Raw genomic sequence first — 57,150 nt, 5'->3', positions numbered from 1 at the left:
CGTCGAAAACGTCGTCGATGTCGGTCATGGTCTCGCTCCCAGCCTGCCCGAGACGCTAATGACCCTGGGCCGCCGCGGTTCCGCTCAGTTGCCGGTGGCGGACTTGTCCGGGCTGATTTCGGTCATGGCGGACTGCAGATAGTTCTGCTCGCCGAGCTGGGCGATCAGGATGTTCTGGGTCTCGAGGAAGTCGATATGCTCCTCGGTGTCGGCCAGGATGGCGGTCAGGATCTGACGGCTGATGTAGTCACCGGCAGCCTCGCACTGGGCGATGCTGGGGATCAGGGTCTCGCGCCCGCCGATTTCGAGGCGCAGGTCGGCGTTCAGGCATTCGATGGCGTTCTCGCCGATCGCCAGCTTGTGCAGGTCCTGCATGTTCGGCAGGCCGTCCAGGAAGAGTACACGCTTGATCAGCATGTCGGCGTGCTTCATCTCGCCGATCGACTCTTCGTAGATGATGTTGCCGAGGTGTTTCAGGCCCCAGCTCTCGAACATGCGGGCGTGCAGGAAATACTGGTTCACGGCCGTCAGCTCATTGGTGAGCACCGTGTTGAGCAGGCGGATGATCGCGGGATCGCCCTTCATGGCCGTGGTCCTTCGTCTCGGTTCGGCGGGATCGAGGAGGCGATTCCGCTGGATGGCATCCTGTAGCACAGGAAACCGGGTCGTGGGGTCTTGCGAGTTTTTATCAGTCGAGCCGAGAATGAGTTGCAGTGTTCGCCGCAGTTGACGTCTGGGTATTGAGTATTGATCGCAACGCCGACTGACGTGCGAATATCAGGCGACTGACGTGGTGGTCGCGATGAATCCCCCGCCCAGCAGGCGGTGGGGGTCGGCCGGATCATAGAGGGCGCAGGCCTGGCCGGGGGCGACGCCTTCCTCGCCCGTGTCGAAGGCCACGCCGACGACACCGTCGGTCAGGGTCAGGCGGGCGGGCGAGGGGGGACGGGTCGAGCGGACGCGGGCCAGGACGGGAGCGCCGACGGCGGCAGCGGCCTCGATCGATGCCTCGTCACCCAGCCAGTTGGTTTCGTCGAGTGTAAGCGCGGCGGTCAGCAGGGCCTCGCGCGGGCCGACGACGACGCGGCGATGCTCGGGATCCAGCCGGGTGACGAACAGGGGCTCGCCAACCGCGACGTTCAAGCCCCGGCGCTGGCCAATGGTGTAGTCGGTGATGCCCGCGTGGCTGCCCAGGACGCGGCCGTCCATGTGGACGATCTCGCCGGCCTCGCGACCTTGCGGACGCAGGCGATCGATCAGGGTGCGGTAGTCGCCGTTGGGGACGAAACAGATGTCCTGGCTGTCGGGCTTGGCGGCGATGCGCAGCCCCAGCGCGGCGGCGACGCCCCTGACGGCGGGCTTTTCCAGACCGGCCAGGGGGAAGCGCAGATAATCCAGCTGGTCGCGGGCGGTGGCGAACAGGAAATAGGACTGGTCACGCGAGGGGTCGATCGCCTTGCGCATCTGGACCCCGCCGTCGGCGGTGACGGCGCGCCCGACATAGTGGCCCGTCGCCATGGCGGCGGCACCCAGATCGCGGGCGACGTCCAGCAGGTCGCGGAACTTCACTGTTTGATTGCAGCGGATGCAGGGCACGGGTGTCCGTCCGGCCAGATAGGCGTCGGCGAACTGATCGATCACGGCGTCGCGGAACCGGCTCTCGTAGTCGAGGACGTAGTGGGGGATGCCCAGGGTCTCGGCGGCGAGGCGGGCGTCATGGATGTCCTGACCCGCGCAACAGGCGCCCTTCTTCTTGAGCGCCGCGCCGTGGTCGTAGAGTTGCAGCGTGACGCCGACGACATCGTAGCCGGCCCGGTGCAGCAGGGCCGCGACCACGGTGGAGTCCACCCCACCCGACATGGCCGCCACGATGCGGCTGCCGACCGGCAGGCCGACCGCCGCGCGCGCGGCCTCGACCGCCGCATCCATGTCGGGGACGGCGATCTCGGGCAGGGGGCAGAGGGGCTCGGCCAGAATGTCGGCGGCGGGGGTCATCGCGGCCATATAGTCGCAAAGCCGCGCGATTTCGAGGCGTCAGCGGAGATAGGAAGGCAGGTCCATGCTTTCGTGCAGAACTTTCACCACTCTGATCTGATCATTCCTCACCTTAAAGGCGATCCAATGTCGAGGTGATCGCACCAGTCGTTGAGGCCGCAAGACGGAGCGCAGGTGATAGAGCCTTATACCGGTCTGAAGCTCAACGTCGGTTCTGACACCAGGACGGTTGGGATCATTTCTGATGTCGATGAAGGCCGAAAACAGCAGAGCTTCGTACTTCTCAGCTCGGACTTCGCCAAACCGCTGACGGCTGAAAGTCAGCAGGCTGTCTATATCCCGCTGCGCCGTTGCCGAGATTGCGAGCCTGAAGTCTGTCAGGCTGCTTCTCGCCCCAAAGTCTTGAGCCAAGCTTCGACGTCGTCAACCTCTACAAAATGCCCTGACTCGAAATCGTCCAGACCTTCCTGAATGGCGTCGCGAAGGCGCAGAAGTCGTGCATCGTCCTCGCGCATGATCTCCAAAGCTGCTTCGACGACTGCACTGCGATCCGAATAGCGACCGGTCTCGACGAGACCGTCGATGAACTCGCGCATCTGATCGGGCAAGGTGACATCCAGGCTTTGCATATCCGGAAGGTAACCTCACTGAGGCGAAACGACAACGGCCGCGCCCGTTGCGGGGCGCGGCCGTATGCCATTGTCTTCGGGGAGAGATTAGGAGCGGTAGCTCTGGATGCGCGTGGTGCGCAGGCCCTGCATGCCCCATTTGTCGATCGCCTTCTGCCAGGCGATGAACTCCTCGGCCGTCAGCCGGTACTGGCTCAAGGCGTCCTCAAGGCTGAGGAGACCGCCGCGCACGGCGGCGACGACCTCGGCCTTGCGGCGGATGACCCATCGGTCGGTGTTGGGGGGCGGAAGATCCCGCAGAGTCAGCGGGGTGCCGGTCGGTCCAACCACGTATTGTTCGCCTTTTCCGTTCAGGCGTCGCTCTTGCAACATGGGCTTTTGCCTCATTCACCACCACATTCGTGACGGTCAATGTACCCAGTCGCACCTAAAGGCCGTTTAAGCGTCGTGGTGAAGGAAAGGATAAAATCCAGACCCTCGAAACGACGTCGAACGACAGTATTAAAGCGACGATTCATTGAGACTAACGATTACTTACCGGGAGATCAGCGTTTGATGCTGATCAGTTCGGCCAACATCTCGTCGGCCGTGGTGATGATCTTGGACGAGGCCGAATAGGCCCGCTGGGTGGTGATCAGGCCGGTGAACTCGGCCGACAGGTCGACGGTCGAGGCCTCCAGCTGTGACGCGCCGACCAGGCCGGCACCGCCAGTACCGGGGGCCTTGAGGTTGTAGGTGCCCGAGCCCTGGCTGACGCGGAAGGCGTTGGCATTGGCGGCGGTCAGACTGTCGGGGCTGGGGAAGGTGGCCAGGGCGACCTGGGCGATCTTTCGGGTCACGCCGTTGTCGAAGATGGCGGTGACGAAGCCGCTCTCGTCGATCTCGATGTTGGACAGGTTGCCGAAGGCGGTGCCGTTGGTGATGACGGCCTGGACGACCGAGTCCGAGTCGTACTGGCTGAGACCGCCGGCCGAGGCGTTGAGGTCGAAGGTCACGATCTGGTCGTCGATCCCGAGGCCATCCGCCCATTTGACCTCGCCTGCGCCGGGTGCGGCGTTGTTGGAGGCGCCGAAGGTCAGGGAGGCGGTGGTGACGTCGGGGAACAGGGCGGCTGCGCCGAGGGCGGTCATGGCGTCGACGTCCAGGCGGCCGTCCTGGGTGAAGGCGATCAGGCCGGTCTTGAGCTGGCCATCGGTCAGGGGGGTGCCGGTGATCACGTCGCCGGCCGGCACGGCGCGAACCTCGGCGTACCACTGGTTCGGCGTCGCGCTCTTCAGGAAGGAGATGGCAATGGTGCGCTGTCCGCCCTTGGAGTCGGACACGGGGACGGTGAGTTCGAAGTCGGGCTTCACGCCCGCGCCGGTCTCGGGATCGTATTGCGCCATGGAGTTGGTGGTCGGGTCATAGCGACCGGCTGCGGCGGGGTCGGCCGGGTTTGCGGCGAAGGCGGCGGCGGCCGTGGCCTCGGCCGAGACGGCCTGGCTCGACTTCAGGTTGGCGTTCAACTGGGCCCGGGTCGTTGCCTCGGCCGTACCGCCGACGGAGCCGACGTTGATCGCCTTCAACTTGCCGAGGTCGGAGGGGTCGGTGAGGATGACGCCTTCGGAATCGACCGGCCAGCCTTGGAGGTAGAGGCCGGCGGTGTTCTTCAGGTAGCCGAAGTTGTCGACCCGGAAGGCACCGGCCCGGGTAAACAGGCGCGCGTCACCGGCGTCGATGCCCTCGGCCCGTTCGGTGGTGACGAAGAAGCCCTGGCCCGAGATGCCGAGGTCGGTGGACTCGGTCGTGCGCTGGAGCTGACCAGCCTGGGTGATGAAGTTGCGGGTGTTGGACAGGACGCCGCCGGCCGAATAGCCGGTGCCGCGCGACTGGGAGTTGACGACGGTCGAGAATTCCGAGGCCGTGCGCTTGTAGCCCACGGTGTTCACGTTCGCGATGTTCTGCGAGATCGCGGCCAGGGCGGCGGAGTTGGCGGTCAGGCCGGACACACCGGCGAGGAGGGCGCTGTTGATGCTCATGGCGTGGGGTCCTTACGAGATCAGTTTGAGGGGGTTCAGGTAGGAGGCGGCGGAGGAGACCGCGCTCAGGGCCTTGGCGGCGGCGCTGGGTTCAGCCTCCGCCGTGTGTTGTTGCAGAGAGATGACCGCGCTCATCGGCACGATGGAGTTGCCGACATTGAGGTAGGCCTGGCCGTCGTACATCTCGACGCCGGTGACCTGGCCACGGGTCAGGACCTGGCTGGAGATGGTGTTGGTGCCGTTGTTGGCAGTGACCTTCAGTGTATAGACGCCGCCGTCCGACAGCTGGCCGCCGGCGGTGGTCTTGCCGTCCCATGTGAAATCGTGGACGCCTTCCTTCAGCTCCGAGGCCTGACCGGTCCAGACCACCTTGCCGGATCCGTCGAGGACTTCGAGCTTGGCGGCGGTGGCGTCGGCACCGAGCTCGTAGCTCCAGTTGGCCTCGCCGTCGGTAAGCTTGTCGGCGGCCCAGACGGCGGTGACGTCCTTGCCGATGTAGTTGGAGCCCTGGCCGAGGCCTGAGCCGCTCTGTGCCGCGAGAAGGCTGGTGAGGAGGTCGTTGGTCAGGAGCTGTTGCTGGACCCCCGTCATCTGGGTCAGCTGTTCGGTGAACTGCGAGGAGTCCATCGGCGACAACGGATCCTGGTTCTTCAACTGGGCTGTCAGCAGGGTGAGGAAGGTGTCGAAATTCGTCGCCAGGGACGTACGCGCCGCGTCCGTCTTGGCGGTGGCTGTGGTTGTGTCGGTAACGGACGCGACCATGGTCAGACTTTCAGATCGACGCCGCGGGGCGTCAGCGAGAGGGAGGTCCAGGCGGCAGGGGCAGGCGTGGAGAGGTCGGCGTCGGCCGCGATGCGGGACGCCGAGGCGAAGGCGCGGCCCTGGCGACGGTCGAAGCCGCCACCGGACGAGGACTGGCGCTCGGCGAACTCCAGGCCGTCACGGGCGATGGTGAAGCCGGCGTCCTGAAGCTCGCGCCGCAGGTCATCGACCCGGCCGCGCAGTTCGGTGGCGGCCAGGGGGTTGTCGAAGGCGAGCCGGGCGGCGAGTTGTCCCGAGGCGTCGATCTCGAGGCTGACATCGACGCGGCCGAGGCCTTCGGGGGTCAGGCCCATCTCGAACCGGGTGGAGCGGCCGGCGAGGGTCTTCGAGATCTGGGCTGCGATCTGAGCCGTGGTGTCGATTGTGGCCTGGGACAACAGCGACAGGGTCGAGGCCTGGGCGGTCACGGCCGTCGAGGCGGGTGCCGAAGACGGCTGGGCCAGGTTGGCGGCGGGGGGCGTGGCGGTCTCGACCGGTTCAACGGACGGCGCGAGCGGTTGCACAGGGCCTTCTGCGGGTTTGGCGGAGGCCGGGGCGACATCGGACATGGCCTTGCCCGCGTCCGGTGACGTCCTGGACGTCGCGCCTTCAGGCATCTGGGAAGGCGAGGTCTCTGACGACTTTGCCTCGGACGACTTCGTCTCGGTCGGACCGGTCTTGCTCAGAGGCGTTTCGGTCGGAAGAGTGTCCTTGCCAGCGACTGTCGGCTCGGACGCGGTCAGGGTCTGGTCACTCCTGGACGGGTCACGCTTGGCGACCGGGGCGGAGACCTGTTCCGGTGCCAGCGTCAGCAGGGTCTGGGTGGGCGAGACGTTCAGGGCGGCGAGGGCCTGGGCGGCGGCCTGGGCGGCGGTCGCGGTCGGGCTCAGAGCGGATGTGTCGGGCGAGGCGTCAGTCGGCGCGGCAGGAGCCTCAAGCCGCGCGCCGTCAGCTTGCCCTTGCTCGGCAGGCGCAAGGCTCGCCTGGTCGGGCGTCGTGGCTGTCGGCAAAGGGGCGGCGGCCTGGGTGTGCCGATTGGCGGCGTCATCCGACGCTGCCGACTTGACGGACACGGCGACGGGCTCTGGCAAGAGAACGACAGCCGGCTGGGGCGACGCGGCTGAATCCGACGCGGACTGGTCGGTGTCGGCGGCCTGGGTCCGGGAGGACAGGTCGGATGCGCCGATGGTCGTCTCGGGATCGGCCGGCGGTTGATCCTCGCTCTCGGCTGCAGCGGCCGGAACGTTCGCATCCGTCTCCGCCGTACCGGTGCTCTCGACGGCTGTGCCGCCCGCAGCCAGACGGGGCTGGAGGGCGAAGGCGACGGCGGCGGAGACCAGGGCATGGACCTGATTTGGGGCCGCGACGGGCGTGGCGGGCTCGGCCGAGGTCGTCGTTGAAGCGGCAGGCGGGGCGGTGTCCGCAGCCGCAGTCTCGACGGCGACCATACCGGCGAAGGCACTGTCGTCGGCAGGCGCGACGGAGCCGGTGTCGCCGCTGGGGGCGGCGATGGCGGTCGGCATGGCGAGGAGGACGGCAGCGGACATGAAGCGGCAGGCTGTTTCGGCTGGAGGCGGGGCGGCGCCTGCTGCGCCTGGGTGTTCCAGTCCGACCTCGCAAGCGGCGGGCCAGTTCGTTTGCCTTTGTATTTGTTCGTGAAATCAGGCTGGAGGCGTAGACGGGTCGTCCGTCGTCGTGGCGATTCTTGCCGCGTCTTCGCGTTTTTTGCCCGGCGACGCGGTGCCGGGTGCATCTGGCCCGCCGCTTGCGCACCTGTCGTCTCATGCAACAGGCGCGATTAGCCATATTCAAGGAATTCAAGGCCCTGGCGGTCATTGAACACACCGTCGCCGGGCAAGAAGCGCCGCGCGGTCGGAAGGGCTTGCCGGGCGCCGACGTGGCCATGGTGGAGGCGATCCCATGTCGCTGAGTTCCATCATGAACATCGCCAACTCGGGGCTGTCCGCCGCACAGACCCAGTTGCGCGTGGTTTCGGACAACGTCGCCAACGTCAATACGCCCGGCTATGTCCGCAAGATCGCCGAGCAGGTCTCGCTGACCACCGAGGGCGTGGGGTCCGGCGTGGAGGTCGCGCGGGTTCGTCTGGCCACCGACCGGTTCCTGCAATCCGCCAGCCTGAACGCCAGCGCCGACTCCAACCGCCAGGGCGTGCGCTATGAGCTGTACGACCGTATCCAGACCCTGTTCGGCGATCCGGGTGGCAACAGCGGCTTCTTCTCGCAGGTCGACGGGGCGTTCGCGGCGTTTGCGACCATGGCCGAAAGCGCCGGCTCCTCGCCGCTGCGTCAGGAGGCTTTGTTCAAGGTCGAGGCCCTTTTCGACGAGGCCACACGTATCTCGAGCCAGATCCAGTCGGTGCGTGAGGATGCAGACGGCCGGATCCAGACGGCGGTCGAGAAGGCCAACGGCCTGTTGCAGCATATCGAGACCCTGAACGTCGACATCGCGCGGGCCACCGTAATCAACGGCGACGCCTCCGGCGCGGAAACCCAGCAGGCGTCCCTGATCAGCCAGCTGTCCGAGCTGATGGACGTCAAGGTGTCTCAGCGCACCAACGGCGGGGTGTCGATCCGGAGCTCTGCGGGCCTGTTGCTGGCCGGGCAGGGGGCGGCGACGCTGGAGTATCGCAGCGCCGGCGCGGTCAACGCCGAGAGCACCTTCGAGGACGTCTGGGTCACCGAGCCGGGCGGCCAGAAGCGGTCGTTCACCGACGCGCTGAAGAGCGGCGAGATCAAGGGCCTGCTGGAACTGCGGGACATCGAGGCACCGGCGACGGCGGAGCGGCTGGCCGAACTGGTCACCCGGGTCGCCGATGAGCTGAACCGCGCCCACAATGCCAACGCCAGCGTGCCCGCGCCGACCACCCTGACCGGACGCAATGTCGGCCAGACACTGGAGACGGCCCTGACCGGGTTCACCGGCCAGACCACGATCGCAGTGACCAACACATCCGGCGTGATCCAGGCGCGGGCCGACATCGTCTTCTCCGGGGCGTCGATGACGGTGAACGGGGTCGGAACGACGCCGGCGAACTTTCTGACGACCCTGAACGCCCAGCTCGGCGGGGCGGCGACGGCGTCGTTCGCGAACGGGGTGCTGAGCCTGAGTGCGACCGGGACCAACGGCGTGGCCATCGCCGACGACGCGACCTCACCCTCCAGCAAGGCCGGGCGCGGGTTCTCGCACTATTTCGGGCTCAACGATCTGGTCACGACCGATCGGATGGCCCTGTACGACGTGGGCCTGACGGGGACGTCGCAGCACGGGTTCACGGCGGGCGAGACCGTCACCTTCCGCTTCGCCGAAGAAGGTGGAGGGCGGCTGCGCGACCTGACGGTCGCCGTGCCGGCGGGCACCGGCACGATGTCGGAACTTCTGACGGCGCTGAACAGTCCGGTGACCGGGGTCGGCCGCTATGGCGCGTTTGTCCTCGACGGGACGACGGGCGCGGTGACGTTCCAGGCCTCGGGATCGCCGCCGGCCGTGGTTTCGGTCGCCGAGGACACCACGACACAGACCCCCTCCGGTGTTTCGCTGACCGAGTTGCTCGGCGTCGGGGCCGGGGTCCGGTCGTCGCGGGCCGACGGGTTCGCCCTGAGGACCGACATCCGCAACAATCCCGGCAAGCTGGCCCTCGCCCAGTTGAACCTGACTGCCGCAGCGGGTGCGACGGCCTTGAGCGCGGGGGACGGGCGAGGGGCCCTGGGTCTGGCCGACGCGGGCCGGAGATCGGCGAACTTCCAGGCGGCGGGCGGGTCGGTGGGCGGGACCCAGTCGATCGCGCGATATTCCGCAGACCTGTCCGGCGACATCGGCGCGCGTGCCGCAGCATCCAAGACCCGGGCCGAAAGCTCGCAGGCCATCCAGACCGAGGCGGCGGCCCGTCAGTCGGCCTACGAGGGCGTCAACCTGGACGAGGAACTGGTCAAGATGACGACCTATCAACAGGCCTTCAACGCCTCGGCCCGGCTGATCCAGTCGGCCAAGGACATGTATGACGTCCTTCTGGGGATGGTGTGATGAATCGCGTATCGACCCCCGGCAACTATCAGTCGGCCCTGCTGAACCTGATGAACGCCCAGGCCCAGCAGACGGACGCCCAGACCCGCCTGTCGACCCAGAAGAACGCCACCGACATGGCCGGTTTCGGTCGCGGGGCAGAGAACCTGACCACACTGAAGGCCGCGACCAGCCGGGTGCAGTCCTTCCTCGATACCGGCGAAGCCGTCGCCGCCAAGCTGGCGACCCAGGACCAGGCGCTGAACCAGATCAACGACAGTATCGGGACCGCCCGGTCGGCGATCGGCAGTGTGCTGGCCTCGGAGTCGGCCGATGTGCTGATGCTGGAGCTGCGCGGGCAGTTCCAGTCGATCCAGAACGGGCTGAACGCCGAACACCAGGGTGTCTATCTGTTCGGTGGCGGCAACACCGGTCAAGCCCCAGTCAATGTCTCGACCATGGCCCAGCTGGCGGCGGCCCCCGACGTGGCTTCGACCTTCGACAACGACAGCCTGACGCCGGTGTCGCGGTTGGGCGAAGGGCGGTCGATCCAGACCGGCTATCTGGCCGAGGACATCGGCACCGCCATCTTCCAGATCTTCCGCGACATCCAGGCCTATAACGACGATCCGGCCACGGGCCCGCTGACCGGCAAGCCGACGGAGGCGCAGAAGGACTTCCTGACGGCCCAGTTGAGCCGTCTGGACGCCGCCAGCACCGACACGATCGAGGTGATCGCCCGCAACGGCTCACTGGCCAAACAGGTCGAGACCACCAACGCCAGTCATCAGGGTCAGGTGGAAACTCTGGATGCCATGGTGGCGTCCAAGACAGACGCCGATCTGGCGCGGGCCCTGACCGACCTGCAACTGTCACAGGTGGCGGTGCAGGCGTCGGCCCAGGTGCTGAGCAAGCTGGGCGAGTCGTCGCTGCTCAACTACCTGCGATAAAAGCGAAAAATCCCGAACGGCCACGCTGGACCCGAACGTGTTTCGGGAACATATAGCGAACATGGCTCAACTCGATCTGCGACAGAAGCTGGCCGTTCTGGCGGATGCCGCCAAATACGACGCATCCTGTTCGTCGTCCGGGACCTCGAAGCGCAACTCGATCGGCGGCAAGGGGATCGGTTCGACCGAGGGGATGGGCATCTGTCACGCCTATACGCCGGACGGGCGATGCGTGAGCTTGCTCAAGATCCTGCTGACCAATTTCTGCATCTACGACTGCGCCTATTGCATCAACCGGGTCTCGTCGAACGTGCAGCGGGCGCGGTTCACCGTCGACGAGGTCGTCGAGCTGACGCTGAACTTCTACAAGCGGAACTATATCGAGGGGCTGTTCCTGTCGTCGGGGATCATCCGGTCCGGCGACTATACGATGGAGCAACTGGTCGAGGTGGCGAGGAAGCTGAGGGTCGACCACGACTTTCGCGGCTATATCCATCTGAAGCTGATCCCCGAGGCGGATCCCCGGCTGGTCGAGGCGGCGGGTCTGTATGCGGACCGGCTATCGGCCAATATCGAGCTGCCGCGTGAGGAGGCTCTGAACCGGCTGGCCCCGCAGAAAAGCATGGGCGTGATCAAGAAGGCGATGAGCCAGGTCCGGCTCGGCGTCGAGGCCGCGCGGCCTGGCAAGCGCGATCGGATCAAGCCGCCGAAATTCGCACCCGGAGGCCAGAGCACCCAGCTGATCGTGGGGGCTGACGGGGCGCCCGACAGCGAGATCCTGGATCGCAGTGCGTCGCTGTATGGGGGCTATGTCCTGCGCCGGGTCTATTATTCGGCCTTTTCGCCCATCCCGGATTCCAGCTCGACCCTGCCCCTGTCGAAGCCACCGCTGATGCGCGAGCACCGGCTGTATCAGGCGGACTGGCTGATGCGGTTCTATGGGTTTTCGGCACCCGAGATCGCGGGGGCGACGACGGGCGGGATGCTGGATCTCGCCGTCGATCCCAAGCTGGCCTGGGCATTGAACAGCCGGGCGGCGTTTCCGGTGGATGTGAATACGGCCGATCGTGAGGTGCTGCTGCGGGTGCCGGGATTGGGCGTCAAGTCGATCGACCGGATGATCCGGGTTCGACGATACAGGACCCTTAGGCTCGAGGACGTGGCGCGGCTGTGCCGGGGGATCGACAAGGTGCGGCCGTGGATCACGGCGCTGGACTGGTCGCCGGGCGGGCTGACGGATGCGGCAGACCTGAGGGCGCGGCTGGTCAAGGAACCGGAGCCGGTTCAGCTCACTCTGTTCTGATGCGGGTCGCGACGCTCGAGCACGAGACGGATTTCGACGGCTGGCGCACGGCGGCGCGGGCGTTCCGGCTGGCAGGGGTGAGGCCGGACGAGGCGATATTTCGGGTTGCTGGTTCCGACCGTCAGGAGGGACTGTTCGACACGCCCTCCGCTCATCCCGGCTTTCGCCGGGATGTGCGGAAAGAGAATGGTTTTTCGGTCCCCAAGGCCTTCGTTGACGTGGCGCAGCAGGTGATCCTGCATCGGTCGGCCGATCGGTTCGACCTGATGTACCGGCTGCTGTGGCGGCTGCGTGACGAGCCCGATCTGATGAAGATCGTCTCCGACGTCGATGTCGCCGACGCGATAGAGCGGGCCAAGAACGTCAGTCGCGCCAGTCACAAGATGAAGGCCTTCGTCCGGTTCCGGGAGGTCAGGGACGAGGCGGGCGAGGCCTGGGTCGCCTGGTTCGAGCCCGCGCACCGGGTGCTGGAGAAGACCGCGCCCTTCTTCGTCAACCGGTTCACGACCATGCGGTGGTCGATCCTGACGCCGGATGGATCATGCTTCTGGTCCCCGCCTGGCGCGGGGATGACAAAAGAAGATGCGGGCCTGTCGTTCGGGCCGCCGGCCAGCGCCGCCGATGCGCCGCAGGAGGACGAGATCGAGGCCTTCTGGCAGACCTATTATGCCTCGACCTTCAATCCGGCTCGGCTGAAGACCCGAACCATGCAGGGCGAGATGCCCAAGCGGTACTGGAAGAACCTGCCCGAGGCGAAGCTGATCCCCGAGCTGATCGCGGCCTCGGCGGTCCGCACCGAGACCATGGTGGCGACGGCCCCGTCGGAACCCAATCCCCGGCTGGCCAAGGCGATCGCGCGCGCGAACCGTGACGGGTCGTTCGAGGAAGGGTTCGTTCCGTCCAGCCTGGAAGAGCTGCGTCACGGGGTTCAGGCCTGTCGCCGTTGCCCCTTGTATCGCGATGCGACGCAAGGGGTGTGCGGGGAAGGGCCGGCCAGGGCGAAGCTGATGATCGTGGGCGAGCAGCCGGGGGACCAGGAGGATCTGGCGGGGCGGCCGTTCGTGGGGCCGGCAGGGCAGGTGTTGAATGCGGCGCTGGAGGAGGCGGGGATCGACCGTGCCGAGGTCTTCGTCACCAATGCGGTCAAGCATTTCAAGCATGAAGCACGCGGCAAGCGGCGGCTGCACAAGACGCCGGTTGCGTCCGAGATCTCGGCCTGTCGCTGGTGGCTGGATCACGAGCGTCGGCTGGTCAGGCCCAGGGTGGTGCTGGCGCTGGGAGCCACGGCGTCGCTGGCCGTGCTGAACCGCAAGGTGGCGGTGACCCAGGTGAGGGGTCAGCCCATGCCACTGGAGGACGGATCGACGGCCACGATCACCGTCCACCCTTCCTATCTGCTTCGTCTGCCGGATGAAGACGCACGGTTGCGCGAGCGGGCGGCCTTCGTCAGTGACCTGAAACGCGTGCGGGCCGCTCTGTGACGACTTGCGGTGGGCACGGCCGGACCTTAACCATCGGGCCATGTTCGTAAGTTCGGCCACCCCATGGGCGTTTGCGCCGGCCTCGGCTAAGGGAAGGCGATGAGCACAGCCGATTTCCAGATCGAGGAGGCCGAGGGCGGCAGCGCGCGGCTGCGGCTGACCGGCGACTGGACCACGGCGGGGTTGGGGCGTTCGGCACAATCGCTGAGCGACAAGCTGTCGGGCCGTAAAATTTCCGGTGTCGATCTGAGCGGCCTCGGGCGGTTCGACACGGCGGGCGCCCTGGTGATCGTCCAGGCTTCGGACTGCGTGTTTCCGGCCGACGCCTGGGCCGAGCGGCCCGAGGCGGGCCGGGTCTATGCCATGGTCGAGAAGCTGGAGCGCGAGACCGCGCCGCCGCCGCGTCGGCCCGACCCCTTCACCCAGACCTTTGCCAAGATCGGCCATGGCGTCGCCGACGTCGGGGCCGAGTTCGTCCTGTCCATGGCCTTCCTGGGCCGGTTGATCACCTCGACCGGCACGGCGCTGGCCCATCCCGGACGCATCCGCTGGGCCGCATGGTTCAGCCAGGCCGAGCGGTCGGGACTGGACGCCCTGCCCATCGTGGCGGTGACCAATTTCTTCATCGGCGCCGTCATCGCCTTCCTGGGGGCCAATTTGCTGACCCAGTTCGGGGCCGGGGTGTTCACGGTCCAGCTGGTGGCCGTGGCGGTGCTGCGCGAACTGGCCGTGCTGATTACCGCAATCCTGCTGGCCGGGCGTTCGGCCTCGTCCTTCGCCGCCGAGATCGGATCGATGCGGATGAACCAGGAGGTCGACGCCATGCAGGTGATGGGCGTCAACCCGTTCCAGGCCCTGGTCATTCCCCGGCTGGCGGCCATGGTGCTGATGATGCCCTTGCTGACATTCATAGGCATGGTCGCCGGCTTCTTCGGCGGCCTGCTGGTGACGTGGAGCCAGCTCGATTACGGCCCGGCCTTCTTCATCCAGCGCATCAGCGAGGACCCCAACATGGGCACCCATCTGATGGTCGGGATGATCAAGGCCCCCGTGTTCGCCATCGTCATCGCCGCCATCGGCTGTCGCCAGGGCATGGCGGTGTCGGGCGACGTGGAGAGCCTGGGCCGGCGCGTGACGGCGGCGGTGGTGCAGGCGATCTTCGCCATCATCCTGCTGGACGCCATCTTCGCCCTGGTTTTCCTGGAGCTGAACCTGTGAGCGCGGGACAGGAAGAGGCCATCGGCTCCTATCACGGCGACAACCTGATCGAGGTGCGCGGTCTGCTGAGCCAGTTCGGGGAACAGGTGATCCATCGCGACCTGGACCTGGACGTGAAGCGTGGCGAGGTTCTGGGCGTCGTCGGGGGGTCGGGCACGGGCAAGACCGTGCTGTTGAACTCCATCATCGGGCTGAAACAGCCCGAGGGCGGGACGGTGCGGATATTCGGTCACGACACCGGCGACCTGACGGCGCAGCAGTCGGCCGATATCGAGCGGCGGACGGGGACGCTGTTCCAGCAGGGGGCGCTGTTCTCGTCCCTGACCGTGCTCGAGAACGTGGCATCGCCCCTGGTCGAGCATACGCGCCTGTCCAAGGACACGATCCGCGAACTGGCCGAGATGAAGATCGCGATGGTCGGCCTGAAGCCCGAAAGCCATCATCAGAAGCCGGCCGAGCTGTCGGGCGGGATGAAGAAGCGGGTCGGCCTGGCACGGGCCCTGGCGCTGGACCCAGAGCTGCTGTTCCTCGACGAGCCGACGGCGGGTCTGGACCCGATCGGGGCGGCGGCGTTCGACGCCCTGATCCGCAACCTGTCGGACGATCTGGGGCTGACCGTCTTCATGATTACCCACGACCTCGATAGTCTGTACGCGATCTGCGACAAGGTCGCGGTGCTGGCCGACAAGCGGGTCGTCGAGAAGGCCACGGTGCAGGAGTTGGAGAAATCCGACCATCCGTGGATCAAGGAATACTTCCTGGGGCCGCGTGGACGCGCGGCGACCAAGTCCGCCGCCTGAGGATCGAGATGGAACGAGACGCCCACTACGCCGCCGTCGGCATCGCCACCGTCGCCCTGGTCGCGGCCCTGATCGTGTTCACGATCTGGCTGGCCCGGCTGCAGTTCAACGACGACTACGACGTCTATGACATCGTGTTCTCGGGGCCGGTGAATGGTCTGTCGGAAGGCGGCGAGGTCCATTTCAACGGCATCCGCGTGGGTGAGGTGACCGACCTGAACCTGGATCCCAAGAAGGGCGATCAGGTCATCGCTCGCATCCGCCTGGACGCCACCACGCCCGTTCGCGTGACCTCGCGCGCCCAGCTTGAGCCCCAGGGCATCACTGGCCTGAACTACGTCCAGATCACGCCGGGCACCGAAGGCAGTGCCCTGCTGAAGAGCCAGTACCCCGAGAACGTCATCCCCGTGATCCAGAGCCAGCCGTCGCCGATCGCCGAGCTGCTGAGCGGGTCAGGCACCGTTCTGGCCCAGACGGTGGATGCGCTGAACCGGATCAACCGGGTGCTGTCGGACGACAACATCCGGTCGTTCTCGACCACGCTGAACAATGTGGAGACGATCTCCAACGAGCTGAATGCGCGCAAGGGGATGTTTGACCAGCTGGAACAGGCGCTGACCAAGGCGAACGAGGCCGTCGCCGAGTATCAGGCCCTGGGTGCCGACGCGCGCAGGCTGATCAACACCGACGGTCGCCAGGCCATCCAGAACATCAACAAGGCCACCGAGGAAGCCCAGGCGGCCATCGCCTCGGCCAACCGTTCGGTGAGTTCGCTGGAACGGCCGCTGGGTGATTTTGCCACCACCGGCCTGCCGCAGCTGACCCAGACCATCGAAGAGCTGAACGAGGCGACGGGTTCGCTTCAGGATCTGATCGACGACGTCCGGGCCAGTCCGCGCGACTTCATCGGCCGCCCCGCATCCAAGGAACTGGAGGTCCAGCCATGACCGGCGCATCGTTCACCCGCACGGCCCTCAAACTGGCCTCTGCTTTTGCGTTGACGGCCGCCCTGTCGGGCTGTGCCCTGCTGTCGACGCCCGATCCGGTCCAGACTTACCGGTTCGGGGGCGAGGCGCCGGAGGCGGTCAACTCCGCCGCAGCCGCTCGAACGGTCGCCGTGGCCCTGCGCCGCATCGATTTCCCCGAGGCGTCCAAGGGCGATCGCATCCTGGGCGTCACCGGAACCGAGGCTGCCTATATCGGCGGCGCGCGCTGGATCTCTCCGGCCGAGGTGCTGTTCAACGATGCGCTGGAGGCGACGTTCGCCTCGCGTCCCGATCAGGTCCGCCTGATCGGACGTCGCGAGGTCGGGGCCTCGACCCGGGTGCTCAGCCTGGACGTCACGACGTTCGAGGCGCGGTATGATTATGCCGGCGCGGTGCCGACGGTCGTGATCTCGGCGCGCGCCCGGATGGTGGTTCTGCCCGAACGGTCGGTGACCTCGGAACGGGTGTTCACGGTGCGTCAGCCGGCGGCCGAGAACAGGGTTTCGGCGATCGTGGCGGCCTTCGACGCAGCGACGGGCGACCTTAACACCCAGATTCTGGAATGGACGGCCAGCGAAACCGACTGACGGTTCAGAGCCCTTGCCGGGCCTGTTCCATCCGGCCGTCCTCGCCGATGCGACGCGACCGACCCATCTCGACCTCGCGGACTGCGGCGTCGAGCATGGCCAGGACGGTTTCGCGCGAGGTCGTCAGACGGGCCTGATCCGGGCGGATCGTCTTCGGTTTCCTGACGTGCATGCCCAGGGCCTGGGTCCAGTCGGCGTTCCATTCGATCAGGGCCTCGCAGGCCAGCTTCAACCGATGCAGCGCCTGGGCGTCCGTGTTCTGGATGACTCGGACCGAGGGCAGCAGTCGCAGGGCCGCGTCGCGTGCATCCGCAAGCCGGTGACCGCGCTCGATGAGGTCTGCGGAGCCCGACGGATGCAGGGCCAGGGCCGCGCAAGCGTCCAGATCGAAGGCCGCCGCCCGCATCGCCCCCCACAGGCCGTCGAGAACCTGAGACCGCCGATCCAGGGCACCGACGCGGACCTGAAGGTCGTCGAGGGACTCGCTCAGTGTCCGCGTCGCCTCGGCGAACCGTGCGCGAAAGGCCTTGAGGCGTCTCTTGCGGCTGTCGAACAGTCCGCCCAGACCGCGACGGGTCAGAAGGGCCCGGGGATGCAGCCGGTCGATCCCGGTCCGCAAATGCGCCAGCACGGCCAGGGCCTCGGTCAGCTCTCCGCCGCGCGATTCAGACCGAATGCGGTCGCAGGTCCCGAGGGCGGCCAAGCGGGCCGCCTCGCCGAAGCCTGAGGCGTCGGCCGGCGGACGTAACCCCTCCGCCAACTCGGCCAGACGTGCCGACGCAGGCACAGGCAGGCCCGGCCGCGTGCGGTCGGCGCGTCCCTCGTTCATCGTCGCCCCCGATCCATGCCCGTCTCCCGAGCCGGACTATCGACTGGTCAGGCCGCCGACGACAAGGGGGATCGCCTGCGGGGTGTTGTCGATGTGGCGCTGGACCGAACTGCCCGGATCGTGGATGGGACAACCAGGCCACATTTGGCGGCTGAACAACGCATCAGGACTTGCGCATGGACTTTCTGTTTGCCGCCGCCTTCGCCCTTGCGACCTTTTTCCTACCGCTACAATCGGTTCCTGCACCCGGCCCATTGGAAGGACGCGCTTGCGTCGCGCGGGATCTGGTCGGTGTGTGGCGCAGTCAGTTAGCGCGTGCCGACGAACCCGGCGTGATGGAGTTCTCTGCCATCGCGCCCAACGACTATTTTCGGTTCAAGGCAGACGGCGACTTCATGTATTTCGCGTCGAACCGGGCCCAGACCTCGATTGCGGCGATCGAGGCCGCTCTTGACGATCTCGACCGGCGCGACGGCGTGACCTATCGCACCGAGGTGCTCGACGGCGGTGCCCTGATCATCCACCGCAATGGCAGCCCCTTTCAGGGCTTTACCTGCTCCGTCGGCACACCGAAGGACGGCAAGGCGGTGATGATCTGGACACAGCTCGCCGGCATGCCCGCTGTCCGGCGCGTTCAGGTTCGGCTGGACTGATCGACCTTACGGAGGCGTCTAACCGACCAGCAGCGGCGAGATCGAGTAGGTCGCCTCGGTCTTTGCGGCGACCTCGTCGAGGGTCACGCCCTCGGCCAGTTCGATCAGCTCCAGCCCCGTGCCGTCCGGCTTGACGTCGAACACCGCCAGGTCGGTGATGATGCGGCTGACGACGCCGGTGCCGGTCAGGGGCAGGGTGCAGGACTTCAGCACCTTGGACTGGCCGTGCTTGTTGGCGTGTTCCATGACGACGACGACACGCTTCACGCCGGCGACCAGGTCCATGGCCCCGCCCATGCCCTTCACCAGCTTGCCGGGGATCATCCAGTTGGCGATGTCGCCGTTCTCGGCGACCTCCATGGCCCCCAGGATCGACAGGTTGATGTGGCCGCCCCGGATCATGGCGAAGCTGTCGGCCGAGCTGAAATAGCTGCTTTCGGGGATCTCGGTGATGGTCTGCTTGCCGGCGTTGATCAGGTCGGCGTCGACGTCCTCGTCGAACGGGAAGGGCCCCATGCCGAGCATGCCGTTCTCGGACTGCAGGGTCACCTCGATGCCGGCCGGGATATAGTTGGCCACCAGGGTCGGGATGCCGATACCCAGGTTCACGTAGAAGCCGTCCTGAAGCTCGCGGGCGGCGCGGGCGGCGAGTTGGTCGCGGGTGCGGGCCATTATGCGTTTTCCTTTTTGGCTACCGCTTCGCTACTTGAGCCCGGCTCCCTTTGGGTGATGGTCCGCTGTTCGATACGCTTCTCGAACGTGCCCAGGATGATGCGATCGACGTAGATGCCGGGCGTGTGGATGTTGTCGGGGTCCAGGGTGCCGGTCGGGACGATGTGCTCGACCTCGACGACGCAGGCCTTGCCGGCCGTGGCCATCATCGGGTTGAAGTTGCGGGCGGTCTTGCGGAACACCAGGTTGCCCGCCGCATCGGCCTTCCAGGCCTTGATGATCGACAGGTCGGCGACGAGGCCGGTCTCCATGATGTATTTGCGCCCGTCGAACTCGCGGACTTCCTTGCCCTCGGCGACCAGGGTGCCGACACCGGTGGCGGTGAAGAAGGCCGGGATGCCGGCGCCACCCGCGCGGATGCGCTCGGCCAATGTGCCCTGAGGGTTGAACTCGAGCTGGAGCTCACCGGCCAGATACTGACGCTCGAATTCCTTGTTCTCGCCGACGTAGGACGAGATCATCTTGGCGATCTGGCGCGTCTCCAGAAGCTGGCCGAGGCCGAAGCCATCCACGCCCGCGTTGTTGGAGATGACCGTCAGATCCTTGACGCCCGAGGCCTTCAGCCCCGCGATCAGGTTCTCGGGAATGCCGCACAGGCCAAAGCCGCCGGACATCACCGTCATGCCGTCGAAGGTCAGGCCCTCGAGGGCGGCTGCCGCGTCCGTGAAGATCTTGCGCATCGGCTCCCTTTTTTCATTCTCTGATGAATATCGTCAGTGAGCGGGTCGTAACGCCTGAACACTTGCGGATCAAGGGTCGGCTGCCGCGCAGCAGTATGCACGATCGCAGAACCAGTGCGCCACGGTTAACCTTTTTCTTCGCTCGCGAGGGGCAGGCGGTGGGCGGCGCGGTCAGGCTGGGTTAGACACAGAGGTCGGGGCAAGTCAGGACGTGTGGGGCGTGCGGGCAGGGATCAACTCATTGACGGCGGCGCTGCTGGTCGGCGTGGCGATCGGCTTGGTGCTGACGCCGGACGGCCGCGCGTGGTTGCGCCATCCCACCCTTTTGTTCGGGGCGAGCGCCAATGCCTCGGCCCCGGCGGCGGAGCCCGCGCCTCCGCCGGTCGCGACTGGGCCTGCGCTTCCGGTCGTGACACCGTTGAAGGACCGTCTGGCCCAGCGGCGTGAGTTGCGGGTCGGGGTGTTCGGGGATTCAATGGCCGACGGTCTTTGGACGGGCCTGTATCGCGAACTGAACGGCCAGCCCGGTGTGACGGTGACCAAGTTCAGCGAGGTCTCCACCGGCCTGTCGCGCTATGACTATGTCGATATCCAGGACAAGACGGCGCGACAGATCGCCGAGACGCCGGTCGATGTCGCCGTCATCCTGTTCGGCACCAACGACGCCCAGGGGATCAGCAACGACGGCCAGATCCATGATTTCGGCTCGGCCGGCTGGAAGGTCGCCTACGCCAAACGGGTCGATGATCTGGTCGCCCTGCTGAGGAGCCGGGACGTCATGGTCTATTGGGTCGGGCTGCCGCGCATGAAGCGGGCGTCGTTCGACGGCAAGATGGCTGTGATCAATGAGGTCGTCTCGGCGCGGATGGCCGCGCTGAACGTGCCCTATCTGTCGACCGTGGCCCTGACCTCGGACGCCGAGGGCGATTACGACGCCTATCTGGCGGCGACGGACACGGGTCGGCGACAACTAATGCGGGCCAACGACGGGATCCATATGTCGATGGCCGGTTATCTGAGGATCACCGAGCCGGTCGAGGCGGCGATCCGGCGTGACGCTGGCCTAGTGGCACCGGCAGCCGCTTCGCCCGAGGCCGCAGGGGCGTGATCGGAAGGCTGGGACTTGTCCTGGCGACCTGGGCGCTGGCGATCGGCGCTTTGGCGTCCTCCGGTTCGGCCCAGGAACGGGCGTGGACGCCCCTGCCGTCGTCGGTCAGCCGGACCTGCCCCCAGGGCCTGTGCCAAGCGGACGCCCTGGCTCCGCTGTTCCGCGCTCTCGACGGCCGCTGGGTCGGCCATGTGCGGATCGTCCAGTTCGGTGACAGCCATACGGCCGCCGGCTGGATCACCGCGGCGGTGGAGCGGCGGTTGCGGGCGAGGTTTCCGACGCGGACCATCGACTGGACTCCGGTCGGCGTCTCGGGTGCAACCCTGGCCTTGCTGCCCGAACAGAGACTGCCGGTCGCAGACGCCTATCCCGATCTGATCGTCATCGCCTACGGCACCAACGAGGGGTTCGACGATGCACTCGACCTGGCTGCCTACGAGGCGCTGCTGACGTCGCAGATCCGGCGGTTCCGGATGGAGGTTCCGGCCGCCGCCATCCTGATCCTGGGCGCGCCCGAGGCGATGCGGGGGGAGGGGGGCGGCACGTGTCCCGGTGATGCGGAGGGGCGTTGGCGCACGCCGCAGATGCTGGCGGCCGTTCGCGAGGTCCAGTACCGCACGGCGGCGCTGATGAACGTGGGCTTCTGGGACTGGCGTGGACGGATGGGGGGGGATTGCTCGGCCGACCGGCTGACCCGCGCAGGGGCCTGGGGCGATCCGCTGATGCGCGAGGACCGCGTCCATTTCAACGAGGCGGGTGCCGACTGGCTGGGCGTGCTGCTGTACGAGGATCTGATGACGGCGGGCCGCGCCTGGTACGCGCGCAACCCACAGGCCGCGACGGGCGGGCGCTAGATGCTGTTCCCGACCCTGGCGTTCGGCGTCTTCTTCCTGTTCGTCTATTTCACCGCATGGTCGCTGGACCGGGAGAACGGCCGTCGGAAGCTGTTCCTGCTGCTGGCCAGCTGGTTTTTCTACGCCCAGTGGGACTGGCGGTTCGTGCTGCTGCTGATCGGCTCGGCGGTGCTCAACTGGGGCGTTGCGGCCCTGATCGCGCGCAAGCCGGTCGGTGAAGATGGGTTCAGGATCGGGGCCGGGTGGCTGGTCGCCGCCGGGGTCGTGGCCAACCTGCTGATCCTGGGGGTGTTCAAATACTACGGCTTCTTCGTCGATCAGGCGCTGGAGCTGCTGGCCCGGTTCGGGTGGGAGCGTGACCTGCCGCTGCTGCAGATCGTGCTGCCGGTGGGGATCAGCTTCTTCACCTTCCAGGGCATCAGCTACGTCGTCGATGTGAAACGCGGGAAGACGCCGCCGGCGAAGTCCCTGCTCGACGTCATGCTGCTGATGAGCTTCTTCCCGCATCTGGTGGCCGGGCCGATCGTGCGGGCGTCGGACCTGTTGCCACAATTCGACCGCGTACCGCGCCTGACGCGGGTGATGGCGGTGCATGGCCTGCTGTTGATCGTCTGGGGCCTGTTCAAGAAGACGGTGATCGCATCGGAGCTGTCGGTGCGGCTGGTCGACCCTGTGTTCTTCGATCCGGCGGCCCATTCGGCGCTGGACATCGTGGCGGCCGTCTATGGCTATGCGGTCCAGATCTATTGCGACTTCTCGGCCTATTCGGACATGGCGATCGGGATCGCGGCCCTGCTGGGCTATTCCTTCCCGCGCAATTTCGACCAGCCGTACAGGGCGGCGTCGATGCAGGCCTTCTGGCGGCGCTGGCACATCAGCCTGTCGAGCTGGCTGCGGGACTATCTGTATGTGCCGCTGGGGGGCGGCAAGCGGGGGCTGGTGGCGTCTTGCATCAATGTGATGATTACCATGCTGCTGGGCGGGCTGTGGCACGGGGCGGCCTGGACCTTCATTGCCTGGGGCGCGCTGCATGGCGGTGTGCAGGTCATTGAGCGGCTGGGCAGGGCTGTGCTGGGTAACCGCAGTGTGGTTCCCACCGTCGTCGGGGTGGTCGTCACCTTCCATATCGTCTGCCTGGGGTGGATCCTGTTCCGGTCCGAGACCTTCGGCATGGCGCTTCAGGTGCTGGAGGGCCTGGGTCGGATGGGCCCCGCGACCCTCGTGACGCCGTTCCTCCTGACGCTGATCGTCGGGGGTCTGGCCATGCACTGGTTGCCGCCGCGCGCGATCGAGGGGCTGGCCGAGCGGATGGCGCCGGCACCGTCATTGACCATCGGGGTCCTGATCGGCCTGGGGCTGTTGTTCGTCGAGGCGGTGCGACCCGACGGTGTCCAGCCCTTCATCTATTTTCAGTTCTAGCCCAAGGGAGACGCGAGCGTGACAGACCCGACCGATCCCGACGAGCCCGAGCCCTTCCCTACAGCGATACCGGCATCGCCGTTTCCGCCGAGGGGGCAGGAGATGCAGCCTGTTCCACCGGGTGCCGCCGATCCGCCTTCGGACTGGAACGTCGGGGCCGATGCCCATGACCTGTCTGTCCGCCAGGAGACGGCGCGCCCGAACGCCTTGTTGGCGCTCGGCCGGTTCGCCTTCCCGCCGGGACCGCCGCCGGACGACGAGGGGGTGGCGGCACGCGACCGTCGCTGGACGACCCGCGCCATCGCCTTTGCGACCTTGTTGATGCTGGTGTTCAACGCGGCCTCGATCCAGAACTGGTCACGCCAGCAGCCGCCGGGCTGGATCACATCGACGGTCCAGCAACTGGGCGACGTCTGGTCGGCCCAGCTGACCCAGCTGGGTGCGGATCGGCCGCTACAGGCCGTCCGGGACGCCTGGGTCAGCTTTCAGCGCCTGGGCTTCGATGGGCAGAAGCGGCCGGAAGATACCGCCGTCTGACAGCAGGCCCTAGCGGTAAGCGTCCATCGCCTCTTCGTCGCAGACCACGCCGGGATTGTTGGCGCGGGCGATCAGTTCGGCGGACGGCCGGTTCGTTGCGATGACCTCGGACTCGCCATCGACGTAGTTGGACAGGAACACCCGCATCGCGTGGGCGACGCCGAGGTGGTTCACCTCGCGGTGGTCGGGCTCGTAGTACATTCCGCCAGAGAAACTGCCGTTGAAGATCTCGAACGACGGGAAGTAGTCGACCCAGTCGAAGGCCTTGATGGCCATTTCGGCCACGACCCTGAGCACCGACTTGGAATAGGTGGTCGAGACCAGCACGTTGCGGTTTTCGAACGTCGCGATCAGCGGCACCGGCGACACGGTCAGCAGGACCTTGATGCCCGGGTTGACCTCCTTCAGAGCCTTCAGGAAGGTTTCGAGCTCCTCCCAGACCTCGGGCACGGTGAAGTTGACGAACTCGTACTTGTCCGGATCGCAGTCCCCGGCGACGACGCCCGGGGCCGAGGAATAGACGGAACCGTCGGCTTTCGAGCGCCAGGCCTCGGTCAGGCCAAGGGTGAAGATGAAGACATCCGAGGTCTCGAACATAGTGCGCACGGCGGCCAGATGGGCCTCGCGATCGGCCTTGAGTTCCTCCAGGGTGGCGAAACCGTTCGGTTCGACCTGCTGGCGGAAGACGTCGAAGAACCGGCCGCGCGCGTCCTTCCAGTAGGTCTCTGCGGGTGTGCGGTGCCCGAAGGCCTCGTCGAACAGCTGCCGCAGCTGGGCCGTGGTGTAGATGTTGCCGAACCGGGCAGAAAAGACGCCGTAGTTGTGCGGCAGGCGCTGTTCGGGCTCCAGATGCTCGCCGGCCTCGGGCACATAGTAGTTGAAGCCGATCTGGCGAAGCTTGCGCGAGATGTTCTGGGCGAAACAGCTGCCGGCGGTGGCGACCTTCGAGTTCGGGTCGATCTGGAAGCGCGTCATGACGACCGGGTCCAGCCGATGCGGCTCGGTGCGCGAGATCGACCGGCGCCAGAACTGATGATCGGGAAGGCCGCGGTAGGGATTGCGCATCAAATCAGTCCGCTGACGTGCTCATGCAGCGCTTGATAGCTGTTCATGGGGACCAGGAATGCAGGGTCGAGTTGTTCATAGGTAGCGTAAGACTCGCTCACGAATTCTGCCAAGCTTATTTGGTTGAAAACCAAGTTTCTCTTGAAATTGTAGGATCCTTCGACACCAAGGAATTCTCCAAGCTCCGGGTAAACGGGCCAGCACGGGCCGTTTACCAAGCCGTCGATGGGGCGAAATTCGCTAACCTGTATTTCGATATTCTGCGATATCAAAAAGCACCGAGCGATCTCGTATATAGTCTGAATCTTTGGGTGATCACTGGAGTGCATAAATGATCCATGTCTTCCCCAATGTACAAAACTACTCTCGATATCAATCCCATGGTGTTTAAACAAGGCGATTATGCGTTGTTTTTCTAAGCCCCAATAGTCGAAATACCCGCACTGTTCATATATTTTTGCATTGAAAAGCGAGATGGTATCATTGGCTGACAAGCCACTCTTGTATCCCGAGAATGCGATCATTGAGTGATAGTTGCCCAGAGGCCCGACAACCGTTCCTGATTGTCCGTCAATATAGCAAAGGTCAGGATGATAGGCGGAGAAGGTCAGAGCCGGAAGTCGGGTCAATAGCGGAACATCCGGAAGACGGCCTTCGATCATGTGTTCGACTTCGGGAGCCAGAACGACACGGGTGCAGTCCTGAATCATGGCGTCCCATTTGGGCTGGTCGGCCAGATAGTGCCAGATATCTACTGCGAGCACTGAAAGCCCGCGATTCAGTAGCTGGATGGATGTTGCCAAGCCTGCCGTCTGACAGTTGGAAATGAGTAGCCAGCGTTCCATAGGATTCCACGTGTGATCGCGGCGTGAGTTAGGTCCGATGGTCGCTTGAAGCAAGGATTCGCGCTCGCCTTGGCCACAAGCGATGGCTGGAAAGCGCAGACGTATTCGCGCCCTGCGTTAGCCGACTGGACACATCACGGCGTTTGATGAACGGTCGATGTCTGTGATCGTGATCCCGGGGGGGACAGTATGACCATGAACAGACGGCATGCGCTCGCCGGCGGGCTGACGGCCGGGCTGGGGCTGGGGCTGGGCGGGACCGAGGCCTGGGCCCAGGCGACGTCGCCGCGCGTGCGCCGCGCCGCATCGACACTGACGGCGACCAGCGACGACGTCGTGGCCTTTGCGCAAGGCGTGTCGCTGATGAAGCGCCGCAATGACAACCGGTCGTGGGCCCGCCAGGTCCGGCTGCACCGGGAACAGGCCAAGCACGGCAATGCACTGTTCCTGCCCTGGCATCGGCTCGAGCTGGCCCACCTGGAGCGGATCATCGGGCGGCTGACGGGGCACGGCACCTTTGCGCTGCCTTACTGGGACTGGCAGGGGGATCGCTTCCTGCCCAGCTGGACCACGACGCCGGGGTTGCCGCTATACGAGCGCCAGCGCGCGCCGGGGGCCAACGAGCTCGACTATTCCAAGGCGCGGTGGGCGACCTCACGAAACGTGGCGCGGCTCCAGTCCGACGATTTCGCCACCTTCTGCGGCCGGATGCCGACCGGCGCGGGCTCGGTGGAGGCCTATGGGCACAACCATATCCACGTCCTGGTCGGCGGCCTGATGGGGCGGACCGAGACGGCGGCCCAGGATCCGGTCTTCTGGATGCACCACTGCAATATCGACCGGGTCTGGGCCACCTGGCAGGCCCTGGCACGGCGCACCTATCCCGCCGCCTGGTCCGCCGAGAAGGTCGATGGATATATTGGGCCGAACGGCGAGAACACCGGCACATGGACGGCCGGGCAGGTCGTGGAGACCCGCTCGCTGGGGTACCGATACGACCAGCTCTATCCGTTTCCACTGTTCAGCGTGGCCAGCCAGGGACCGGCAGGGGCGACGACGCGGACGCCGATCGGATCGACCGTCTACAAGCTGAGGGCCGAAGCCAGGCCGGGCGAGAGCGCGATGCGGATCGTGTTTCCGGATGACCTGACCGCGCGGCTGAGGGCGGCCGACGACACGGTGATGATCTCGGGCGTCGGATCGGTGGCCTATGCGATGGACCGACGGCTGCTGGACCGGTCGCTGGAGATCGCCATGACAGGCGGGACGCGGACCCTGGCGCTCGGATCGTCGCCGACCTTCGTGCATCTGGGGATGATGGGCGACGGGTCGATGGCCCACCATGCGATGCCGTATGACGCCTATGCGATCGGCTTCAACTTTGGCGACGAAATTCTGAACCTGGCCCAGCGTACAGAGGGGCCGATCGCGGTCGGTGTGATGGCCGAAGACCTGACGCCTTCAGTACGCCGGCCGCAGGCGCAGGGACGGGTGCTGGAGCTGAACGTGACCCTGACGGACATCCGCTGGTCATGAGTGCCCGACGGCTCCTGACGGTCGCCGTCGCGATCCTCGCCGTGGGCCTGCATGCCTGCGCGACGGTGCAGGAGCAGCAGCCCGCCGGTGCTCCGCCGCCTGCGCCTCCACCCCCGCCGCCGCCCGTGGCCATGGCTGCGCCGCCGCCCCAGGTCGATCTGTGGCCTGAGGGCCGGATTCCGATGTGTTTCGAGGCCGGGGCGGTCGAGGATGACTGGGCCCGCGAACAGGTCCGTGCCGCCGCCGGGGTGTGGGAGGCCCAGGCCGACGTCAAGTTCGACTTCGCCGAGACCTGTAGCGACCCCGAACGCGTCGCCATTCGCATCGTCCACGATCCCGAGATGTTCGCCTCGGCCAGCCACCGGGGCGTCAGCCTTAGAGACGGCGGGCGGATCGTGCTGAATGCCGAATATCTGGTCACCAACCGGTTGTGCGGACCGCGCGGCTATGTCGGGGAGTTCCGCTGCTTCTATGCCGACGCCCTGCATGAACTGGGTCACGCTCTGGGGTTCTCGCACGACCACGTCAGCCCGCGCGCGCCGAACTGTCTCGCGCGTACGACCACGCCCGAGACCATTGCGGCAGGCGAGACCTATTACGATCCGGCCTCGATCATGAACTATTGCAACGCCGACCGCTGGCTGGGTCAGCTGAGCCTCGCCGACATCTGTTCGGTGCGGGCGGCCTATGGCGTGCTGGTCGGAAATCGGCCGACGCGGGCCGACTGCTACGCCCTGGTCGGGGCCGCCCTGCCGGCGCGTTAGACCCGGGCGGCGGCCAGGGTTCGCTGGGCCTGTCGCAGGTGCAATCGCTCGACCATACGGCCGTTCAGCCGGATCGCGCCCTTGTCGGCGTTGGCCGGGTCGGCGAAGGCGTCGACGATGGTCTGTGCTGCCGCGACCTGACGTGCGTCGGGCGTGAAAACGGCGTTGCAGGGCGCGATCTGGGACGGATGGATCAGGGTCTTGCCGTCGAAACCAAACTCAAGGGCCTGTCGCGTCTGGGTCTCGAACCCCTTGAGGTCATCAAGGGTGTTGAAAACCCCGTCCAGGATGATCAGCCCGTGCGCCCGGGCCGCCGCCACCGCCAGCCCCATGGCCCCGACGAAGGGCGCACGCAGGGCGTCGGTCTGGACCCCCATTTCGGCGGCCAGATCGTTGGTGCCCAGCACGAAACCGGCGAGGGAACCGGTTCGGGCCGACGCCGCCATGGCTTCCAGCCGGAACAGGGAAACGGCGGTCTCGATCATGATCCACAGCGGCGTCCCGGCCGGCAGTCGCGCCGTATAGGCCTCTATCGCCGCGACATCGCTGACCTTTGGGGCCAGGATCGCATCGGGGGCCACCTCGGCCAGGGCCGTCAGGTCGTCCTCACCCCAAGGTGTGTCCAGGCCGTTGACACGCACCACAAGTTCGCGCCGCCCGAAGCCGCCGTCGCGCAACGCCGCCACCGCCTGGTCCCGGGCGAGAGACTTGAGATCGGGTGCCACAGCGTCCTCGAGGTCGAGGATCACGACGTCGCAATCCAGCGTCCGCGCCTTCTCGATCGCACGGGCATTGGAGGCGGGCAGGTAGAGGGCGCTGCGGCGGGGGCGATCGGTCATGGGCCAACCTACCGGTCCGGCAGGACCCGGCGCAACGGTGGCCGGTGATCAGCGCTTGAACGTCTCGCCCACGACCCCGGCGTCGGGCCCGTCGGGTCCCGCGCGCTCGGTGGACATCTTGCCGGTTTCCTTCACCGCCTTGTCCGACGTCGAGGCGTCGGGCTTTCCGGCTGGGCTGGCCCCGTTCTTTCGCCGGCCATCGGTCTGTTTGTCGGCCATCACTCGCTCCCTTGTCAGGAGCCGATAGCGGCTGGGGCCAGATCCGGTTCCGAAGTCTAGGGGCCGGGAACCGGCCCGCCGAGGTGACTTCAGCGCGACCCTCAGTGGTTGTCGCGAGGGTTGCCGAACTTGTCGATGATGCGGTGGTATTTGACCGCAGGCTCCAGGACCGCCCCTGTGCCCAGTTGGCCGACCGTGGCCCGTTGCAGCTCCTGCCAGGGAGTCTGGGACGGCGGGATCTTGAACCCTCCGGCCGCATCGAGGGCGGCGCGGCGCGCCGCCAGTTCGGCTTCGTCGATCAGGACGTCCACTCGGCAGGTGTTCAGGTCGACGCGGACGGGGTCACCGGTCCTGAGCAGGGCGAGGTTCCCGCCGGCGGCGGCCTCGGGCGAGGCGTTCAGGATCGAGGGCGAGCCGGAGGTGCCCGACTGGCGGCCGTCGCCAATACAGGCCAGGGCCGTCACGCCCTGTTTGATCAGGTAGGACGGTGGTCGCATGTTCACGACCTCGGCCGCGCCCGGATAGCCGAGGGGCCCCGCGCCGCGCATGAACAGGATGCTCTTCTCGGTGATCCCGGTGGCGGGATCGTCGATCCGGTGGTGGTAATCCTCGGGGCCGTCAAACACGACAGCAGGGCCCTCAAACGCGTTGGGGTCGTCAGGGTTGGCCAGATAGCGCTCGCGGAACTCGGCGGCGATCACGCTGGTCTTCATGATCGCGTTGTCGAACAGGTTGCCGCTGAGCACGAGGAAGCCCGCGTCCTCGACCAGGGGAGCCTCCATGGTCCGGATGACGTCGGGCAGCACGATTTCGGCGTTCCGGCAGTTGTCTCCCATGGTCTTGCCGTTGACCGTCATCGCACCTTCGCGGATCAGGCCCTTGCTCATCAGTTGTGCGACGACGGCGGGGACGCCGCCGGCCTGGTGGAAGTCTTCGCCCAGATAGGTCCCGGCCGGTTGCAGATTGACCAGCAGCGGCACGGCGTGGCCGTGGGTCTGCCACTCCTCGATCGGCAGGTCGACGCCTGAGTGCCGGGCCAGTGCCGTGATGTGGACCGGCGCATTGGTCGAGCCGCCGATGGCGGAGTTGACGACGATGGCATTGTGGAAGGCGTCGGGGGTCAGGATGTCCGAGGGCTTCAGGTCCTCATGGACCATGTCCACGATCCGCTTGCCGGTCAGATAGGCGATCTGCGGCCGCTCACGATAGGGTGCCGGGATGGCGGCCGAGCCGGGCAGGGACATGCCCAGGGCTTCGGCCAGGGAGTTCATGGTCGAGGCCGTGCCCATGGTGTTGCAATAGCCGACCGAGGGGGCCGAGGTGGCGACCAGGTTGATGAAACCCTCATAGTCGAGCTCACCCGCAGCCATCATCTCGCGGGCTTTCCAGATGATGGTGCCGGAGCCGATCCGTTCGCCCTTGAGCCAGCCGTTCAGCATGGGCCCGACCGACAGGGCGATGGCCGGGATGTCTACGGTGGCGGCCGCCATCAGACAGGCCGGGGTGGTCTTGTCGCAGCCGATGGTCAGGACGACGCCGTCCAGCGGGTAGCCGTACAGGAGCTCGACCAGACCCATGTAGGCGAGATTGCGGTCAAGTCCGGCGGTCGGGCGCTTGCCCGTTTCTTGGATCGGGTGAACCGGGAATTCCAGGGCGATGCCGCCCTGTTCGCGGATGCCCTCGCGAACCCGCTTGGCCAGTTCGATGTGGTGGCGATTGCAGGGGCTGAGGTCGGAGCCGGTCTGGGCGATGCCGATGATCGGCTTGCCCGAGCGCAGCTCTTCCAGCGTCAGCCCGTAGTTCAGGTACCGCTCCAGATAGAGGGCGGTCATGTCCGGGTTTTCCGGGTTGTCGAACCAGGCGCGTGAACGCAGCGGTTTAGCCATAGCGATTCTCTGAGTGGATTTACTCAGACAATTAGCGAAGCTTCTTTAGCTTGGCAAGTAATTGCTACCGGTGTCATCGCTCATTCATGGCACCGGCGGTCTGAGCCAGGGCGTGGTTTACCAGAGCCTCCATGGCCGCATGGGCTTCTTCGGCGTCTCCGGCGGCGACCGCATCATAGACCCGCCAGTGCTCCGGCATGGGGTCAGGTGGCAGGCGGCGCTTGCGCTGCTTGTAGTGGGTGGTCCAGCGAACGCCGGCTCCGATGGTCGACGCCAGGCTGATCAGCGGCGGGTTGCCGGTGGCGATCAGCAGGGCCTGGTGGAAGTCCCTGTCGGCCGACTGGCCCGCCTCGGTCTTGAGTGTGAGGCGCTCCATGTCGTTGAGCGCCTTCCTCATCTGGGTGAGCTGTTCGGTCGTCCGGCGCTTGGCGGCCAGGGCGGCGGCGGCGGGTTCGACGATCAGGCGCAGTTCGAACAGGCCGTCGACCATGACGCGACTGGGCTCGCTCTCGAAGAACCAGGCCAGCACATCGGGATCCAGCAGGTTCCACCGCTCCATCGGGAGGACGCGCGTGCCCGTCCGGGGCCGGCTTTCAACCAGGCCCTTGGCGGCCAGGATGCGGATGGCCTCGCGATAGGCGCTGCGGGACACCTTCAGCCGTTCGCTGAATTCGATCTCATTAGCCAGGATTTCTCCGGGCGGACAGCGGCCTGAAACGATCGCGGTCCCCAGATCGCGAGCGATGGCTCCATGAAGGCGTCCCTGGCCGGACGTGGGTCGGGTGAAGGCGGGCTTTGTCGTGGGAGGCATGATGGCGTCCATTCTATCACAGCCTTCTACAGGATTTCCGCCGACGGCGACCATTGACCGGATACCGAAATGCGCTCTATCGTCATGTTAGCGCTATCATCACCGGGGCAACCGGTGAGTAAACAGGGAAGAGACGAGATGACCGACGTGACCGGTAAACAGATGACGCTTGGTCGTCGCACGCTGCTGGCCAGTTTCGCGTCTGCGCTCGCACTCTCACAGATGCCTGGTGTCGCGAGGGCCCAGAGCCTGGCCAGGCCGGATGCGGACGCCTTGTACCGTGACCCGAATCAACCGGTCGACCGTCGCGTCGAGGATCTGCTTCAGCGTATGACGCTGGAAGAGAAGGTCGCCCAGATGGTCGGTATCTGGGAGACCAAGGGGCTGATCCAGAACCCGGCCGGCGACTTTGACCCGGCCAAGGCGACGACGGCGTTTCCAAACGGGCTCGGCCAGATTTCCCGGCCTCAGGACAAGCGCGGTGTCGATCCGACCCTGAACGGTGCTGCCGGGGCCGCCGGGGACGCGGTCAACCGCACCGGTCGCGAAACGGCCGACTATGCCAATGCCGCCCAGAAATGGGCCGTCGAGAACACCCGGCTGGGCATCCCGCTGATCCTGCATGAGGAAGCCTTGCATGGTTATGTGGCGCGCGGCGCCACCAGCTTCCCCCAGTCGATCGCCCTGGCCAGCACCTGGGATCCGGCTCTGCTGACGCGCGTGTTCAGTGTCGCGGCCCGCGAGATGCGGGCGCGGGGTGCGCAACTGGCCCTGGCTCCGGTCGTCGACGTCGCGCGCGATCCGCGCTGGGGCCGCATCGAGGAGACTTACGGCGAGGATCCGCATCTGGTGGCCGAGATGGGTCTGGCGGCGATTCGCGGCTTCCAGGGCGACACCCTTCCGCTCGCGCCCGACAAGGTCTTCGTCACGCTCAAGCACATGACCGGCCATGGGCAGCCCGAGAACGGCACGAACGTGGGGCCTGCGAACATCTCGGAGCGGACGCTGAGGGAGAATTTCTTCCCGCCGTTCGAGCGCGCCGTCACCGAACTGCCCGTCATGGCGGTCATGGCGTCGTACAACGAGATCGACGGCCTGCCTTCGCACGCCAACCGCTGGCTCCTGCATGACGTGCTGCGCGAGGAGTGGGGGTTCGACGGTGCCGTCGTGTCCGACTATTTCGCGGTGCGCGAACTGAACACCCGCCACAAGATGTTTGCCTCCATCGAGGAGGCCGCGATGCGGGCTCTCGACGCCGGCGTGGACATGGAGCTTCCTGACGGGGAGGGCTACAACAAGCTGCCGGGGCTGGTTCAGTCGGGCAAGGTCGATATCGCCGCGATCGACGACGCCGTGCGACGCGTCCTCAAGATGAAATTCCTGTCCGGCGCATTCGAGAAACCCTACGTCGACGCCCGACGCGCCGATGCCCTGACAGCGACGCCGGACGCGGTGGCCCTGGCCCGCGAGGCGGCGGCCAAGGCGATGGTCCTGCTCAAGAACGAGGGCAATGTACTGCCTCTGGATCCGTCGAAGATCACCCGCATGGCGGTGCTGGGGACCCACGCGCGCGACACGCCGATCGGTGGATACAGCGACGTTCCGGCCCATGTCGTCAGCGTGCTCGAAGGCATCCAGGCTCAGGCCGGCGGCCGGTTCGCCGTCGACTATGCCGAAGCGGTGCGGATCACCGAGAGCCGGTCTTGGAGCGCGGACAAGGTCGATCTGGTCGACCCCGAAGTGAATGCCGGCCTGATCCGCGAGGCGGTCGCCACGGCACGCAACGCCGACGTCATCGTCATGGTGCTGGGCGACAACGAACAGACCAGCCGCGAGGCCTGGGCCGATGAACACCTGGGCGATCGTGATTCGCTCGAGCTGATCGGCCAGCAGAACGATCTCGCCCGCGAAATCTTCGCCCTGAACAAACCGACGATCGTCGTCCTGCTGAACGGGCGGCCTCTGTCGGTGAATTTCGTCGCCGAGAACGCCGATGCCCTGATCGAGGGTTGGTACCTGGGTCAGGAGACCGGCCACGCCGTCGCCGACGCCCTGTTCGGCAAGGTCAATCCGGGCGGCAAGCTGCCGGTCTCGATTGCCCGGACGGTGGGGCAGTTGCCGATCTTCTACAACTACAAGCCGACGGCGCGCCGGGGCTATCTGTTCGACGAGACGACGCCCCTGTTCCCGTTCGGTTTCGGCCTGTCCTACACGACCTTCGATGTGTCGGCGCCGCGTCTGGCGAAGGCCACGATCGGACGGTTCGAGAAGGTCCGGGTCGAGGTCGACGTCACCAACACGGGCGCGCGCGCAGGGGACGAAGTCGTCCAGCTCTACGTCCGAGACGATCATGCGTCCGTCACCCGTCCGGTGCTTGAGCTCAAGCATTTCGAGCGCGTGAGCCTGGCACCTGGAGCCAAGACGACGGTGACGTTCGAACTGACGCCGCGCGACCTGTCCTTCTGGAACATCGACATGGAGCGGGTGGTCGAGCCGGGCACCTTCACCATCAGCGCTGGGTCGAACTCGGTCGATCTGAAGACCGCGACGCTGACCGTCGCCGCCTGACCGAACCAGACGTCGGAGCCGGGGCCTGTTCGCGAAAGCGGGCATGTCAGACGGCTCCGACGTCGACGCGATGTGCCCGAGATCGCTTGACACCGGGAGCAGGCGAGTCGAATGTGGTAGCGCTAACAAGAAAGACCGAGCTGCAAGCTCCGGCGGGGGACCATGACCAGAATCGTTGACTATCTGCCCGCCGACTGGCGCGACGCCTTGCTTCTGGGCCGGCTGGAGCTGCCGGAAGGCCCGACGCCCATCCTCGTGCGAGGCGGGCGTGTTCTCGACATCTCGCAATTCGCGGCGACCACGGCGGATGCCGCCGCCATGGCCGACCTGCGAACCGCGACGGGACCCGACCTGGGGGCTCTGGACGAGATGGAATTCGCGGTCGCGTGGGACGATGCCTCCGCCGGCGGCATGAAGCTGCTGTCGCCGCTCGACCTGCAATGCGTGAAGGCCTCGGGCGTGACCTTCGCGGTTTCCGCCGTCGAGCGCGTGATCGAGGAACGGGCGCGGGGCGATGCCGGCCGTGCCCAGGAAATCCGCAGCCAGCTGGCCGAACGAGTCGGCGCCGATCTGTCGGCGGTGAAGCCGGGTTCCGACCAGGCGATGGCGCTCAAGGACGCCCTGATCGCGGACGGCCTGTGGTCGCAGTATCTGGAAGTCGCGATCGGCAAGGACGCCGAAATCTTCACCAAGGCACCGGTGCTGTCGTCCGTCGGCTGGGGTGACTGGGTCGGGGTTCGGTCCGACAGCGCCTGGAACAATCCGGAGCCGGAAGTCGTCGTGGTCTGCGACGCCACGGGCCGCCCGGTGGGCGCGGCGCTCGGCAACGACGTCAACCTGCGTGACATCGAGGGACGCAGCGCCCTGTTGCTGGGCAAGGCCAAGGACAACAATGCGTCGGCGGCCCTGGGGCCTTTCATTCGACTGTTCGACGACGGTTTCAGCCTGGACGACGTGCGCAACGCCGTCGTCTCGCTGGAGGTCACGGGCGACGACGGGTTCGTGATGACGGGGGCCAGTTCGATGAACCTGATCAGCCGCGACCCGCTGGACCTGATCGGCCAGACGGTCGGCAAGACGCACCAGTATCCGGACGGTTTCGCCCTCTATCTGGGGACCATGTTCGCGCCGATCCAGGATCGCGACGCGCCGGGCCAGGGCTTCACCCACCACATCGGAGACCGGGTCAGGGTCTCGTCGCCGCGTCTCGGCGTTCTCGAGAACAAGGTGACGACCTGCGATCAGGCCCCGCCCTGGACCCTTGGCGTCTCGGGTCTGATGCGCAATCTCGCCGCTCGCGGCCTTCTGGGAACCGCCGTATGAGCCGTGCCATCTATCCGTCGCTGAAGGACCGTCTGGTCGTAATAACGGGCGGCGGCTCCGGCATCGGTGCCGGGCTGACCGAAGCGTTTGCGCGCCAGGGCGCGCGGGTCGTGTTCCTGGATGTCGCCGAGGTGGACTCGCAGGCGCTGGCCAGCGAACTGGCCACCCTCACGCCGGCACCGCGCTTCATGCTCTGTGATCTGAAGAACCTGTCGGCGCTCAAATCCACGCTCGCCGAGATCATCGAAGAGTACGGACCGGTCGATATCCTGCTGAACAATGCGGCGAACGACGATCGCCACAGCCTGACCGAGGTGACGCCGGAATACTGGGACGACCGGATCGCGGTGAACCTTCGCCACCTGTATTTCGCGGCCCAGGCCGTGGCCCCGGGGATGCGCGAACGAGGCAGTGGTGTGATCCTGAACCTGGGGTCGATCAGCTGGCATCTGGGCCTGCCGGACCTGTCGCTCTACGAGACCGCCAAGGCCGGGATCGAGGGGATGACGCGGGCCCTGGCTCGCGAACTGGGCGTCGATGGCATTCGCGTCTCCTGCATCGTGCCGGGCAACGTCAAAACCCCGCGTCAGATGAAATGGTACACGCCCGAAGGCGAAGCCGAGATCGTCGCCGCGCAATGCCTGAAGGGTCGGCTGGAGCCGCAGGACGTTGCTGCACTCGCGCTGTTCCTGGCGTCAGACGATGCACGTTTGATTACAGGGCATGAGTATTTCGTAGACGCCGGCTGGCGCTGAGGCGACGATCAATCCGGGCCAAAAGAGCCCATCGGGAGGATAACGACTATGGCTGGACCAACAGGGGGGCTTTCGGAGCCGACCAGCGCGGGCATGGACCGCGTCAATCTGGGCTTCATCATCGCCATCGTGGCGGTCGCGACGATCGGCGGACTGCTGTTCGGCTATGACAGTGGTGCCGTGAACGGCACGCAAGCGGGCTTGCAGGCCGCGTTCAACCTCGATGCCACGGGCCTCGGCTTTACCGTCGGCTCGCTGCTGATCGGTTGTGCTGTCGGGGCTTTCTTCGCCGGGCGACTGGCCGACATGGTCGGGCGGCGAACCGTCATGATCATGGCCGCGGTGCTGTTCCTCATCGGCGCGCTGATCCAGGGCTTCACCGACGTTCATGCGCTCTTCGTCGCCGCGCGCTTCGCCGGCGGCATGGCCGTGGGCGCCGCCAGCGTGCTGTCGCCGCTGTATATTTCGGAAGTTGCACCTGCCAATATCCGGGGCCGGATGAGCACGGTCCAGCAGGTGATGATCATCACCGGCCTGACCGCCGCCTTCCTGGTCAACTATTTCCTGGCCCAGTCGGCCGGGAGCAGCCTGGGCGAAATCGCCGGTGCCTCGGCCTGGCGTTGGATGTACCTGGCCCAGGCCGTACCCGCCGCCGTCTTCCTCGGTGCCCTGTTCCTGATCCCGGAGAGCCCTCGTTATCTGGTGATGCGCGGCAAGGACGAAGCGGCGCGCACGGTGCTGAACAAGCTGTTCGACGCCGAGGCGGCCGACCGCAAGCTGGGTGAAATCAAGGCCAGCTTCGACAAGGGCCACAAGCCCAGCTTTGCCGACGTCATGTCCAAGAAGACGCTGTTCCGCCCGATCGTCTGGGCCGGCATCATGCTCGCGACATTCCAGCAGTTCGTCGGCATCAACATCATCTTCTACTACGGCGAGACGCTTTGGCGCCTGGCCGGCGTGTCCGAAGAAGTCGCGCTGGAACGCAATATCCTGTCCGGTGCCGTGTCCATCGCGGCCGTGCTGGTCGCCCTGGCCGTGATCGACAAGGTCGGACGCAAGCCCCTGCTGCTGATCGGTTCGACCGGCATGGCGGTGACGCTCGCCGCGATGACCTGGGCGTTCAGCGGTGCCAGCGCAGACGCTGCCGGAAACCTCGCTCTGAGTGACACGGCAGGCCTTACCGCCCTGGTCGCGGCCAACCTGTATGTGATCTTCTTCAACTTCAGCTGGGGCCCGGTCATGTGGGTCATGCTGGGTGAGATGTTCCCGAACCAGATGCGTGGCTCGGCCCTGGCCGTGGCAGGTCTGGCCCAGTGGGGCGCCAACTATCTGGTGGTCCAGAGCTTCCCTGCGCTGGCCGACGGCATCGGCCTGGCCGGGACCTACGCCCTCTACACGGCATCGGCCGTGATCAGCATCTTCCTTGTCCGCTCCTTCATCCAGGAGACGAAGGGCAAGGAGCTCGAAGATATGCAGGGCTGAGCCGACAATCGATGCGTCCGGCCGCGCGATCCATGCCAGTTCGGCATTCGCGTGGCCGGGCGGCCACCCTACATAGATGACGAACCTCTCCCCAAGGATACGACCATGACCGACACCCTCGACCTCGCCCACTGGATCAACGGCGAGAAGGTCAATGCAGATCGACCCGGCGAGAGCCACAACCCGTCCAACACCAACGAGATCATCGCCCGCACGCCCAAGGGCGGAGCGGCCGAGGTCGATCTGGCCGTCGCGGCGGCCAAGGCGGCCTTTGAATCGTGGTCCGAAGCCTCGCCCGAGGTGCGGTCCGACATCCTCGACAAGGCGTCGAACATCCTGATGGAGCGCCGCGAACAGGTCGGGCGGCTGCTGTCGCGCGAAGAGGGCAAGACCCTGGCCGAGGGGATCGGCGAGACGGCGCGGGCCGCCCGCATTCTGAAGTATTTCGCCGGCGAGGCCCTGCGCATCCACGGCCAGAACATGCTGTCGACGCGGCCGGGTGTGGAGATCCAGACCTATCGCCAGCCGGTCGGCGTGTTCGGCCTGATTACGCCTTGGAACTTCCCGATCGCCATCCCGGCCTGGAAGATCGCGCCCGCCATCGCCTTCGGCAATACGGTCGTCATCAAGCCGGCGGGTCCGACCCCGGCGACTGCCGAGGCCCTGATCGCCATCCTGCATGAGGCGGGCCTGCCCGCCGGCGTGGTCAATATGGTCATCGGCGACGGCGACGTCGGCCGCGCCATCGTGGCCCACAAGGACATCGACGGCATCTCCTTCACAGGCTCGCAAGGGGTCGGCCAGGGCGTGGGCAAGGGTGCCATGGAACGCCAGGCCCGGGTCCAGCTCGAGATGGGCGGCAAGAATCCGCTGGTCGTTCTCGACGATGCCGATCTGGACCGCGCCGTGGCCATCGCGCTGGACGGCTCCTTCTTCGCCACGGGCCAGCGCTGTACGGCGTCCAGCCGCCTGATCGTCCAGGACGGCATCCACGATCGCTTCGTCGAGGCCTTGGGGGAAAAGGTCCGTGCCCTGAAGGTCGGCGACGCCCTGGATCCCTCGACCCAGATGGGTCCGGCGGTGTCCGAGAGCCAGATGGAGACCAGCTACAAATACATCGACATCGCCCGTTCGGCCGGTGGGCGGATCGTCACCGGCGGCAACCGTCTGAACCTCGACAATCCGGGTTGGTACGTCCAGCCGACCCTGATCGCCGACACGTCCCCCGACGCCGTGATCAACACCGAAGAAGTGTTCGGCCCGGTCGCCTCGACCATCCGCGTCAAGAGCTATGACGAGGCCCTGGAGATCGCCAATGGGGTCGAGTTCGGCCTGTCGGCCGGGATCGCCACGACATCGTTGAAGTATGCGCGGGACTTCCAGCGTCGCTCCAAGGCCGGGATGGTGATGGTCAACCTGGCCACTGCGGGCGTCGACTATCATGTCGGGTTCGGCGGATCCAAGAAGTCCAGCTACGGTGCGCGCGAGCAGGGCTACAACGCCGCCGAGTTCTTCACGCAGCACAAGACCGCCTACAGCTGGAGCTGATCGCCGGCTCCAGAGTTGGGTTGTAACGGACAGGCGTCATCCTCGGATGACGCCTTTTCTGTCAGGACGCCCGGCAGTAGCCCGAGATGAAATCCTCATGCCGGGGCATCTGGGCGACGAGATCGCCGATGACCCGGGTCAGGACGCCCATCCGTTTCTGGACCAGGGCTGTGGGGAGGGTATCGGCCAGGGGCTCATAGGTTCGGGGCATGACGCCCTGGCCCAGAAGTACGGCGACCCAGCTGGCCTCGCTGAACAGCTCGTCCTCGTATCGGAACAACCTGCCCGTGGCGCGGAACAGGTCGATCTTGCGGGCCAGTGTGTCGGGGATCGGCATGTCGCGAACCTGACGCCAGAAGGCCGTGTCGTCGCGCGCCGTCGCCTTGTAGTGCAGGATGATGAAGTCGCGGACCTGCTCGAACTGCTGTTGCGAGAGCCGGTTGTATTCGGCGATCAGAAGCGGATCGAAACGCCTGTCAGGCATCATCGTCATCAGCTTGGAGATCCCGCTCTGGATCAGGTGGATGCTGGTCGACTCAAGCGGTTCCAGAAAGCCCGACGCCAGGCCCAGAGAGACGCAGTTCTTGATCCATTGCGATTTCCGCCGCCCGGTCACGAAGCGGAGCGCGCGGGGCTCGTCGAGCGCGGGGGCGTCCAGACCGGCCATCAGCTCGGCCCGGGCCTGATCTTCGGAGGTGTGGCTGCTGCAATAGACGTGGCCATTGCCCGTGCGGTGCTGCAACGGAATACGCCAGCGCCAGCCGGCGGACCCGGCGGTAGACCGGGTATACGGTGCCAGGGTCGTCACGCGCTGCGTTGGAACCGCAAGAGCCCGGTCGCAGGGAAGCCAGTGCGACCAGTCCTCATAGCCCGCGTGCATGGCCTTCTCGATGATCAGGCCCTGAAAGCCCGAGCAGTCGATGAAGAGGTCCGCTTCCAGCCGCCGCCCATCGGCCAGGATCACCGCCTCGACGAAGCCATCCCCGGCGCGCAGCACGGTGTCGACGATTCGACCTTCGTGCCGGACCACCCCCCTGGCCTCTGCATGACGCCGCAGGTAGCGGGCATAGAGACCGGCGTCGAAATGATAGGCGTACTTCAGGGTCTGCAACGCGGGCGGCGCATCGCGGTCCGGCTTTATGAACCGACCGGCCTCGGCGGCGACGGTACTGAGGTTGTAGGCACCGAGAGGCAAGGCTTCGCCGGCGGCGCGCTGTCGCAGCCAGTGCTGGTGAAACTGGACGCCGTCCATGCCCACGCCGAACGGGCCGAACGGATGCATGTAGCGGTCGCCGGTCCGGCCCCACTCGACGAACTCGATGCCGAGCTTGAACGTCGCCTGGGTGGCCCGCATGAAGTCGGCCTCGTCGATGCCGAGCAGGCCGTTGAAACTGACGATCGGCGGGATGGTCGCCTCTCCGACCCCCACGGTGCCGATCTCTTCGGATTCGACGACCGAGACCCGGGTCACGCCATTGCCCGAGAGCCGGGACAGGGCCGCAGCCGCCATCCAGCTGGCTGTGCCGCCGCCGACCACCAGGATGTGGCGAAGGGCTTCGGAATTGCGGTCAGGGGTCTGCATCGCCGACGACTATAGCCTCGGATATGTCTGACATAAGCGCTATTCTTCGCGCGATGACACCGTGTCCCACCGCCATCGCCAATGCACGCGTCGAACGGCTCGGTGCCGAGCAGGAGCCTCTGCTGGTCCTTGACGAGGCGGTGACGGATGCAGAGCGGCTGGTGGATGTCGCGGCCGAGACGACGACCTTTGATGATGCCGCCGTCGGTGGGGACAATTTCTATCCGGGGCGGCTGGCACCCGCGCCGTTGGACTATGTCGGGGGCCTCAGCCGCGCTCTCGATCCACTGATCCGCGAACATTACGATCTGCGGGGCGTCGCGCCGTGGCGGGCCAGTTGCAACTTCGCTCTAGCGACCCTGTCACCTGAACGCCTCGGCCTCGCGCAACGCATCCCGCATGTGGATACGGTCGATCCGCTCCAGTTCGCGGTGCTGCACTATCTCTGCGACCCAACCTTTGGCGGCACGGCCTTCTATCGTCACCGGTCCACAGGATACGAAACCCTGACGGTGGATCGACTGGAGACCTATCAGTCCTCGCTGGATCGAGAGCTTGAGGCGGAGCCGCCGCAGTCGGGCTATATCGATGGCGATACGGCCCAGTTTGCTCTGACGCATCGGGCGGACTGCGCCTTCAATCGCGTCATCGTCTATCGGAGCTGCCTGCTCCATTCGGGCCAGATTCCCCGGCCGGAAGCGCTGTCGGCCGATCCCCGCCAGGGCAGGCTGACAGCCAACATCTTCCTGACCTATCGGCCCGTCCGGTCAGCACCGTAGGTCTCTATCCGCGTCTCAGGCCGGCGGCGAGGAAGTCGCGAATGCGGCGAGCCAGGGTCGGCGTCATCCGGCCCAGGACACCCTGACTCCGATCCGGGATATGGGCGGCGGGGTCGCCGTCGGCTTCAAAGACATAGTGTTCGAACATGGCGCGCCAAGCGTCCCGATGAGCGGGTGGCAGGGGCCGCACCGTCATCACCGAATGGATCATGGCCTCGAACGGGGAGGGCGGCGCGCCGGCCGCGTTCCACCAGTAGTTCACCAGCAGATTGAACGGCGACAGGGCCTCGACCTGGTGCCACCAGAGCGGCGGGATATAGATGGCGTCGCCCGGCCCGAGATCGGCCGTCACGGCGTGCGACATGGCCTTGGCAAAGCGGGGAAAACGTTCGAGATCGGGGTTTTTCACGGACACGAGGCTGACCGGCTGGCCCGCAAGGGTGAAGTCCAGCGGGCCCACATACAGGTTCCTGACCTGCTCCGGCGGAAACAGGGTGAATCGCCGACGGCCGGCGGCGACGCAGGCGATGTTGTCCGAGAGATCATAGTGGGTCGAGACCGTGACGGCGTTGCCGATCCACAGCCGCGCCATGGCCCGGGGATCCAGCAGCGGCAGGACGTGGGACTTGGCGAAATCGGGAACGCAGCCGTCCGCGACGGCGGCTCCGGCATAGAGCGAGGGAGCCTGTGGCTCGATCCGGCATGCAAGCAGCCGATCAAGGATATCGACCAGGGACGCCTGTCCGCGCTCGAAATTCGTGCCGGTCAGAGTGTCGTCATAGAAGAAGCGCCCGCCGATCCCGGGCGCTCCCGTGAAGGTCTCGAGCGGCTGGCCGTTGGCGTGGGTCCTGAGCCAGCCGGCAACGGCTTCGTCGCTGTCTCGTCCGGCCCGGACGACGGGCCAATCCGAAACCTGGTTCCTGAGGACCACGGGCGCATAGGCGGGAAGAATGTCGCGCTCGAACTCGGCCCGGCTGACGGCCTCCCGGACCGGAATGGGTTTCGCTTGGGGTAGCGGGGAACGCGACACGGAGACCATGGGCACAGACTAAAGAAAAAGCCCCGACGGGTGAACCGTCGGGGCTGAAGGTGGTCGTCAGGGGTGGGTCTAGAAGGTGGCGCGCACGATGAAGGTGAAGCGCCGGTCGTTGATGAACCAGGAACGGCCGGTCCTCAGCAGGTCATTGTTGAGGACCTGGGACGTGCGGGTGACCTCGTCGGTCAGGTTGACCGCCTGAATGCCGATCTTGACGTTGTCGTTCAGCGAGTAGAACGCCGACCCGTCAAGTTGGCCGGTCGCCTCGTTCATGATCGGCGCGAACGGGACGATGACGTCGCGCGGCGTGATCAGGAACTCGGAGCGCCAGGCGTAGGCCAGACGGATGGCGATCGGTCCCCGTTCGTAGAAGCCTGCCAGGTTGGCCGTATGCTCCGACAGGTTCTGGAGCGGCAACAGGCTGGTGTCGATGTTGGCGACACGTCCGGCAGCCACGTCCGGGTCGGTGTTGGACAGGGTGCTCTGGGGAACGCCCTCGGAGTCGATGTAGGTGTAGTTGGCGTTGAAGCCGAAGCCGGCGAACCGTTCGGGCAGGATGGAGTCGAGCGTGGCCTGCCAGGCGATTTCAAAGCCCTTGACCGTCGCGGTTTCGTCGGAGTTGACCGGCGTTGTCACCACGGCGTCGAAGGTTGCGCCGTTGTTGGTGAAGGCCTGACGCACCGTGCCGTTGGTGATGACGTCATTCAGGCGCTTGTAGAACAGCGAGAAGGTGAACGAGCCGGGGTTGCCATAGTACCATTCGAACGAGGCGTCGAAGCTGTCTGCCTGGATGGGCTTGAGCAACGGGTTGCCGACGGCGAAGCGACCGGTCGGGCGACCGTCCACGATGTCGAGTTCGTTGGCCGACAGGTTCACGTTGAAGAAGTTGCGCGTGAGACCAATGTCCGGCGGCGTGATGGCCTTCGAATAGCCGAAGCGGAAGATTTTTCCGCCGTCCATCTCGGCCTTCAGGTTGAAGCTCGGCAGGAGGTAGTCGAACGTCGTCTCTGCGGTATCCGCGACGATCGCGCCGTTGGCAAAGTTGCGGGCCGCCTGGCGGTTTGCGGGCGAGACCAGTCGACAGAAGGCCGTCGGGGTCGTGCCCACCGGAACGGCGGCGCATTCCGCCTCGGTGCTGAAGGTACCGCGGGGGAAGGCCAGATACCCGCCGGCCTGACGATCGGTCCTGGTGTAACGCAGGCCCATGTTGCCGCTGAGCCTGACGCCGTTGGACAGCTCTCCGGCGTATCGAAGCATTCCGTAGAATGCATCGCTCTGTTCATCGACCGGGTTGATCTCGTTCAGGCGGTACTGCGTTCCGGGGACCACATCGCATCGCATGGCCAGGGGCACCCAGTTCTGCGGGCAACCGTCGCCGCCGAGGCGCGCACGCCATTCGTCACCGACCAGAAGGCCGAAGGCGGCATAGGCGTCGTAGTTCTGGACGATGTTCTGATTGTAGAAGAGGCGAGGCTGGTCGCCCGTGGGGACCGGGACCTGGCCGCGGAAGAAGTTGCTGAAGGCGAAGGTCTCGAACATCGATCCGACGAGGGTGCCGGCCGTGCCGGGAACGCCGGTTTCGCCTGGTGTCGGCACGCCATCAGCAAGGTCGTTGAGCCAGACGGGCCCGCCGCCGCCCCACTGTTCGCTGATCACACCCCAGTTGTAGGAGGAGAAGCGCGTGGTCTGTTCGCGCTCGGCGCGGCGATAGCCGAACCGGACGGATTCCAGCCAGCTGTCCTCGTCGAACGAATATTCGCCGTCCAGCTTGATGGCGGTCAGTTCGCCCTCGCTGTCCTCGGCATGGTCCATGTTGTTACGGACGAAGCTGTTGAACGGGTCGCTGAAGTTGGCGTTGGCACCGTTGTAGTAGCGCGGGCAATCCGTATCCGGGGTCGGCGGCGTGGCCGGGCACTGTCTGACGGTGCCGTTCTCCGACGGCGGCAGGAAGGTGACGATCGGCACCTCGTCGCCGCGCAGCTGGATCTGCGCGTTCTGGTAGGTGGATGCCCACAGGGTCGCGTCGAGGTTCTCGACCGTCGATTCGACACGCTGGAGGTCCAGCGCGAACTTCAGCTTGTCGGTCGGCGTCCATTTGAAGTTGAAGCCGTAGTCGGTGGTGATGTTCTCGGAGAAGACGTCGCGGCGCTGGTTGTTGCTCTGCAGACCGAACGGGGGGGTGCGGTTGTCGCGACCGTCCTGCTGGTCGGCGCGCCAGCCGGTCGGGCCGGTGATGGTGCCGTTGGTGAAGACGCCGTCGTCGCCGAACTCGAACGTCGTGCCGAGAACCGGTCGCGAGTCGCCGTTGGAGGTGACGTTGTCGGTGGCGATCTCGACCGCATGCTCGGTCCAGGCCTGGGTCGCTTCGGAGCGCAGGAACTGCGCCGTGGCGATCATGGTCCGGTCAGGGCTGCGCCATTGAGCGGCCGCAGCATAGCCGGTCCGCTGACGATCGAATTCCTGCGAGCGGAACGAGGCACCGCGCGGGAAATAGATCGGCTGCGATGCAATGCCCGACCGCAGCGAGAAGTTGGAAATCTGCTGGCCGTCGCCGCGGGACTTCAGCTGCGAATCGACGAAGTTGGCCAGGAAGCCGAACTCACCGAGCGAGTTTTCCCAGCGCTTGCTGCCCAGGATCGAATAGGTGGGCGTGTATTCCTCGGCCAGGTCGCCGTAGCTGAGTTCGGCCGAGGCCGACAGAACGTCTCCGGCTTGATCGAACGGGACGCGGGTTCTCAGGTTGACCGTGCCGGCGATGCCACCCTCGATCAGGTCGGCCGACTGGTTCTTGAACACGTCAACGCCGGCGAGCAGTTCGGACGGCACGTCGGCAAACCCGAGAGCGCGACCGTTGTTGGCCGTGAATGCGTCGCGTCCGTTGAACTCGGAGCGGACGAAGGTCAGGCCGCGCACGACCACGCCGCTGCCTTCGACGGAGAAGTGGTCAGGGTCCACACCGGCGGCGAAGCGGTCGATCGAGACGCCCGGGACGCGTTGAAGAGCCTCGGTGACGGAACGATCGGGCAGGGCCCCGATGTCCTGGGCGCTGATCGAATCAACGAAGACTTCGGCGTTGCGCTTGATGGTCTGGGCGCTTTGCAGGCTGCCACGGATGCCGGTGACCACCACTTCCTCGACCTCGGTGTCGTCGGGATCGTCCTGGGCCGGAGTCGTCTGGGCCCAGACGGGTGCGCCGTAGACAGCAGCGGCGACCGCGAGAGCCGAGGCCCCGTGACGCGCCCAATGGCGACTGTGGGCCCGAGCGGGCGCAGTTGTGGTGGTGGTCTGATGCATTCGATTTCTCCCCAGGTGTTATAAAGTAGCGCCTTGGTAACGCTACCATTGGTTCGAGACATACCGCAGTCTTGCGGCACCTTCAAGTGTCTGAGTAATGAGGGGGCGTGCCAAATAACCGCCTGATTTTGTTGCGTTGCACAAATCGAAAGCGGCTTGCGGACGGCCGGTCGGCCGTGGTCAACAAAGGCCGGGGTTGGGAGCGCTAACGGACATGTCTGGGGCACGGATCCGAAAGATCGTCATCGTGGGCGGCGGCACGGCGGGCTGGATGACGGCGGCGGCGCTGTCGACCCTGCTGAACCGTTCTGGTCTGAGCATTAGACTGGTCGAGTCCGAAGAGATCGGGACCGTCGGGGTCGGTGAGGCGACCATCCCGCACATCCGCAGCTTCAACCAGAGGCTGGGTCTGGACGAAGACGAGTTCATGGCCCGGACCCAGGCCACCTTCAAACTGGGCATCGAGTTCCGGGATTGGGGCCGTCTGGGCGACTCCTACATCCACCCCTTCGGTGCCTATGGTCGGTCGATCGAGCGTGTGGGCTTTCACCACCACTGGCTGCGACTGAGGCGCGCGGGCGTGGCGGCCGATATCCACGACTATTCCCTGCCGGTCGTGGCGGCGCGCATGGGGCGGTTCATGCGGCCGGAGACCGACCCCCGGTCCCTGCTGTCCACATTCTCCTATGCCTTCCAGTTCGATGCGGGGCTCTACGCCGCCCATCTGCGCCAGCATTCGGAGGCGCGAGGCGTTGTGCGCCGCGAAGGCCGGGTCGTGGATGTCGAGCTCGACCCGGACAACGGCCACATCCGCAGCGTCGTCCTGACCAGTGGCGAGCGACTGGAAGGCGACCTCTTCATCGACTGCTCGGGCTTCCGCGGTCTTCTGATCGAAGGCGCACTGAAGGCCGGCTATGAGGACTGGACACGGTGGCTGCCGTGCGACCGCGCCGTCGCGGTGCCGTGCGACACCGTCGAGGCCTCGACGCCCTACACCCGGGCCACGGCCCTGGAAGCCGGCTGGTCCTGGCGGATCCCGCTGCAGCACCGGGTCGGCAACGGCTATGTCTATTCCAGCGCCTTTCTGTCGGATGAGGCTGCGGTCGAACGCGTCATGGGCCGTCTGGAGGGGCCGGCTCGCGCCGAGCCGCGCATGCTTCGTTTCACGACCGGGCGGCGGCGCAGGCAATGGATGCACAACTGCGTCGCCATCGGCCTGTCGAGCGGGTTCCTGGAGCCGCTTGAGTCGACCAGCATCCATCTGATCCAGGCCGCGATCACCAACCTCGTCGAGCTGTTCCCCGACGCGGACCACGATCCCGCCGACGCCGACGAGTTCAACCGGATCATGGAGCTGGAGTACGACCGGATCCGCGATTTCCTGGTGCTGCACTACAATGCCACGGAACGGGACGACACGCCGTTCTGGAACCATTGCCGGACCATGCAGGTGCCCGACAGCCTCGCCGAGAAGGTGGCTCTGTTCAAGGAGCGCGGCGTCGTCGCCCGTTATCGCGACGGCCTGTTTCTGGAGCCGAGCTGGCTTGCGGTCTATTTCGGCCAGAGGATCGAACCCGACGCCTACGACGCGCTCAGCGACCGGGCACCCGAAGCGGCCCTGGCCGGGGCGCTCGAGACCCTGCGGACATCCGTGCAGCGGGCTGCGGCGGCGATGCCGTCGCATGAGGCCTTCGTGAAGGCCTGCTGTGCAGCCAAGGCCATGGCATGACACGCAGCGTCCTTATCGTCGGCGGCGGTTCGGCGGGCTGGATGACGGCGGCTGCGCTTGCGCGTGCGACTCGCGGACGCGTGTCGGTGCGTGTGCTGGAAGACCCGGACCAGGTCGAGGACACCGGGGTCCTGGGGCCGTTCGAAGCGACCCTGCCGTCGCTGAACGGCTTCAACGCCTCACTGGGTCTGAACGAGGCGACGCTGATCGCCAGGGCGAACGCGACCTATCGGCTGGGGACGATGTTCAGGTCGTGGACCCGCCGGGATCACGACTACATCCATCCCTTCAGTGAGTTCGGCGGAACCCTGGACGGGGTGCCGTTCCATCATCACTGGCTGAGACTCAAGGCGGCCGGGATGGCACCGCCGCTCGAAGCCTTCGCGGTCGCGGCCGTGGCAGGGCGGGCAGGGCGGTTCAGTCTGCCGTCGGACGACCCCCGCTCCGTGACCTCCACCATGGGCTATGGGCTGCACCTGCCGGTCGCGGACTATGTCGCCGTCGTCAACGAGGTCGCCGTCGCAGCGGGCGTCGAGCGGATCGCGGGCCGGTTCGTGGACATCGAGCGGCGCGCCGACGGGGAGGGCCTCAAGGCCGTCATCGCCGGCGACGGACGTCGGTTCGAGGCCGATCTGTTCATCGACGCGACGGGCCAGAAGGGTGATCTAATTTCACGCCTGGACGCGGGCCGGGTCGATTATTCGCACTGGCTCCCGGCCGACTGCATCAGCGGTGCCCTGGGCCCGGTCGAAGGCCTGGGCCCGCTGACGGAGGCGAAGGCCTTGCGGGGCGGCTGGTCCTGGAAGGCCGCCCTGGGGAACGGCGTCGGGACCATGCGGGTCTCGGCCAGCGCCTTCGAGGCCTCGGGCGCACAGCCGCAGATCAGATTCCGCAATGGACGGCGGACACAGGCCTGGGTCGGCAACTGTGTCGCCATCGGGTTGTCGGCAACGACCCTTGAGCCCCTGGAGGCGTCCGGTCTGCATCTGGTTCAGAGCGGCGTGAGCAAGCTGCTGGGGTTGTTCCCGTCGGACGGCGCGATGACGTCTGCTGCTGCCGAGTACAATCGTCTGATTGCGGCCGAGGCGGATCGGCTGCGGGACTTCATGATCCTGCACTACCGGGCGAATGCCCGCAAAGGCGAGCCGCTGTGGGACGCTGTCCGCAATACGGCTCCACCGGATGAACTGGCCCACAAGATTCGAATGTTCTCAAGTCGCGGGCGCGTCAGTCTGTACGACGAGGAAACCTTCGAGGACTCCAGCTGGATCGCCGTGTTCATGGGCCAGAACGTCAATCCGCGACGGTACCATCCGATCGTCGATCAGACGCCGATCGCGGATCTGGCCGCACGTCTGGGACGTATGCAGGCGGTGATCGGTCAGGCTGTCGAAGCCATGCCGACCCACGCCGAGATGCTGACCCGATACTCACGCGAACCGACACAAACCAGGCCATCGTGACCCATGACGACTGACAACCGCATACGAAAGATCGCCATCGTCGGCGGGGGCACGGCAGGCTGGATGACGGCGGCTGCCCTGGCCAAGATCCTGGGCCCCGGTTACGCCGAGATCACTCTGATCGAGTCCGATGAGATCGGGACCGTCGGCGTCGGTGAGGCGACGATCCCCCAGATCCGAACCTTCAACACCATGCTGGGTCTGGACGAGGACGAGTTCATCCGGCGCACCCAGGGGACCTTCAAGCTGGGGATCCAGTTCCGCGACTGGGGCCGCATCGGAGACCGCTATTTCCATCCGTTCGGCCCGTTCGGCGTGGATATGGAGGGTGTGTCGTTTCATGCCTTCTGGCTGCGGCTGAACCAGCAGGGCGATTCCTCGTCGATCTCCGAATACTCCCTCCAGGCCATGGCGGCCGAACGGGGCAAGTTCATGCGTCCCATCGATGCCGGCCGATCGCCCCTGTCCAAGATCGCCTATGCCTTCCATTTCGATGCGGGACTGTATGCCCGCTATCTGCGGGAATATTCCGAGGGTCGCGGCGTCACCCGACTTGAGGGCCGGATCGTCGACGTCGCCCTGCGCGGCGAGGACGGGTTCGTCGAACGCCTGACCCTGGACGACGGGCGCACGGTCGAAGCCGATCTTTTCGTCGACTGCTCCGGCTTTCGCGGGCTGCTGATCGAGGGGGCATTGAAGACCGGCTATGATGACTGGTCGCACTGGCTTCCCGCTGACCGGGCCGTCGCCGTTCCGTGTGAGAGGGTGGAGGACCCCGCACCCTTCACGCGCTCGACCGCGCGGGCGGCTGGATGGCAATGGCGGATCCCGCTCCAGCACCGGACCGGGAATGGCTACGTCTTCTCGAGCCGGTTCATCGACGAGGCGGACGCGACGGTGGACCTGCTGAGCCAGCTGGACGGCAAGGCCCTGGCCGAACCCCGGACGCTTCGCTTCACGACCGGAAGACGCCGGAAGTCCTGGAACCGGAACGTCGTGGCGCTGGGACTGGCGTCCGGCTTCATCGAGCCGCTCGAATCTACGAGCATCCACATGGTCCAGAGCGGTATCGCCAACCTGCTGGCCATGTTCCCGACCAAGGCCTTCGAACAGGCCGAGACCGACCGGTTCAACCGGGTCGTCGCCTATGAGGCCGAGCGGATCCGCGACTTCATCATCCTGCACTACAACGCGGCCCAGAGAACGGACACCGACTTCTGGAACTACGTCCGGACCATGCCGGTGCCGGACAGCCTTCTTGAAAAGTATGAGATTTTCCGCAGTCGGGGCCGGGTGTTCCGGGAGAACGAGGAGCTGTTCAACGACACCAGCTGGTTCGCCGTCATGATCGGCCAGAATGTCGCCCCGGCCAGTTACGATCCGGTCGCCGATGTCCTGACTCTTGAGGAGACCCGGCGGCGACTGGCCCAGACGGCCGAGGCGATCCGGAACTCGGCGAACTATATGCCGGCCCACGCGGCGTTCATTGCCGAGCATTGTGCTGCCTGATGGTGCGGGCAGCTTGGCCTTAAGCCTTGTCGCCGTCGTCGGGCCATGTAATTGTCTGAGTTGTTGATCGACGCGACATGCCGCTCGCGCGATCGACGCCAACTTGAAATTCGATCAGCCGGGCAAGAGCTGAGTGGCGGGGGCCTTGCATGCACGCAATGACGACGACCGAGATATTCCTGATCGCGCTGCTGCTGATCTTCACGGCACCGTATCTGATCTGGCGTGGGCTGCGCACCGAATACTATGCGCCCCTGGTCGTGGTTCAGATCATCTGCGGGATCCTGCTGGGGCCCGGGGTGCTGGGTGCGGTGGCGCCGGGATACTATGAGTTCGTCTTCAACCCCCAGGTCATCACGGCTCTGAACGGCGTGGCCTGGTGGGCCGTGATGATCTTCGTCTGGATCGCGGGGATCGAGCTGGACCTCAAACAGGCCTGGGCGCGCCGCGGTGAGACCGGGGTCACCGCCGGGCTGGCCCTGACCGTGCCCCTGATATTCGGCGCCGTGGCCGGTATCGCGATGCTCCAGCTTCCGGGTTGGGTCGGGCCGAATGGCCAGCCGTGGCAGGTCGTGCTGGGCATCGGCATGGCCTGTGCGGTGACGGCCCTGCCGATCCTGGTGCTGTTTCTCGAAAAACTGGAGATCCTGCGTCTGCCGCTGGGCCAGCGTGTGCTTCGGTACGCCAGCCTGGACGACATAGCCATCTGGGGCGTTCTGGCCCTGATCCTGCTGGACTGGGAGCGGGTCGGACGTCAGGCGATCTTTCTGGTGGGCTTCGCCGTCGCGACCTATGCAATCCGGGCGCTGATGAAGCGGCTGCAGGAACGCGATCGCTGGTACGTCTCCCTGATCTGGCTGGCGGCCTGCGGATTCGCGGCCGACTGGTGCGGGTTGCACTTCATGGTGGGGGCCTTCCTGTCGGGGGCCGTGCTGGATGGCGAATGGTTCGACCGCAAGCGGATGGACCAGTTCCGCGACCATATCCTGTTGGCCATCATGCCGGTCTTCTTCCTCAGCACCGGACTGCGCACCCAGTGGGACGTGGGCGGGGTGGCGGTGTTCGGGGCTGCGGCCCTGCTGCTGGTCGCCTCGGTGGCGGGCAAGCTGGCGGGTCTTCAGATCGCCGGTCGCATCCTGAAATGGGAGAAGGGCGAGGCCTCGATCATCGGGTGGCTGCTTCAGACCAAGGCCCTGATCATGATCATCTTCGCCAATATCCTGCTGGACCGGGGGATCATCACCAACGAGACCTTCACCGCGCTTCTGCTGATGGCCGTCGGATCGACGATGCTGACCATCCCGATGGTCACACCGGCCCTGCGCAAGCTGAAGGCGCTGGCGGGCAAAGGCGGCTAGCCGGGCGACAGGAAGGCCGCGACCCAGACGAAGGGCGCGTTCCAGTTGATGGCCACCTCGTTCTGGGTGAAGGCCCCGATGTCGTCGCGCCAGCAGGTCTGGGGCAGGCATTTCCCGCGCATGGTCTCGGCGACGGGATCGCTCATATTGGTGTTGTTCGGACCGCCCGACAGCACCCCTGCCGGCGGCATCGGATAGGCGGTGTCGCTGGAGTGGGCCCAGAACCGGTGGTGCGGATGGCGCATCGGCCGGTCGCCATATCCGGTCACATAGGACTGATCGAGCGGGTTGCGGCCCAGCACATAGTCCATGGCGGCCACGACCCCGTCCCTGAACGCAGGCTCTTTGGTGAAGTCATGAACCAGGCCCAGCACCATCGCCCGGTTCATCAGATTGCCGTTGGAGCCCCAGCTGTAGTCGGGACCTGCGAAGGGCTGGCCATATCCCTGTGTCGCGCCTTCGGCGAGGTATGCCCGGCCGGCCGCGACCAGGGACTGGCGGGCACGTTGGCGCTCGGCTTCGGGCAGACGGTCGCTCGACAGCGCCAGGGCGATGGTCCCCAGCGCTCCGACGCCGTTCCAGCCGATGTCCCCCGTCGCCCGATCTCCGATAGGGCCCGCCAGATAGTGGGGCGACGACCTCAACGCCTGCAGCAGGGCCGCGTCGCCGGTGGTGAGGTACAGTTCGGCCAAGGCCCAGTAGAACTCGTCGCTCAGGTTGCCGTCGCCGTAATCGCCACCCCCGTTGAACGAGCCGACGGCATAGATGTCAGGGTGGCGTTCCGCTGCGGCCATCCCGCGCTTTGCAGCCTCCAGGGCACGGGCCGAGAATCCGGGGTCGATGGTCTTCCAGATCCGCGCGGCCTGGGCGGCGACGGCGACCATGTTCAGGGTCCCTGCCGTGTTCGGCGCATAGAGGTATCGCGTCTCTGGATCGTTCGCCGGGGCCGTGGGCAGGCTGGTCCAGCGGACGTCGTGGACCTTGTGATGCACCAGCCCTCCGGCGTCGATCTCGGTGAAGGTCAGCGGCTGTTCCCGGGTGACCCGGCCCACGGGGACACGCAGGCGTGAGCCTTCCGGGACCTGCATCCGCAGCAGGAATTCGACCTCCCAGCGGGCCTCGTCCAGCAGGTCCGAGACGCCGTTTCCGGCCTCCGGGATGTCGGCGGATCCATCCGGATACGGGTGGCCGATCCCCAGTGCGGAGGCGCGCTCCCAGGCGTTCAGCAAGGTCCAGGTCGCGATGCCGCCGTTGACGACGTATTTGCCGTGGTCGCCGGCGTCGTACCAGCCGCCCGAGACATCCAGGGTATAGTCGCAGCCGGGCCAGACGTTGCCGCGCATGTCCTCGCCCGCAAAACAGGTCGCACGATCCGGTGCATGGCCGGCCGGGCGAGCGAGGTCCGGGCGGGCAACGTGTTCGGCCTCGATCGCGATTCCGCTGCGGTTCTCGTAAAAGAAGATCAGGGCGTCGCGCTTGACCGCTGCAAACGGTGTGTCGGAGATCACGAGGTTCCGGCGATGGTCGCCGATCGCCAGCGTATAATGGCCCGCCGGGCGAAGGTCGTCGAACCGGATCGTATGGACATGGTCGCCTGACGTGTGGTCCAGTCCGACGACGGAGGTCTGACCGCGGAGCACAACACGGCCGTCCGTAGCGGCGATCGACCAGTCCATGGGTCGCGTAGCGGGATCCACGAGCGTGGCCGCCTTGGGTCCATCGGTGCCGAATGCGACCTGGTTCAACCTGAGCGGATTGAGCGGAGGAGTCTGGGCCCAAGACACAGCGCTGATTGATGCGGCAGCGGTGGTTGCCATGAGAACCCGAAGGACCGTCGAGAACCGGGATTGAACACGCATGGGAGCCCTTGCAATTTCCGGAAGAATTGTCTGAGTTAACGATCGAAACGTGTCAAGCGGTCATGCCGCTCTACGCGGTGTGCCGGGGAGGTTGGGTATGCATGCATTGATAGGGCTCGTTGCCGGCCTGGCATTGGCTGGTACGGCGTTGGCCACGCCGTCGGCCGGTCAGGACGACGACATCACGAAATACATCATCAACAGCCCGCCGGTGCAGTCCTGGCAGGTCAACGGCGTGCAGACTGCGCCGCGACCCCACGCCGCCCCCGGGGTGCTGGGTGAACGGGCCATCACCGTTCAGGCGAGACAATCGGCCCAGCCCTGGGCCGTATCCGCCCAGATGCCCATCCGGGGCGAGATCAAGCGCGGCGACACGGTTCTGCTGGCGGTGTGGGCCAGGCTTGCGACGCCTCCGGCAGGGCAGACGACCAGCCGACTGCCGGTGCGCATCCAGCAGGCGTCCGCACCCTATGGCTCCATCGCCGAGTCGACCGGAGAGATCGGGCCCGAATGGAAGATGGTCTATGCCTCGGGCGTCGCGACCCAGGACTATGCAGGCGGGGCCGTCAATCTGGCGGTTCACCTGGCGACGGCCGACCACACAGTGGAGCTGGGTCCGGCGCTGGTGCTGGATTTCGGCCAGAACTACGATGCGAACAAGCTGCCGCTGAACTGACCGGCAGTCCGTCAGTGCGCTGACCGGGCGTGCGGGCCGAAGGTGACGCCGACGAAGCCGCCTGCGGTGCGGGTGCTGAGGATGGTTCCGTCCACGTCCCGGGCCAGGGTGATCCAGTCGCCCTGTTCGGCGGCGTAGGCGAAGTCGTAGCGATCGGCGCGGGCCGTGACGCGAAGGCGGGTGGCGTCGGCCGGTCCGGCCAGGGGCGCGCTGGCGATCACGACGCCCTCGGCGGCCTCTGACGGACCCGCCCGGCGGCGCAGTTCGACGACGGGCTTTCCGGCCTCCTGTCCGACGGCCAGGAAGTAGAACCAGTCGTCGTTCTGGAGGGTTGCGAGGCCGGCGCGGTCGCCATCGCGGGTCGGTGTCCAGCGCATCACGGTTTCAGCGGTGGCATGCTGATGCTGTTGACGTCGGCCGAGGAAGGAGGGGTTGGCGTTGTCGCCTAGATCGACGGGGCGCGGCGTCAAGCTCAGGGAGCCCGGCCGGGACGTCAGGTCGTACCAGGTCTCGCGCGGGTTGCGCATCATCATCCAGTATGCAGGCAGGGCAGGGCCGTCGAACGCATCGACGACGCGGAACGGGCCGGTCGTCGGCACGGCGGGCGCAGGCTGCCGGGGCAGGTCCGGGCGTTCCGCCTGATAGGGGATCACCTGGCCGGGTGTCGTGATGATCGGCCATTCGCCCGACCAGTCGACGGGCAGGAGGAAGGTCTCTCGCCCCGTATTGTACTGGTCCGGACCATAGGGCCGCACGGCCAGGAAGGTGGCCCACCAGTCGCCGTCAGGGGTCTGGACCAGGTCGGCGTGCCCGGCAGAGGTGATGGGGTTCGGGCGCGTCGGATCGAGGCCGCGCTGGGTCAGGATCGGGTTGCCGGCAAAGGCCTCGAACGGGCCGTCGGGCGATCGTGACCGCAGGGCGACCTGGGAATGGCCCTCGGCCGTGCCGCCCTCGGCGCAGGTCAGATAGTACCAGCCGTTGCGATAGGTGAGGTGGGGGCCCTCGATCCAGATCGGCTTGGTGCTGAAGTCCACGCCGCCGTTCACCAGAACCTTGCGGGGGCCGTAGGTGGCCTGGCGGGCGATGTCGAACTTCTGGATCCAGATGGCCCGATGGCCTTCGTACTCGGGCGTGCCCTGAGGCGGGCCGTTGTTGAGGATCCAGGCCTGACCCTCCTGATCCACGAACAGCGAGGGATCGATGGCACCTTCCAGGTCGGGCAGCCAGACGGGGTCGCTCCAGGGGCCGGCGGGATCGGTCGCGGTGATCAGGAAGTTGCCACCGCAGTCGACGCAGGTGTTCAGGATGTAGAACAGCCCGGCATGATGCTCGATCGTCGGGGCGAACACGCCGCGCGAGAGGCCGAGCCTTGCAAAGTCCAACTGGCCCGGGCGGTCGATCGCGTTGCCGATCTGGGTCCAGTTGACCAGGTCCTTGCTGTGAAAGACCGGGATGCCCGGGAAGTAGGAGAAGGTCGAGGTGACCAGGTAGAAGTCGTCTCCGACCCGGGTCACCGACGGATCCGGATAGAAGCCGGTCAGAATGGGATTGCGGTACTGGCCCGGCGATAGCGTGCCGGATGTCTCCGGATCGCTGCCTTCATAGGTGAAGGATTCGAAGCGCGCGGGCGCGGTCTGGGCCAGGGCCGTCCCGGTGAACAACGCTGTGGCCAGACCCAGCGAAAGGGCAAGATTGTGCTTTTTCATTTGTCTGACTTTTAGCCGTGACCCTATAAGGTTGGCAACCATCGAATGGAGTCTCCCATGATCGACAGACGCGCTTTTCTCGCGACCACCGCGGCGCTGGCCATGCCGATGGCCGCCTATGCGGCACCCCGGGATACAGATCGTCCGTCCCTGAACAGCCTGGCCGCGAGCAAGGGGATTCTGTTCGGCACGGCGATCAGCGCGGGTCAGGCGACGGCCCGCGCCGGGACGCCTGAGGAGCGGTATCGCGCCGTGGTGCTGGCGGAATGCGGGGCCCTAGTCTGCGAGAATGAGATGAAGTGGCCCGCCCTGAGGCCCGATGCCGCGACCTTCGATTTCTCGCGTTCCGATGCGATCGTGGCCCTGGCCGAAGGGCATGGGATGAAGATGCGCGGCCACACCCTGTTGTGGCACCATCCGGACTGGTTCCCGCGCTGGCTGACGGATTACGACTTCGGCTCACGTCCGGCGGTGGAGGGCGAGCGGTTGCTTCAGGCCCACATCCGGCGCGTCGGCGAACACTATCCGCAGGTCGTGTCGTGGGACGTGATCAACGAGGCGGTCGACGCCGATACGGGCGAGCGGCGCGAGACCAGCCTGTCGCGGGCCATGGGTCCCGAAGTCCTCGACGTCGCCTTCCACACGGCCCGTGAGGCGGCTCCGAAGGCCCGGCTTCTGTATAACGACTACATGAGCTGGGAGGCCGGTCATGAGAACCACCGTGCCGGGGTCCTGAAGCTGCTGGAGGGGTTCAAGGCGCGGGGCGTGCCGATCGACGGACTGGGCGTGCAGAGCCATATCGGTTCGGGGAACGCCGACAACTCCACCGGCTTCGATACGGCGCAGGAGACGGAATGGCGGCGCTTCCTCGACGAAGTCACCGGCATGGGGCTAACGCTCGAGATCACCGAGTTCGAT

General features: G+C 66.1%; 50 protein-coding genes (1 of these 50 only partly in view). 27 read left to right on the top strand and 23 right to left on the bottom strand.

All coding sequences use genetic code 11. From position 1 onward, the window contains the following. The 9 genes from ACILQR_RS01045 to ACILQR_RS01005 all read right to left on the bottom strand — a co-directional run. On the bottom strand, positions 1-28 hold the start of the coding sequence (locus ACILQR_RS01045) for a tryptophan-rich sensory protein (protein WP_395649671.1). Its footprint begins 530 nt before the window's first position; only the first 28 of its 558 coding nucleotides appear in the window; it begins with the start codon at positions 26-28; its stop codon lies beyond the left edge, outside the window. A 56-nt stretch (positions 29-84) separates the two neighbouring features. Next, positions 85-585 (bottom strand): bacterioferritin, encoded by a 501-nt coding sequence (gene bfr / locus ACILQR_RS01040; protein WP_395649670.1) that lies wholly within the window; start codon positions 583-585, stop codon positions 85-87. 192 nt (positions 586-777) lie between these two features. Then, on the bottom strand, positions 778-2,004 hold the full coding sequence (gene mnmA / locus ACILQR_RS01035) for a tRNA 2-thiouridine(34) synthase MnmA (RefSeq protein WP_395649669.1): 1,227 nt from the start codon (positions 2,002-2,004) through the stop codon (positions 778-780). Between the two features lie 30 nt (positions 2,005-2,034). Next, on the bottom strand, positions 2,035-2,406 hold the full coding sequence (locus ACILQR_RS01030; protein ID WP_395649668.1) for a type II toxin-antitoxin system RelE/ParE family toxin: 372 nt from the start codon (positions 2,404-2,406) through the stop codon (positions 2,035-2,037). Further along, complete coding sequence (locus tag ACILQR_RS01025; protein WP_395649667.1) at positions 2,373-2,603, bottom strand: type II toxin-antitoxin system ParD family antitoxin; 231 nt, start codon at positions 2,601-2,603, stop codon at positions 2,373-2,375. Before ACILQR_RS01025 ends, ACILQR_RS01030 begins: the two co-directional genes overlap by 34 nt. A 108-nt stretch (positions 2,604-2,711) precedes the next feature. After that, positions 2,712-2,996, bottom strand: a complete 285-nt coding sequence (locus ACILQR_RS01020) for a DUF1153 domain-containing protein (RefSeq protein WP_271144668.1) — start codon at positions 2,994-2,996, stop codon at positions 2,712-2,714. A gap of 173 nt (positions 2,997-3,169) precedes the next feature. Next, positions 3,170-4,642, bottom strand: a complete 1,473-nt coding sequence (gene flgE, locus ACILQR_RS01015; RefSeq protein ID WP_395649666.1) for a flagellar hook protein FlgE — start codon at positions 4,640-4,642, stop codon at positions 3,170-3,172. 12 nt (positions 4,643-4,654) lie between these two features. Continuing rightward, positions 4,655-5,404 (bottom strand): flagellar hook assembly protein FlgD, encoded by a 750-nt coding sequence (locus ACILQR_RS01010; protein ID WP_395649665.1) that lies wholly within the window; start codon positions 5,402-5,404, stop codon positions 4,655-4,657. 2 nt (positions 5,405-5,406) lie between these two features. After that, positions 5,407-6,990 (bottom strand): flagellar hook-length control protein FliK, encoded by a 1,584-nt coding sequence (locus tag ACILQR_RS01005; RefSeq protein WP_395649664.1) that lies wholly within the window; start codon positions 6,988-6,990, stop codon positions 5,407-5,409. Between the two features lie 373 nt (positions 6,991-7,363). On the opposite strand from ACILQR_RS01005, the gene flgK reads away from it, so the two are divergent. From flgK to ACILQR_RS00965, 8 genes are all read left to right on the top strand, one after another. Further along, a complete protein-coding gene (gene flgK, locus ACILQR_RS01000; protein WP_395649663.1) occupies positions 7,364-9,484 on the top strand; it encodes a flagellar hook-associated protein FlgK in 2,121 nt (706 codons plus the stop codon). Further along, positions 9,484-10,413: a flagellin gene (locus ACILQR_RS00995; RefSeq protein WP_271144662.1), complete on the top strand. Its 930-nt coding sequence runs from the start codon at positions 9,484-9,486 to the stop codon at positions 10,411-10,413. Before flgK ends, ACILQR_RS00995 begins: the two co-directional genes overlap by 1 nt. 61 nt (positions 10,414-10,474) lie before the next feature. Continuing rightward, a complete protein-coding gene (locus ACILQR_RS00990) occupies positions 10,475-11,716 on the top strand; it encodes a putative DNA modification/repair radical SAM protein (protein ID WP_395649662.1) in 1,242 nt (413 codons plus the stop codon). Then, positions 11,716-13,197 (top strand): UdgX family uracil-DNA binding protein, encoded by a 1,482-nt coding sequence (locus tag ACILQR_RS00985; RefSeq protein WP_395649661.1) that lies wholly within the window; start codon positions 11,716-11,718, stop codon positions 13,195-13,197. Before ACILQR_RS00990 ends, ACILQR_RS00985 begins: the two co-directional genes overlap by 1 nt. 99 nt (positions 13,198-13,296) lie before the next feature. Beyond that, positions 13,297-14,415, top strand: coding sequence for an MlaE family lipid ABC transporter permease subunit (locus ACILQR_RS00980; RefSeq protein ID WP_395649660.1), 1,119 nt, complete (start codon positions 13,297-13,299; stop codon positions 14,413-14,415). After that, on the top strand, positions 14,412-15,215 hold the full coding sequence (locus tag ACILQR_RS00975; protein WP_395649659.1) for an ABC transporter ATP-binding protein: 804 nt from the start codon (positions 14,412-14,414) through the stop codon (positions 15,213-15,215). Before ACILQR_RS00980 ends, ACILQR_RS00975 begins: the two co-directional genes overlap by 4 nt. 8 nt (positions 15,216-15,223) lie before the next feature. Next, positions 15,224-16,162, top strand: coding sequence for an MlaD family protein (locus ACILQR_RS00970; RefSeq protein ID WP_395649658.1), 939 nt, complete (start codon positions 15,224-15,226; stop codon positions 16,160-16,162). After that, entirely contained in the window at positions 16,159-16,788 is a 630-nt protein-coding gene (locus ACILQR_RS00965; protein WP_395649657.1) for an ABC-type transport auxiliary lipoprotein family protein, read from the top strand. The genes ACILQR_RS00970 and ACILQR_RS00965 overlap by 4 nt, the downstream gene beginning before the upstream one ends. Positions 16,789-16,792: 4 nt before the next feature. On the opposite strand, the gene ACILQR_RS00960 is transcribed toward ACILQR_RS00965, so the two are convergent. Then, positions 16,793-17,617, bottom strand: coding sequence for a hypothetical protein (locus ACILQR_RS00960; protein WP_395649656.1), 825 nt, complete (start codon positions 17,615-17,617; stop codon positions 16,793-16,795). A gap of 176 nt (positions 17,618-17,793) precedes the next feature. Here ACILQR_RS00960 and ACILQR_RS00955 point away from each other — a divergent pair, with 176 nt between their 5' ends. Beyond that, a complete protein-coding gene (locus ACILQR_RS00955) occupies positions 17,794-18,270 on the top strand; it encodes a hypothetical protein (RefSeq protein WP_395649655.1) in 477 nt (158 codons plus the stop codon). 18 nt (positions 18,271-18,288) lie between these two features. On the opposite strand, the gene ACILQR_RS00950 is transcribed toward ACILQR_RS00955, so the two are convergent. Both ACILQR_RS00950 and ACILQR_RS00945 read right to left on the bottom strand, forming a co-directional pair. Continuing rightward, on the bottom strand, positions 18,289-18,942 hold the full coding sequence (locus ACILQR_RS00950) for a 3-oxoacid CoA-transferase subunit B (protein ID WP_395649654.1): 654 nt from the start codon (positions 18,940-18,942) through the stop codon (positions 18,289-18,291). Beyond that, on the bottom strand, positions 18,942-19,682 hold the full coding sequence (locus ACILQR_RS00945) for a CoA transferase subunit A (protein WP_395649653.1): 741 nt from the start codon (positions 19,680-19,682) through the stop codon (positions 18,942-18,944). Before ACILQR_RS00945 ends, ACILQR_RS00950 begins: the two co-directional genes overlap by 1 nt. A 220-nt stretch (positions 19,683-19,902) precedes the next feature. Here ACILQR_RS00945 and ACILQR_RS00940 point away from each other — a divergent pair, with 220 nt between their 5' ends. From ACILQR_RS00940 to ACILQR_RS00925, 4 genes are read left to right on the top strand one after another with little or no spacing between them, the layout of a single operon-like run. Beyond that, positions 19,903-20,790, top strand: coding sequence for a DUF459 domain-containing protein (locus ACILQR_RS00940; RefSeq protein ID WP_395649652.1), 888 nt, complete (start codon positions 19,903-19,905; stop codon positions 20,788-20,790). Then, positions 20,787-21,644 (top strand): GDSL-type esterase/lipase family protein, encoded by an 858-nt coding sequence (locus tag ACILQR_RS00935; protein WP_395649651.1) that lies wholly within the window; start codon positions 20,787-20,789, stop codon positions 21,642-21,644. Before ACILQR_RS00940 ends, ACILQR_RS00935 begins: the two co-directional genes overlap by 4 nt. After that, positions 21,645-23,063, top strand: coding sequence for an MBOAT family O-acyltransferase (locus ACILQR_RS00930; protein ID WP_395649650.1), 1,419 nt, complete (start codon positions 21,645-21,647; stop codon positions 23,061-23,063). Between the two features lie 18 nt (positions 23,064-23,081). Next, positions 23,082-23,600, top strand: coding sequence for a hypothetical protein (locus ACILQR_RS00925; protein WP_395649649.1), 519 nt, complete (start codon positions 23,082-23,084; stop codon positions 23,598-23,600). Positions 23,601-23,609: 9 nt separating this feature from the next. Here the strand turns inward: ACILQR_RS00925 and ACILQR_RS00920 are convergent, their stop codons facing one another. After that, positions 23,610-24,665, bottom strand: coding sequence for a GSCFA domain-containing protein (locus tag ACILQR_RS00920; protein WP_395649648.1), 1,056 nt, complete (start codon positions 24,663-24,665; stop codon positions 23,610-23,612). Next, the gene (locus ACILQR_RS00915; RefSeq protein ID WP_395649647.1) at positions 24,665-25,564 is read right to left on the bottom strand and encodes a WcbI family polysaccharide biosynthesis putative acetyltransferase; all 900 of its coding nucleotides are present in this window, start codon (positions 25,562-25,564) and stop codon (positions 24,665-24,667) included. The genes ACILQR_RS00920 and ACILQR_RS00915 overlap by 1 nt, the downstream gene beginning before the upstream one ends. A 141-nt stretch (positions 25,565-25,705) precedes the next feature. Between ACILQR_RS00915 and ACILQR_RS00910 the strand changes: the two genes are divergently transcribed. Further along, positions 25,706-27,046: a tyrosinase family protein gene (locus ACILQR_RS00910; RefSeq protein WP_395649646.1), complete on the top strand. Its 1,341-nt coding sequence runs from the start codon at positions 25,706-25,708 to the stop codon at positions 27,044-27,046. Next, a complete protein-coding gene (locus tag ACILQR_RS00905; RefSeq protein ID WP_395649645.1) occupies positions 27,043-27,810 on the top strand; it encodes a hypothetical protein in 768 nt (255 codons plus the stop codon). The genes ACILQR_RS00910 and ACILQR_RS00905 overlap by 4 nt, the downstream gene beginning before the upstream one ends. Here ACILQR_RS00905 and ACILQR_RS00900 read toward each other — a convergent pair. The 4 genes from ACILQR_RS00900 to ACILQR_RS00885 form a co-directional block, all read right to left on the bottom strand. Further along, positions 27,807-28,649, bottom strand: coding sequence for an HpcH/HpaI aldolase/citrate lyase family protein (locus ACILQR_RS00900; protein WP_395649644.1), 843 nt, complete (start codon positions 28,647-28,649; stop codon positions 27,807-27,809). The genes ACILQR_RS00905 and ACILQR_RS00900 overlap by 4 nt on opposite strands. Before the next feature lie 48 nt (positions 28,650-28,697). Further along, positions 28,698-28,868, bottom strand: coding sequence for a hypothetical protein (locus ACILQR_RS00895; protein WP_395649643.1), 171 nt, complete (start codon positions 28,866-28,868; stop codon positions 28,698-28,700). A gap of 101 nt (positions 28,869-28,969) precedes the next feature. Then, complete coding sequence (locus ACILQR_RS00890) at positions 28,970-30,754, bottom strand: IlvD/Edd family dehydratase (RefSeq protein WP_395649642.1); 1,785 nt, start codon at positions 30,752-30,754, stop codon at positions 28,970-28,972. A 73-nt stretch (positions 30,755-30,827) separates the two neighbouring features. Then, the gene (locus tag ACILQR_RS00885; protein WP_395649641.1) at positions 30,828-31,565 is read right to left on the bottom strand and encodes a FadR/GntR family transcriptional regulator; all 738 of its coding nucleotides are present in this window, start codon (positions 31,563-31,565) and stop codon (positions 30,828-30,830) included. Positions 31,566-31,703: 138 nt separating this feature from the next. Here ACILQR_RS00885 and ACILQR_RS00880 point away from each other — a divergent pair, with 138 nt between their 5' ends. The 5 genes from ACILQR_RS00880 to ACILQR_RS00860 all read left to right on the top strand — a co-directional run bounded on the left by ACILQR_RS00880 (position 31,704) and on the right by ACILQR_RS00860 (position 39,241). Continuing rightward, complete coding sequence (locus tag ACILQR_RS00880; protein ID WP_395649640.1) at positions 31,704-34,133, top strand: glycoside hydrolase family 3 N-terminal domain-containing protein; 2,430 nt, start codon at positions 31,704-31,706, stop codon at positions 34,131-34,133. A 162-nt stretch (positions 34,134-34,295) separates the two neighbouring features. Further along, complete coding sequence (locus ACILQR_RS00875) at positions 34,296-35,456, top strand: fumarylacetoacetate hydrolase family protein (protein WP_395649639.1); 1,161 nt, start codon at positions 34,296-34,298, stop codon at positions 35,454-35,456. Continuing rightward, positions 35,453-36,211, top strand: a complete 759-nt coding sequence (locus tag ACILQR_RS00870) for an SDR family NAD(P)-dependent oxidoreductase (RefSeq protein WP_395649638.1) — start codon at positions 35,453-35,455, stop codon at positions 36,209-36,211. Before ACILQR_RS00875 ends, ACILQR_RS00870 begins: the two co-directional genes overlap by 4 nt. A gap of 48 nt (positions 36,212-36,259) precedes the next feature. After that, positions 36,260-37,693 carry a sugar porter family MFS transporter gene (locus ACILQR_RS00865; RefSeq protein ID WP_395649637.1) on the top strand — a complete coding sequence of 478 codons (1,434 nt, stop codon included), beginning with the start codon at positions 36,260-36,262 and terminating at the stop codon, positions 37,691-37,693. Positions 37,694-37,798: 105 nt separating this feature from the next. Next, a complete protein-coding gene (locus ACILQR_RS00860) occupies positions 37,799-39,241 on the top strand; it encodes an aldehyde dehydrogenase family protein (RefSeq protein ID WP_395649636.1) in 1,443 nt (480 codons plus the stop codon). Positions 39,242-39,302: 61 nt separating this feature from the next. On the opposite strand, the gene ACILQR_RS00855 is transcribed toward ACILQR_RS00860, so the two are convergent. Then, positions 39,303-40,823, bottom strand: coding sequence for a tryptophan halogenase family protein (locus ACILQR_RS00855; RefSeq protein WP_395649635.1), 1,521 nt, complete (start codon positions 40,821-40,823; stop codon positions 39,303-39,305). Positions 40,824-40,846: 23 nt separating this feature from the next. On the opposite strand from ACILQR_RS00855, the gene ACILQR_RS00850 reads away from it, so the two are divergent. Continuing rightward, positions 40,847-41,602, top strand: a complete 756-nt coding sequence (locus ACILQR_RS00850) for a DUF6445 family protein (RefSeq protein ID WP_395649634.1) — start codon at positions 40,847-40,849, stop codon at positions 41,600-41,602. 4 nt (positions 41,603-41,606) lie between these two features. On the opposite strand, the gene ACILQR_RS00845 is transcribed toward ACILQR_RS00850, so the two are convergent. Together ACILQR_RS00845 and ACILQR_RS00840 are read right to left on the bottom strand one after the other, a co-directional pair. After that, on the bottom strand, positions 41,607-42,632 hold the full coding sequence (locus ACILQR_RS00845; protein WP_395649633.1) for a cupin-like domain-containing protein: 1,026 nt from the start codon (positions 42,630-42,632) through the stop codon (positions 41,607-41,609). A 78-nt stretch (positions 42,633-42,710) separates the two neighbouring features. Continuing rightward, on the bottom strand, positions 42,711-45,932 hold the full coding sequence (locus ACILQR_RS00840) for a TonB-dependent receptor (protein ID WP_395649632.1): 3,222 nt from the start codon (positions 45,930-45,932) through the stop codon (positions 42,711-42,713). A 214-nt stretch (positions 45,933-46,146) separates the two neighbouring features. Here ACILQR_RS00840 and ACILQR_RS00835 point away from each other — a divergent pair, with 214 nt between their 5' ends. From ACILQR_RS00835 to ACILQR_RS00820, 4 genes are all read left to right on the top strand, one after another. Further along, positions 46,147-47,661, top strand: a complete 1,515-nt coding sequence (locus ACILQR_RS00835) for a tryptophan halogenase family protein (protein ID WP_395649631.1) — start codon at positions 46,147-46,149, stop codon at positions 47,659-47,661. Continuing rightward, complete coding sequence (locus ACILQR_RS00830; RefSeq protein WP_395649630.1) at positions 47,658-49,124, top strand: tryptophan halogenase family protein; 1,467 nt, start codon at positions 47,658-47,660, stop codon at positions 49,122-49,124. The genes ACILQR_RS00835 and ACILQR_RS00830 overlap by 4 nt, the downstream gene beginning before the upstream one ends. Before the next feature lie 3 nt (positions 49,125-49,127). Continuing rightward, positions 49,128-50,633 (top strand): tryptophan halogenase family protein, encoded by a 1,506-nt coding sequence (locus ACILQR_RS00825; protein ID WP_395649629.1) that lies wholly within the window; start codon positions 49,128-49,130, stop codon positions 50,631-50,633. A 149-nt stretch (positions 50,634-50,782) separates the two neighbouring features. Beyond that, complete coding sequence (locus ACILQR_RS00820) at positions 50,783-51,991, top strand: cation:proton antiporter (protein WP_395649628.1); 1,209 nt, start codon at positions 50,783-50,785, stop codon at positions 51,989-51,991. Here the strand turns inward: ACILQR_RS00820 and ACILQR_RS00815 are convergent. After that, positions 51,988-53,736: a glycoside hydrolase family 9 protein gene (locus ACILQR_RS00815; protein WP_395649627.1), complete on the bottom strand. Its 1,749-nt coding sequence runs from the start codon at positions 53,734-53,736 to the stop codon at positions 51,988-51,990. The genes ACILQR_RS00820 and ACILQR_RS00815 overlap by 4 nt on opposite strands. A gap of 211 nt (positions 53,737-53,947) precedes the next feature. Here ACILQR_RS00815 and ACILQR_RS00810 point away from each other — a divergent pair, with 211 nt between their 5' ends. Further along, complete coding sequence (locus ACILQR_RS00810; RefSeq protein WP_395649626.1) at positions 53,948-54,526, top strand: hypothetical protein; 579 nt, start codon at positions 53,948-53,950, stop codon at positions 54,524-54,526. A gap of 11 nt (positions 54,527-54,537) precedes the next feature. Here the strand turns inward: ACILQR_RS00810 and ACILQR_RS00805 are convergent, their stop codons facing one another. Then, positions 54,538-56,232 (bottom strand): glycoside hydrolase family 43 protein, encoded by a 1,695-nt coding sequence (locus ACILQR_RS00805; protein ID WP_395649625.1) that lies wholly within the window; start codon positions 56,230-56,232, stop codon positions 54,538-54,540. Positions 56,233-56,289: 57 nt separating this feature from the next. On the opposite strand from ACILQR_RS00805, the gene ACILQR_RS00800 reads away from it, so the two are divergent. Beyond that, the coding region (locus ACILQR_RS00800; protein WP_395649624.1) for an endo-1,4-beta-xylanase at positions 56,290-57,150 on the top strand (861 nt) is incomplete at its 3' end.

Origin of the sequence: Brevundimonas sp. (assembly GCF_044239655.1) — a bacterium.
In the GTDB taxonomy this organism is placed as follows: Bacteria; Pseudomonadota; Alphaproteobacteria; order Caulobacterales; family Caulobacteraceae; genus Brevundimonas.
The sequence above is the reverse complement of the archived record's forward strand: the minus strand, read 5'-3'. Positions and strand labels throughout refer to the sequence as shown.

What these genes read in the sequence shown, in the direction of transcription:
- ACILQR_RS00930 (WP_395649650.1), top strand. Translation starts at nt 21,645, where the DNA reads ATGCTGTTCCCGACCCTGGCGTTCGGCGTCTTCTTCCTGTTCGTCTAT.
- ACILQR_RS00810 (WP_395649626.1), top strand. Translation starts at nt 53,948, where the DNA reads ATGCATGCATTGATAGGGCTCGTTGCCGGCCTGGCATTGGCTGGTACG.
- ACILQR_RS00880 (WP_395649640.1), top strand. Translation starts at nt 31,704, where the DNA reads ATGACCGACGTGACCGGTAAACAGATGACGCTTGGTCGTCGCACGCTG.
- ACILQR_RS00990 (WP_395649662.1), top strand. Translation starts at nt 10,475, where the DNA reads ATGGCTCAACTCGATCTGCGACAGAAGCTGGCCGTTCTGGCGGATGCC.
- ACILQR_RS00850 (WP_395649634.1), top strand. Translation starts at nt 40,847, where the DNA reads ATGTCTGACATAAGCGCTATTCTTCGCGCGATGACACCGTGTCCCACC.
- ACILQR_RS00965 (WP_395649657.1), top strand. Translation starts at nt 16,159, where the DNA reads ATGACCGGCGCATCGTTCACCCGCACGGCCCTCAAACTGGCCTCTGCT.
- ACILQR_RS00840 (WP_395649632.1), bottom strand. Translation starts at nt 45,932, where the DNA reads ATGCATCAGACCACCACCACAACTGCGCCCGCTCGGGCCCACAGTCGC.
- ACILQR_RS00895 (WP_395649643.1), bottom strand. Translation starts at nt 28,868, where the DNA reads ATGGCCGACAAACAGACCGATGGCCGGCGAAAGAACGGGGCCAGCCCA.
- ACILQR_RS00970 (WP_395649658.1), top strand. Translation starts at nt 15,224, where the DNA reads ATGGAACGAGACGCCCACTACGCCGCCGTCGGCATCGCCACCGTCGCC.
- ACILQR_RS00985 (WP_395649661.1), top strand. Translation starts at nt 11,716, where the DNA reads ATGCGGGTCGCGACGCTCGAGCACGAGACGGATTTCGACGGCTGGCGC.
- ACILQR_RS00875 (WP_395649639.1), top strand. Translation starts at nt 34,296, where the DNA reads ATGACCAGAATCGTTGACTATCTGCCCGCCGACTGGCGCGACGCCTTG.
- ACILQR_RS00870 (WP_395649638.1), top strand. Translation starts at nt 35,453, where the DNA reads ATGAGCCGTGCCATCTATCCGTCGCTGAAGGACCGTCTGGTCGTAATA.
- ACILQR_RS00805 (WP_395649625.1), bottom strand. Translation starts at nt 56,232, where the DNA reads ATGAAAAAGCACAATCTTGCCCTTTCGCTGGGTCTGGCCACAGCGTTG.
- ACILQR_RS00865 (WP_395649637.1), top strand. Translation starts at nt 36,260, where the DNA reads ATGGCTGGACCAACAGGGGGGCTTTCGGAGCCGACCAGCGCGGGCATG.
- ACILQR_RS01020 (WP_271144668.1), bottom strand. Translation starts at nt 2,996, where the DNA reads ATGTTGCAAGAGCGACGCCTGAACGGAAAAGGCGAACAATACGTGGTT.
- ACILQR_RS00885 (WP_395649641.1), bottom strand. Translation starts at nt 31,565, where the DNA reads ATGCCTCCCACGACAAAGCCCGCCTTCACCCGACCCACGTCCGGCCAG.
- ACILQR_RS00905 (WP_395649645.1), top strand. Translation starts at nt 27,043, where the DNA reads ATGAGTGCCCGACGGCTCCTGACGGTCGCCGTCGCGATCCTCGCCGTG.
- ACILQR_RS00825 (WP_395649629.1), top strand. Translation starts at nt 49,128, where the DNA reads ATGACGACTGACAACCGCATACGAAAGATCGCCATCGTCGGCGGGGGC.
- flgE (WP_395649666.1), bottom strand. Translation starts at nt 4,642, where the DNA reads ATGAGCATCAACAGCGCCCTCCTCGCCGGTGTGTCCGGCCTGACCGCC.
- ACILQR_RS00900 (WP_395649644.1), bottom strand. Translation starts at nt 28,649, where the DNA reads ATGACCGATCGCCCCCGCCGCAGCGCCCTCTACCTGCCCGCCTCCAAT.
- ACILQR_RS00945 (WP_395649653.1), bottom strand. Translation starts at nt 19,682, where the DNA reads ATGCGCAAGATCTTCACGGACGCGGCAGCCGCCCTCGAGGGCCTGACC.
- ACILQR_RS00830 (WP_395649630.1), top strand. Translation starts at nt 47,658, where the DNA reads ATGACACGCAGCGTCCTTATCGTCGGCGGCGGTTCGGCGGGCTGGATG.
- ACILQR_RS00955 (WP_395649655.1), top strand. Translation starts at nt 17,794, where the DNA reads ATGGACTTTCTGTTTGCCGCCGCCTTCGCCCTTGCGACCTTTTTCCTA.
- ACILQR_RS00835 (WP_395649631.1), top strand. Translation starts at nt 46,147, where the DNA reads ATGTCTGGGGCACGGATCCGAAAGATCGTCATCGTGGGCGGCGGCACG.
- ACILQR_RS00950 (WP_395649654.1), bottom strand. Translation starts at nt 18,942, where the DNA reads ATGGCCCGCACCCGCGACCAACTCGCCGCCCGCGCCGCCCGCGAGCTT.
- ACILQR_RS00960 (WP_395649656.1), bottom strand. Translation starts at nt 17,617, where the DNA reads ATGAACGAGGGACGCGCCGACCGCACGCGGCCGGGCCTGCCTGTGCCT.
- ACILQR_RS00995 (WP_271144662.1), top strand. Translation starts at nt 9,484, where the DNA reads ATGAATCGCGTATCGACCCCCGGCAACTATCAGTCGGCCCTGCTGAAC.
- bfr (WP_395649670.1), bottom strand. Translation starts at nt 585, where the DNA reads ATGAAGGGCGATCCCGCGATCATCCGCCTGCTCAACACGGTGCTCACC.
- ACILQR_RS00980 (WP_395649660.1), top strand. Translation starts at nt 13,297, where the DNA reads ATGAGCACAGCCGATTTCCAGATCGAGGAGGCCGAGGGCGGCAGCGCG.
- flgK (WP_395649663.1), top strand. Translation starts at nt 7,364, where the DNA reads ATGTCGCTGAGTTCCATCATGAACATCGCCAACTCGGGGCTGTCCGCC.
- ACILQR_RS00920 (WP_395649648.1), bottom strand. Translation starts at nt 24,665, where the DNA reads ATGCGCAATCCCTACCGCGGCCTTCCCGATCATCAGTTCTGGCGCCGG.
- ACILQR_RS00855 (WP_395649635.1), bottom strand. Translation starts at nt 40,823, where the DNA reads ATGCAGACCCCTGACCGCAATTCCGAAGCCCTTCGCCACATCCTGGTG.
- ACILQR_RS01005 (WP_395649664.1), bottom strand. Translation starts at nt 6,990, where the DNA reads ATGTCCGCTGCCGTCCTCCTCGCCATGCCGACCGCCATCGCCGCCCCC.
- ACILQR_RS00890 (WP_395649642.1), bottom strand. Translation starts at nt 30,754, where the DNA reads ATGGCTAAACCGCTGCGTTCACGCGCCTGGTTCGACAACCCGGAAAAC.
- mnmA (WP_395649669.1), bottom strand. Translation starts at nt 2,004, where the DNA reads ATGGCCGCGATGACCCCCGCCGCCGACATTCTGGCCGAGCCCCTCTGC.
- ACILQR_RS00860 (WP_395649636.1), top strand. Translation starts at nt 37,799, where the DNA reads ATGACCGACACCCTCGACCTCGCCCACTGGATCAACGGCGAGAAGGTC.
- ACILQR_RS01010 (WP_395649665.1), bottom strand. Translation starts at nt 5,404, where the DNA reads ATGGTCGCGTCCGTTACCGACACAACCACAGCCACCGCCAAGACGGAC.
- ACILQR_RS00820 (WP_395649628.1), top strand. Translation starts at nt 50,783, where the DNA reads ATGCACGCAATGACGACGACCGAGATATTCCTGATCGCGCTGCTGCTG.
- ACILQR_RS00910 (WP_395649646.1), top strand. Translation starts at nt 25,706, where the DNA reads ATGAACAGACGGCATGCGCTCGCCGGCGGGCTGACGGCCGGGCTGGGG.